The sequence below is a fragment of the Kitasatospora sp. NPDC048715 genome (assembly GCF_043198905.1).
GTDB classification, from domain to species: Bacteria; Actinomycetota; Actinomycetes; order Streptomycetales; family Streptomycetaceae; genus Kitasatospora; species Kitasatospora lactacystinica.
In genome coordinates, this window is the sequence record NZ_JBICVH010000013.1 from 173,014 (window position 1) to 230,684 (window position 57,671).

Below are 57,671 nucleotides of genomic sequence, written 5' to 3' on the forward strand. Positions count from 1 at the left end.
GCTCGGCGTGCCGTACGCCTGGGGCGGAGGCGACCGGCTGGGCGCGAGCCTCGGTTTCTGCGACGAGGAGAACGGCTGGCTGAACGGCGTGTGCATGGGCGAGAGGACGGTCGGCTTCGACTGCAGCGGCCTCTCGCTCTACTGCTGGTACCGGGCCAGCCACGGCACCGTCGAGCTCGGGCACTACACCGTCGCGCAGTTCAACCTCGGTGCCCCGGTGGAACGCGACGCGCTCGCCACGGGCGACCTGCTGTTCTTCTCCCGCCCCGACGCCCCCCTGCACCACGTCGGGATCCACGTCGGCGAGGGCGCGATGATCCACGCCGAGCGGACGGGCACCCTGGTCGCCCGGGTCGAGAACGTGCTCGACGTGCCGCGCTGGGCGGGCGAGTTCGCCGGCGCCCGCCGCCCGGGGCAACCCTCGGCCTGACGCGAACGGCCTGAAGCGGACGCCCCGACGCGACCGGCCCGAAGCGGCCGACCCCACGCGGCCGCCCCCACGCCCGCCCCACGGTCACAGGCCGCCGCACCACTCCCCCGTCCCGTGGTGCACCCGCAGCAGCAGTTCCTGCAGCACCTGCCGCTCCCCCGCGTCCAGCGGCGCGAGCACGGCGTCCTGCACCGCCCGCGCCTGCGCCTCCAGGTCGGCGAGCAGCGCCCGTCCGGCATCGGTGACCGAGACCGAGACCCTCCGCCGGTCGGCCTGGTCCCTGGCGCGTTCGACGTACCCGGCGGCGGCGAGCCGGTCGGCGACCTTGGCCAGGTCGCTCGGGTCGATGGCCAGCCGCCGCACCAGGTCCCGCTGGGCCTGCGGGCCGAAGTCGGCGAGTGCGGCCAGCACCGCCATGTCCCAGAGCCGCAGGCCGCGTTCGGCCAGCCGCTCGGCGAGCCGGACGCGCGCCGCCCTGCCGATCCGGGAGAGCAGGTAGGTGCTGAGGTCCAGCAGGGTCGGGGGGAGTTCGGCGGCGGGGTGCGGGTTCTCGGAGGCCATGGCGGCAGTCTAGGGTCTCTCCCTATAGTGGGTTGTGACCCATCAACTCGGGAACCGCCGGAACCGCCGGAACCACCCCCCGCGCCGCCCCCGCACACCGCCCCCGCACCGCCGCTCTCTCCACCCCCTTTGCCAGGAGTTCGCCCGTGGACGCCCCGTACCCCCGCCTGCTCGTCTCCCGCTTCGCCGAGTGCTTCGCCTTCTACCGCGCGGTCCTCCCGGAGCTCACCGGCGCCACCCCGGCCAAGGGCGCGCCCGAGGGCCCGTACGCCAACTGGGACCTCGCCGACCGCACCTGCCTGGCCCTCTTCGACCGATCCGCGATGGCCGCGGCGCTCGGCGTCGCCAAGCTCCCCGCCCACCCCGCCGCACCCTCGCAGGACACCGCGATGCTGGTCCTCCGGGTGGACGACGTGGACGGCGCACTCGGCCTCTGCCTGCGCCACGGCGGCACCCCCGTCACCCCGCCGACCGACCGCCCGGAGTGGGGCCCCACCCTGCGCAGCGCCCATCTGCGCGACCCGGACGGCCGTGTGATCGAGCTCCAGTCCTACTGACCGGCCCCGCCGCACGGGGCTTGCGCCTCGTGCGGCGCGGTCGGTCGGCGGACCGCCCCGACCGGGCCTACTCCATCGGCAGCGACGGGTGGCCCGCCGGCCCGTAGGCCTCGAATCCTCCTCCGGCCTGCGCGAGTTGATCGGCCCGGAAGTCCGAGGAGCAGGCCCGCCCGAGAGCCTGCGAGGCGGCGTCGGCGCCCGGGACGTGCCCGAGCACCGCGGCACAGTACTGGACGGCGGGGCTGGGCAGCGGGCGGAGCTCGGCCGAGCCTGCCGGGGTGGCGGCCACCGCTCCGGCGAGGGCGAGACAGCCGGCCAGAGCGGGAACGGCGAAGCCGTGTGGGACGCGCATCGGGAGTACCTCCGTACGGGTGGGGACAGCGGCGGCCGCGGACTCGGCCGCCCGGCCCATTCGACGGGCGGCCGCCGCCCTCGGCCCGACCGACACACCGCACACCGCACTAGTCGTACGTATGCCACGGACGGCCCCACCGAGGCCCCGCGGGCGGGCGTCCGAGGCCGGGCCCTACGGCCGCCGGGAGGCGTCCTCCGCCCACAGTTCCGCGTCGCACGCCGCCACCAGCGCGCCGATCCGCGCCCACGCCTCCTCGGCCGGCAGCGGCTCCAGCCGTCGGCCGTCCCGCAGCCGCAGCGCGACCCGGTCGTCCACGGCCTCCTTCGCCCCGATCACCGCCTGGTACGGCACCAGCCGGGCCTCGCGGATCCGGGCGCCCAGGGTTCCGTGCTCGGGCCCGGCGACCTCGGCGCGCAGGCCGAGGTCCAGGCAGCGCTGCCGGAACCGTTCGGCCTGCGGCAGTTCGGCCTCGGAGACGGGCAGCAGCGCCACCTGGACGGGCGCGAGCCAGGCCGGGAACGCGCCGCCGTACAGCTCGATCAGGTGGGCGACCACCCGCTCGACGCTGCCGATCACGCTGCGGTGCACCATCACCGGGCGGTGCTTGGCGCCGTCCGCGCCGATGTAGTGCAGGTTGAACCGCTCCGGCTGGTGGAAGTCGATCTGCACGGTGGAGAGGGTGAACTCACGGCCGGCGCCGTCGGCGATCTGCACGTCGATCTTGGGCCCGTAGAACGCCGCCTCGCCCTCCGCCGCCTCGAACGGCACCCCGGAGCGCTCCAGCACCTCGGTGAGCAGTGCGACGGCGCGCTCCCAGAGCACCGGGTCCGCCACGTACTTGCCGCCCGCGCCGGGCAGCGAGAGCCGGTAGCGGACCGGGACGACGCCCAGTGCCCGGTGCGCCTCGCGGATCAGCTCCAGTGCGGCGACGGCCTCGTCGGCCGCCTGCTCCGGGGTGCAGAAGATGTGGGCGTCGTTCAGCTGGATCGCCCGGACCCTGGTCAGCCCGCCCAGCACCCCGGACAGCTCGGAGCGGTACATGCCGCCCAACTCCGCCATGCGCAGCGGCAGTTCCCGGTAGCTGTGGGAGCGTGAGCGGTAGATCAGCGCGTGGTGCGGACAGAGGCTGGGGCGCAGCACCACCTCCTCGGCGCCCAGTTCCATGGGCGGGAACATGTCCTCGCGGTAGTGCGCCCAGTGGCCGGAGATCTCGTACAGCTCGCGTTTGCCGAGCACCGGGGAGTAGACGTGGCGGTAGCCGGCCCGGCGCTCGCGGCCGCGGATGAACTCCTCCAGGGAGTGCCGGATCGCGGCGCCGTCGGGGAGCCAGTACGGCAGGCCTGAGCCCATCAGCGGGTCGGTGTCGAACAGGTCGAGTTCGCGGCCGAGCTTGCGGTGGTCGCGCATCGGGCGGCCGTGCAGGTCGTGGTCGTGCAGGTCGTGGTTGCCCGAGGAGCGGTCCTGCGGGGAGCGGTCCTGCGGGGGGTGGCCGTTCATGGCGGTGGTCTCCACTCGGGTGGGCGGGCGAGTGGGTCCGGGAACGGCGAAGCCCCGGGGCACTCGCCCCGGGGCTTCGAACTGGGTCAGCAGTCAGCGCGCCGGGACTCTCTCCGGCGTCGTCGTGGCGAGTGCAGCGCGCTTCATGCGTTCCACGGTAGCAGCTCCGCACTGTCGGCGGTGATCTTTTCCCCCGGGCCGGAGCCCGGCGGTTCAGAAGAGCGTCACGCACCCGCGCGCGGCCAGCGCCGCCAGCAGCCGGCCCGGCGGGCGCACGTCGTTCCACCGCAGGTCCAGCTTCTCCAGCGCGGGCAGCGCGCCCGGATCGGTCAGCCAGTCGGGGAGTTCGGTGATCCGGTTGCCGCGAAGGTCGAGGCGGCGCAGCCGCGGGAGCCCGGCGAGCGCGGCGGGCAGTTCGGTGAGGGTGTTCTCCCGGAGCTCCAGCTCGCGCAGCCCGGCGAGCCGACCGACCGACTCCGGCAGATCGGTCAACTCGTTCCCGCGCAGCCAGAGTTCGCGCAGCTCGCCGAGTTCGCCGATCGCCTCCGGCAGAGCGGTGAGCCGGTTGTGCTGCGCGCGCAGCTCGATCAGCGAGGCCAAGTCGCCGATGGTGGAGGGGAGTTCGGTGAGCCGGTTCTCGCCGACGTTGAGGTAGCGCAGCGCGGTGAGCCGTCCGAGCGCCTCGGGCAGGGCGGTCAGCGCATTGTCGTGCAGGTAGAGGAAGTCCCGGAGGCCGGTGAGGTCGCAGAGCTCGGCGGGCAGCGCGGTGAGCCGGTTGTGCCCGAGGTCGAGGGTCCGCAGAGCACTCAACCGGCCGATACCGGAGGGGAGTTCACTGATGCCGGTGTCGGCGAGGATGAGCACGGTCAGCCCGGTGCGGTCCCACACCTCGGCCGGCACCTCGTCGAGCGGCCGGCGCCAGAGGTTGAGCGTCACATCGACCGGCCCCAGCATGTCCCTCGTACCCGCCATGTCCGCCGTACCCACCGTGTCCGTCGTACCCGCCATGTCCGTCGCACCCACCATGTCCGTCATGCCTGCGCCGCCCGGTCCGGGCCGATGCGGAACTCCGCGAGCTGTCGGCCGTACCACCGGTCGGTCGGCCCGGTGCCGGTCATCCCCAGGCGCCGGAAGACGGCCGCCGACCGGGTGTTGTCCGGGGCCAGCACGGCGCGGATCTCGGTCAGGCCGTCGGCGAAGCCCTTGGCCAGGACGGCCCGGGCCGCCTCGGTGGTCAGCACCGTCTCCGCGCCGTCTTCCGTCCCCGCCGTCACGCGTGCCCCTTTCCGATGCGGATGATGCGTGCATCACCGTACGCAGTCGGGCCGCCGAGCGGAACTCCGGCGTCCCGGGCGCGGTCCGCTCAGCGGGCGCCGGCGTGGAACAGCCCGTCCACGACCTGGTGGAGGAGCTCCTCCGGGAACTCGGCGAGCTCGCCGCGGGCCTCCTCGGTCAGCCGCATCGCGGTGGCGCCCTCGTGCAGGATGACCAGCAGCCGGGCGAGGTCGCGCGGACGGACCCGCGAGGTGGGCTCCGAGGCCTCCTCGATCAGCCCCACCAGCCCGTCGATCAGCCGGGCCTCGTGCTCGGCGAGGCCGCGGGCGACCTCCGGGTGGCGGGCCGCGTGCAGGGTGAACTCCATGGAGAGCAGGAACCAGCCCTCGTCCTCCTGCCGCCGTTGGGCCAGTTCGCGCAGCAGCCGGGACGGGAGGTCCCGGCCCGGCACGGTGCCGACGAAGGCGGACCGCAGGTCGGCGAGCAGCTTGTCGATCTGCTGGTCGTAGAGGGCGAGGAACAGCTGTTCCTTGTCCGGATAGTTGGAGTAGAACGCGCCTCGCGTCAGCCCGGCTCGGGCGACGATGTCGCGGATCGAGGTGGCGTGGAAGCCGTGTTCGGTGAACAGGGCGAGGGCGCTGTCGTTCAGGGCGGCGACGGTCAGCGGGCGCCGCTTCGTGGGTGACTTGGGCACGGACTGCGGTCCTCGGCTCTCGTTCTTCGCTCGTCGGTGCCGCCGGGCGGCCCCGGCCCAGTCTACGGGCGGGTCGCTGTGCCGGGCCGCGGCCTCGGGGCGCGGGTCAGGTCGCGGGCGGGAGTTGGGACGCGGCCACCAGCCCGGCCACCGTCCGGAGCCTGGCGAAGTACTCGCGGCAGTACTGCTCGTCGATCAGGGGCACGACCTTGTCGAGGTCGGCGATGCGGTGCCAGAGGTCGGAGATGCTGCGGTGGTCGAATCCGCCGCGCTGTTCCCGGAGCACGGCGGAGGCGACGGCGTCCTCCAGGAGGATCAGGCACACCCTCGCGATGTCCACCCCGAGGAAGCTCCTGGGGAACGGCGACCGCCGGTGCTCCTCCCACAGCCGGTCGAGCCGCGCCCGGTCCGACTCCTCGTCCGTGGCCCCGCCGGTCGCGTCCGTCGCCACGGGCGGGCGGAGGAGCGCGGACACGGCGTCGAAGACCGGGCGCACCAGCTGGACGGCCCGCCCCGGGGGCACGGCGCCGGTCGTCACGGTGCCCCGCGCGAGCTCGTCGCGCAGTCGCAGGCTTTCCTCGATCTCGGTGACGAGCCCGGGCCCGAGGAGCCCTTCGGCGGCGGCCCGTCCGATCAGCTCCCGGAGCGGCTCCTCGACGGCCAGTCGTTCGACGAGGACCTGTTCCAGGGCGAACAGCGCGTGGGTGACGGCGACGGTGGCGAACTCGTACCGGTAGTAGGAGTGCCGGATGAGCTCCTTGGAGGTCTCCAGCGCGCCCATGACGCCCATCGCGGCTCCGGCGGGCACCTCCAGACCGGCGACCAGGTCCTGCATCCCCGGATAGTCCGGGGCGACGGACCAGGCACGGGGATCCTGGGCAGGGGACAGCGGCGAGGGGATCACCGGTGCATTCTCACGGCCGACGGAGGCCGGTGCACCGGTTTTCCCCGCGCACCCGGCGACGGGCGGTCACCTGCCCGTCGGCGGGCACCCGGGCCGGCCGGCGCCGTGTCAGGCGGCCGCGGCGCCGCCTCCCGTGCCGTAGTCGTAGAAGCCGCGCCCGGCCTTGACGCCGAGCCGGCCGTCCCCGACGTACTCCTCCAGCAGTTCGCGCGGGCCGGCGGGAAGGCCGGGACGCTCGGCGGCGTAGTGCTCCTCGATGTCGAGGACGACGTCCAGGCCGACCTGGTCCATCGCGCGGAACGGGCCGCCGCGCAGGCCGGTGTTGACGGACCACATGGCGTCCACCTCCTCGGCGGTGGCGACGCCCTCGGCGACCACCGCGAGGGACTCGCGCTTGATGGCCGCCCAGATGCGGTTGAAGATGAAGCCGGTGCTCTCCTTGCGCGCCTCGAACGGGAACAGTCCGTGGCGCGGGAGTTCGGCCAGCAGCAGGTCGATGACGGCCCGGTCGGTGCGGCCGCTGGACATCACGTCCACCGCGTTCTGGGTGGGCGGCATGTAGAAGTGGACGTTGACCAGGCGCTCCGGCTCCCGCACGCAGTCGACGAAGCGGCTGGTCGGGTAGGACGAGGAGTTGCTGCCGAGGATCGCGTCCGGGTCGGCGGTACGGTCGAGGTCGGCGAAGACCCGCTCCTTGAGCTCCGGGCGCTCGGGCACCGCCTCGATCACCAGCCAGGCGCCGCGCAGCGCCTCGGCGAGGTCGCCGCCGACGGCGACGGTACCGGGCGCTCCCCCGCCGACCTCGGCGGCGACAGCGGGCAGGTGCTCCTCGACGTAGCCGCGGGCGGCCGCGAGCTGCTCGACCGAGGGGTCGTAGATCCGGACCTCCCCGCCACCGGTGGCGAACATCAGGGCGATGCGGCGCCCGAGGGTGCCGGCTCCGACGACGGCGACGGGGCGCCCGGCGGGGTTGGGAACGGTGAACGGCATCGAGATCACTTCCTTGGTCGTGCTGCGTTCCGAGGGGTGGTGGCGCGCGGGGCTTCCGCCCGTTTGCGCGGCCACTCCCATCGGATGCATGGTGTATCCGATACACATGGTATCCGTTTGAGGAGACCAAGCAACCCACCACCGAGAAGGAGCCCCCGATGCGCCCCGACCAGGTCGTCCGTCACGCCACCACCCCGCTGACCGCCCCCGTCTACCCGCCCCGCGCCACCCGCTTCACCGACCGGGAGTACCTGAACGTCGTCTACCGGACCGACCCGGAGGCGCTGCGCACGGTCGTCCCCGAACCGCTGGAGATCGACGAGCCGCTGGTCCGCTTCGAGGTCATGAAGATGGGCGAGGTCGACGGCTTCGGCCCGTACGTCGAGGCCGGGCAGGTCGTCCCGGTCCGCTACGGGGACGAGGAGGGCGAGTACCTGCACGCCATGTACCTCGACAACTTCGCCGCCACCGCCGCGGGCCGGGAGCTGAGCGCCTACCCCAAGGTGATGGGCAGCCCCCGCCTCTTCACCGAGGCCGGCGCCCTGGTCGGCACCCTCGACCACGGCAACCAGCGGGTCGCCACCGCGACCATGGCCTACAAGTGGCAGCCGTTGGACCCGGCCGAGGCGCGCGAGCAGATCACCGTGCCCACGTACGGGGTGAAGATCGTCCCCGACTACACCGGCGGCCTGCGGGTCTGCGACCTGGTCCGCACCCGGATCACCGACGTCACCGTCAAGGAGGCCTGGACCGGCCCCGCCCGGCTGCAGCTCTCCGCGCACGTCATGGCGCCGCTGGCGGACCTGCCGGTCCTGGAGGTCGTCTCGGCCAGCCACATCCTCACCGACCTCACCCTCGCCCCCGCCGTACCCGTCCACGACTACCTGGCCGAACGGCGCAGCGCGGCCTGAAGCGCGGGAGCCCCGGTCGACGAGCGCCGGGCGACGGACGCCGGGCCCCGGGCCGTGGGCCTCCCGACGGCGGAAACGGCACCGCTCCGGCCCGCCCGCACGGTCGAGGACCCGCGCGGACGAGCCGGAGCGGTGGAACCGCGCCGCGGCAGCCGGTCAGCCCAGCCTCGGCGCCATGGCGGCCGGCCCCTGCACCGCCGGGCCCGCCGCCTTCCCCGTCCCCGTCCCCGCCCCGGTCCCGGTGCCCGTCCCGCAGAAGGCCTGCTCCAGGAAGTCGGCCTCCGCCTGCATCTGCGCGACGACCTGCGCCTGGTCGCCGCGCGGGGTGACGGACAGCGACACCTGCCGGTCGCCCGAGCTCCACAGCTGGGTGCTGTACCCGGGCACCGAGCCGTCGTGCCCGTAGACCGGACCGCAGGAGAGCTGCCAGCCGGCCAGCCCGAGCCCGTAGCCCAGCCCGGTCGGCATGCCCTCGATCACGATCGGGGTCGTCGTGGTCATCTCCTTCAGCAGCGCCGGCGGCAGCAGCCGGCCGCCCAGCAGGGCCTTCTCGAAGCGGTTCAGGTCACTCAGGGTGGAGATCACCTCCCCTGCCGAGTTCGCCCAGGTGACGCTCGCCACCGTCACGTCCCGGTCGCTGCGGTCCTCCGGGCCGGGGCCCTCGGGCAGCGTCCAGTAGCCGTGCGCGTGCGGGCCCCGGATGCCGGTGGCCGTACCGGGGAAGTACGTGCCGGTCAGGCCGAGCGGGCGCAGGATGCGCGCGGTGGCCTCCTGGGCGTAGCCGTGCCCGGTCGCCTTTTCGATGATCATGCCGAGCAGGGTGTAGTTGACGTTGGAGTAGCCGTACCCGGTGCCCGGCGGGAACTTGGGCGCGTGCGCCGCCGAGGAGGCCACCACCCGGGCCGGGGTGATGTGCCGGGTCAGGCCGCCCTGGTCCAGCCAGTTCCGGACGACCGCCGGGTCGCTCCAGTCGGGGAAGACCCCGCCCTTCTCGTTGGTGGGGTCCCAGAGTCCGGAGCGGTGGCTGAGCAGCTGACGGACGGTGATGCGGTCACCGTTCGGGACCAGCCCGGGCAGGTGGCGCTCGACCGGGTCGTCCAGGCCGATCCGCCCCTCGCCGACCAGTTGCAGCACCGTGGTGGCGATGAACACCTTGGTGACGCTGCCGGCCCGGAACCGCCCGTCCGTGCGCAGCGGTGCGCCGGTGGCCAGGTCGGAGACGCCGGACGCCCCGCGCCAGGCGCCGCTCCCGTCCCGGACCTCCGCGATCGCCCCGACGGCGCCGGCGTCGGTCAGCGCCCGCAGGGCCGCCGCCCGCGGGTCGCCGGACCCCGGCCGTCCGTCGGCGGCCTCGGCCGCACCCGCCGGGACCAGCGGCCCGGCCAGTGCCAGACAGACCGCCCCCACCAGCGCGGAGACAAACGTACGACGTGCCATGCGACCCCACCTTCGCCGTCGGCGAGCACTCCCTCGCCCTCGACGCCCAGCCTCGCCGCTGCCCTGACGGTCGGTCATCCCCCGCCGGAAGGAGCCGGCCGTACACCCGCCAACGGAGGGCCTCCGCCGGAAGGCGGAGGCCCTCCCGCGGTCGCGCCTACCGGGCCGGGGCCGGGCGGACCGGGTGCTTGCTCAGGATGGACACCCGGTTGAAGGAGTTGATGGCGATCGAGACCCAGACCACCGCGGAGATCTCCTCGTCGCTCAGCACCTCGCGCGCCACGCCGTACGCGGCCTCCTGGAGTGCCGCGTCCGCCGGGGAGGTGGTCGCCTCGGCCAGCCCGAGCGCGGCCCGCTCCCGGTCGGCGAACACCTCGGTGTCGCGCCAGGCCGCGAGCACGCCGAGGCGCTGGGCGGTCTCGCCCTCGCGGATCGCGGCCCTGGTGTGCACGTGCAGGCAGTAGGCGCAGCCGTTGATCTGCGACACCCGGAGGTTGACCAACTCGATCAGCCGGCGGTCCAGCCCGGCCTCGGCCGCGACCTCGCGCGCCGCCTCGGCGGCGGCGAGCAGCGCCTTGTACGCCTGGGGGCTCTGCTTGTCGATGAACACCCGCCGGTCCGTCGGAACCACCGTCACATCACTCACCTGGACTCCTTAGGCTGGTCGCACTGTCGCCCGCCACTCTGCCATGGCATGATAGTTGAATATAGAACTAATCACCACCTGGGAGGGACCCCCCGTGAGCACCGCCGAGACCGACCTCGCCGAGACGCCCGCCGCCGACCCGCGGGTGGAGGTCCTGCCCGCCCGGGACGTCCCGCTCGGCGGCCCGCGCGCGATGACCGTGCGCCGCACCCTCCCGCAGCGCTCCCGCACCATGATCGGCGCCTGGTGCTTCGTCGACCACTACGGGCCCGACGACGTCGCCGGCACCGGCGGCATGGACGTCGCCCCGCACCCCCACACCGGGCTGCAGACCGTGAGCTGGCTGTTCACCGGCGAGATCGAGCACCGCGACAGCCTCGGCGTCCACGCCTACGTCCGGCCCGGCGAGGTCAACCTGATGACCTCCGGCCGCGGCATCGCCCACTCCGAGGTCTCCACCCCGGCCACCACCGTCCTGCACGGCGTACAGCTGTGGGTCGCCCTGCCCGAGGAGCACCGGCACACCGGACGCGACTTCCGCCACCACGCCCCCGCCCCGGTCGCCCTGGACGGCGGCGAGGCACGGGTCTTCCTCGGCACCCTCGCCGGCGACACCTCCCCCGTCCCCACCTTCACCCCACTGCTCGGCGCCGAGCTCACCCTGCGCCCGCACGCCGTCGTCACCCTCGACGTCGACCCCGCCTTCGAGCACGGCCTGCTCGTCGACAGCGGCGAGATCCGCCTCCTCGACACCCCGCTGCGCCCCGCCGAACTCGGCTACGTCGCCCCCGGCAGCCGCACGCTCACCCTCACCAACACCGGCGGGACCGACGCCCGCCTGGTGCTGCTCGGCGGCACGCCGTTCGAGGAGCGGATCGTCATGTGGTGGAACTTCATCGGGCGCTCACACGAAGACATTACCCGAGCCCGCGAGGAGTGGATGAGCTCCGCAAACCCCGACCGCTTCGGCGCCGTCCAGGGCTACCCGGGCGACCGCTTGCCCGCCCCAGAGCTCCCGGGAATCCCCCTCAAGCCGCGCGGAAACGTGCGCTGACCTGGGAATTTGCCAATCGGGGGTGCGGCGGCCGGGTCCGCCACACCCCCGAGCCGGAGTCCCCCCGCGCTCACCCCGAAGCAGGCCTGCCGGCACTCGCTTCCGCGCTCGACGCGTGACACCGTTCGACCATCCGCGACAGCGTCTGACAGGACCAATGCTGACTCAATGCTGAGTTTGCTGATGGCCCGTCAGAACCGACTGGGGCACTCACCGCGCCCGGAACGTCATCGTCGGGTGCCGCCGCGAGAACCGGCGGATGCCCTGGCACGGCCCCCTCGGCGGCTGCCGAAGGACGGTCACCACCGGAGCGGCGCGGGCCGGAGAAGACAGCCACCATCCCGTCCGCTGCCCTCACCGACGATCTTGCTTCAAGCCAGTTATTAGACTCGCGCCCTGCGAGACATTCCCAGCCCCTCTGCCGGCAAGCACCCGCCGACCCGACCCGACCCGGCGCTAGGGTGACCCCATGGCGGACGCCCCGACGACAGCAGCACCCTCGATCGAGACCCTGGACGCCCTCGTCGAGTGTGCCTGCGAACCGCCGACCGGCACGTCTCGGGCGAAGCAACTGCACTGGGTCGCCGGCGAAATGCGCACCGCCCTCGAGCGGGGCGCGATCGTACCCACGGCCGCTGACTCACTCGCTCTGCTCTTCGCGCCAGACACCCTCGCCGGCTACCTCACAGCCGCCGAGCAGGGCCTGCTGCGGCGCAAGCCCACCGCACGACCGGGCCAAGCCTCACCCGCGTCCATGCGCGTCCGGGAGGACTGCCTCCGCATCCTCGGCGCCCGGGCCGACATCACCGTCACGCTCCCGGACCGCAACCCGCCGCGGGTCGAACTCCGGCCCGTGGTCACCGCCCGCCCGCGCAGCATCCTGCTCGGCCACCTGGAACACTCGGCCCGCCCCGGCCGCTCCGAGTCCCGCAGCCGGATCCTCGCCATCATCGGCACCGTACTGGACACCGGCTGCCGCGCCGGCGAACTCTGCGCCCTGCGCACGGACGACGTCGACCTGCACCGCGGCACGATCCGCCTCACCCGCCTCCCCCAGCACCGCAACCCGCGCACCACGCCCGCCATCATGACGGTCGGCCTGTCCCGCCCCACCCGGGCCGCGATGCGCCACTGGCTCACCGTCCGCAGCCACCTCGTCACACGCGACACCACCGAACCCGTCGGCCCGGGCAACGAGACCACCGACGCCCTGTGGGTAAGCATCGCCCCCAGCGGTCACCCCCGCCCCGGCCTGCCCCTACAATTCCGCGGCCTGGCCCGCGCCTACGCCCGCGCAATCGACGACCTCAACACCGAGATGGCCGCAGAACCCGGCTGGCACCCCCTACCTCGACGCATGGAACAGCTACGCCGCGCCATCGAACTCGAACCGGCCGACCCCGACGGTACGGCCCTCCTCCGCCGCGCCCGCACACCTGCGGGCGACCCCGAAGCAGCGGCACCGGACAGTCGGGCCGGCCCAATGAACCGGCCCTATCCCGTAATCGGTGGCAACGAAGCGTGACAGGCGTCGTTGACAGGCCATGTGAGATGCCAACGAGCCTACGGGAAAGGCCTTTTCCGGGTTTCGGCATTGGCTGTCGACGACCAAGAGGACTGCCACCCTCCAACGTCCGCGATCAGCTCGCCTGGACCTGGCCCCACGCCGCCGACCATAGGAGAGCCCTATCCCCACCAGCTACCGCCCCCGCAGCGCCCGCCCGCTTCGCCCTCCACCCCGTGCCACCGTGGGCAAGCGGAGCGCTCGTCCACAGCGTCCCCACCCATACCAGCCACCCGGTCAAGGTCCTCTGGGTCCCGAACACCGCACCCCTGCTCCCCTTCGACCGCATCCTCCTGCGCTGGGAGCCCGCCCCCAAGGCCGGCTGGGACATCACCGCCCACCTCGGCCTCGCCGCCACCGTGGTTCCCCTCGCCATCTGGCCCGCCGCCGGAGACATCTGGCCCCGCCTCGTCCGCCCCACCCTGCGCGAGGTCACCGGCCTGTGCTCCGTCCTTACCGTGGCAACCGGCTCGCCGACTCCTGCCCGCCGCCAACCAAGGCCGCCCCGCGCCGATCCGGCCGGGGCGGCCTTGCTGTACACCCACCCACCCGCCGCTACGTACGCCCTTCACTGGAACAGCGAGGAAGGGACACCATCGTCGCCGCTGGCCAGCCGCTCCAGGCCGCTTACCAGGTTCTGCTGCAGCTGCGCCGCATGCGAGCAGACGTTGGCCAGCCCGACCTCAACCCGCGCGGTCGAGTCCCTGCCCATCTCCGCAACCCGGGCTTGTGGGAAGCCTTTGACGGGTCCTCTGAGTGAAAGGTCTGGTACGGGAGCCCATGCGGCACTACTTGTGCGCCATCGCCTGGCACCAGTGACAGGCCGCGTACGCGACGCTCAGCAGCACCGGCACCCCAGCCGCTCGGCCGCCACGGAGCCATCCGGCTTTCAGGGCCAGCCGCCGACGGGGTTGTCAGCGTACTGCAGCAGGTTCGGGAGGTGACATCGGCCGGGCGGTTCACCATGTGAGCAGTGTCGCAGCACCGGCCGCAGGAACCACGGAACCGGAACCGACTGGTGGGGTCGGTGCCAGCCCGTCGATCCGCGCGGTCCCGCCGCACGCGCCGCGGCTGCAAGGTCGAGCGGTAGAGCATCCCCACCACTCCCCTTATTGTGCAAGTGACAGTAACTGAAGTACGTTGTAGAACGTGCAAAATGACGTGTGGTCACCACCTGCTGTGCTGCTGACGGTCGATCTTGTGATCCTGACGCTGCGGGAGAGTCGCCTGCACGTCCTCCTGGTGGAGCGAGGCGGAGATCCCTTCCGGGGCATGCTCGCCCTGCCCGGAGGATTCCTGAACCACGATGGTGAGGAGATCCTGGATGCCGCTCACCGCGAGCTGAGTGAGGAAACGGCCCTGGCCGCCGGCTGGGTGCACCTTGAACAGTTGGCCGTGTACGGGGATTCGGGCCGCGATCCGCGGGGCCGAGTCGTCTCCGTGGCCCACCTGGCGATCGCACCGGGGCTGCCCGACCCGGTCGCGGGAACGGATGCCACCGATGCCGCGTGGGTTCCCGCGGAAGCCGTCCTGTCCGGCGAGGTGGAGCTCGCCTTCGACCACCGTCGAATCGCTACGGACGGGATCGAACACGCGCGCACCAAGCTCGAGTTCTCGGCGCTGGCCACAGCATTCTGCAGGGAGAACTTCACCATCGCAGAGCTGCAACAGGTGTACGAGGCCGTCTGGGGCACCGAACTCGACACCCGCAACTTCTACCGGAAGGTCCAAGCCGCGAAGGGATTCATCGTCCCCGCCGGCACGGATCGCAGGACGACTGGAGGACGGCCCGCACGGCTGTACCGGGCCGGTCCGAAGACCGTGCTGTTCCCACCGCTGATACGACCCGCGCCATCCACGACGGAAGAGAACACGAGAGGGGAAGAGGAATAGATGTCGAATGGCCCGGTGGTGGTTCTCACTGCCCTCAATCTTGAGTACCAGGCCGTGCGCCAGAGGCTGGCGGGTCCGCAGGTGCATCGCCATGAGCGTGGCACCCGGTTCGAGGTGGGAACCGTGCAGGGCACGTCGTGCCGTGTCGCACTCGGCCTGACGAGCAAGGGGAACCACTCCGCCGCAGTGATCGCCGAACGCGCGATTCAGGAGTTCTCGCCGGTGGCCGTGCTGTTCGTCGGGGTCGCCGGCGCCCTGTGGGACACCACCAGGCTGGGCGACGTGGTGATCGCGTCGCACGTGTACGCGTACCACGGCGGGACCAGCGAGGACGACGGGCTCAAAGCCCGCCCCCGGGGGTGGGAAGCACCGCACGGCATCAGCCAGCTCGCCTCGCACCTGGCCCGCTTGAACGACTGGGCGGACCCCGCACCCGGCCACGAGGACGCACCGCAGGTCCGCTTCGGGGCGGTCGCCGCCGGCGAGATCGTCCAGAACTCGAGGATCTCGGCCGAGGCGAAGTGGATCCGGCAGCACTACAACGACGCACTCGCCATCGAGATGGAGGCGGCCGGTGTGGCACAGGCCGGCCATCTCAACGGGGCACCGGTGGCCATCATCCGGGGCATCAGCGACCGGGCGGACGGCACGAAGAACAGTGCGGAGGACCGCAACTGGCAGCCGCGGGCCGCGGCGAACGCGGCGGCGTTCGCCACCCGGCTGGCGGTGGAACTGGTGGGGGAACTGGAGGAGGACGCGATGCCCCGGGACGACAGGGTCCGTTCGACCGACCGGTTCGACCGACACGTCAGCAACACCGCCCACAACAGCACCGTCGGCATCATGGCCGGCTCGGTCACGGGCAGCAGCGTCCATATGAACGCGGCCCCGAAGGCATCCGGACCGACGGATCTGGTCGCTGAACTGAACCGGTTCCGTGAGCAGTTGGGGCGCCACCGCATCGAGGGCGCCCTCGACGAGGACACCTACCGGGAGGCCCTGGCCGATCTGGACTCCGCCCTCCGGTCGGCCGGGGAAAACACCCCCGAATCGTCGAAGCGGACGGCCATGACACTCAAGAGGCTGCGCGGGCTGGTGGCGGAGTGCCCGGCGCTGGTGGCCCGGCTGGCCCCTCTGGTCGCCGCGGCCGGTGACCTGTCATGAACCACGGCAACGATGCCGCGTACAGCTCGGCCGCGTACGACTCCACGGTCGGAATCCAGGCCGAGACCGTGCACAACTCCAACGTCTACTTCGTCCACCCGGACGCCTCGCCGCAGGAGAAGTACCGGCTGGGCGTGCGGTTTCTGGAGGACGGCGTCCCCAGCCGCGCCCGCGAAATGATCACCGATGCGATGGCCCACGGGTACGACGGCGCGGAGGTACGTTTCCACTGGGTGCTCGCCGTACTCAGCGCACGCACCTACCAGGACCTCAGCACTGAAGAGGTCCACCGGCTGCACCACACCTCCGGGCTCCTACGGATCTACGCCGAGGGCGAGTGGAAGGAAGCCCTGCGTGTCACCTTCGACCTGCTGGCGGTGCTCAGCACCGCGAGCGGCGAGACCGGAGCCGTGCTGAAGCAGCTGCATGACCTGCCGCTCCGCCAGCGCGAGGCGATCCTCCGCCACCTCGACCTCATGCTCACCGGAGGGCTGAAGGACGACCTGTGGGCGGAGACCTGCGAACGGGCCGGGGCGGAACGCTTCGGCAACGACCGGGTCCGGCGGGTCTGGGCCTACTTCGCGCCCGCCCCCATCGGGGCGCGGGCTGTTCCGCCCCGCCCGAGCACTGCGGCCGCCGCCCGGACGGCCCTCCCGGTGCGGGCCGCTCTGTTCGCCTTCAGCAGCGCGCTCCTCTGGGCCCTGGCACTGATCGCGAATCCGGCCTGGGCTGCCGCCGAGTTGCTGGTGGCGCTCGGTGCGGGTCTGACCGCGGCCCGCTGCGGCCTCCGGTGGTGGGGGTGGGAACTCCGGTCGGACCTCACGGCCGGGGCCCGCATCCCGCACCCGCGCAGTCCCGCCTCTGCCGAGGACGGGTTCACCAACCGCGTCCGCCATTCGTTCGATCATTACTTCAGCGTTCGCACGCCCTACGGGTTCACCCCGGACGCCTGGCTCGCCCACACCGTGCAAATCCGCGGCAGCCTCGCCGCCGAGATCGCGGACCTCTACCGGGAGAGCCGGATCAGTGTGGAGCGGGTCGCCTGGTTGATCCGCTATCTCGCCGAGGACGCCCGGAACCGCCACAACAACGGCACCCTGTTCGATCGTCACCGCCAGGACCCGACTCCGGCCGGGACGAAGGCCCTGACCTTGGTGGCCCTCGCCATTCTCGGCGCCTCAGCTCTGGCCGCATCCGGCACGGCGATCTCGGGTACCGCCTCGCCGCGACCGCTGTGGGCGTTCCTGGCCGTGCTCGGTGCGGCCTGGTCCGGGCACGCGGCAGCTTCCCGGTGGCTGGAGATCCGACGTGAAGAGCACCGACTGGCCCGGGAGACCCAGGAGTACCACGAACAGCTGACCGCACGACAGATCGCCCACCAGCGCTGGAAGGAATTCCTGGACGTCACGCGCCCTACCGAGCTGGAAATGGAGACCTGGCTCACCTGCGACAAGACTTCGTTCGTCGATGAGGCGCTCCGGTACCACCGGCTCACCTGGCGTGACCTGATCACCCACACGATCCTGGTGGCCCCGGCTCCTTCCTGCAAACGGGGCCGGGTCCGGGGCGGCTCCTGGAGGTACTCGCGCTACGTCTTCCGTCTGTTCCTGTTCACCCAGGACGGCGTCCGCGAGGTCAGCTCCGAGTTCAACTTCTCCGACGCGACGCGCAAGAACGAGCAGCGGAGCAACTACCGGTTCGATGCGCTGTCCTCCGTGCAGGTGACGGAGAACGCCGACATCGGCTACGACCTGGAGCTCGTCCTCACCAACGGTCCGGCCAGGAAGATCCGCGTCAAGGACACCGACGCCCATCAACTGACGCCTGACGAGAACGCTCAGGAGATCTCCGAGATCAACCTCAGCGCGGCCGGCTCCACCCACGCCTTCCGCATCCTGGAGGGGGTAGCGGCGGATGGGAAGGGCTGGATTGAACGGCACGGCCACGACAACCTGACGCCCTTCCAAATCGCTGGCTGATCCCTAACTCGATCTTGGGAGTTCCCGTGACCTCCACAGACGATGTCACCGAGAGCAAGATCCTGCTGGCCGAGTACGACTGCCTCAAGGAGGAGCAGAAGACCCGTATCGGGTTCCGCGACAACCTGCTCTACTTCACGCTCGCCGCAGCCACCGCAGTCGTGGCGGTCACCGTCCAGAGCGGACAGTCCCGACTGCTGCTCTTCGTCCCCGCGATCTGCCTGATCCTGGGCTGGACCTACCTGGTCAACGACGAGAAGATCTCGGCGATCGGCTGCTACGTCCGCGACCGACTGGGACCGCGCCTGGGGGAACTCGCCTCCGCCCACAGCACGGTGTTCGACTGGGAGGTCTACCACCGCAACGTCGCGGGCCGCACCGTGCGCAAACGGCTTCAGACCGCAGTGGACCTGTTCACCTACCTGGTCCTGCCCATGGTCTGCACGACCGCGTTCTGGCGCTCTCACGCCGCCCAGCCCCTGCTCGTGCTCGCTTCTCTCGTGCAGACGCTCGCCCTGGCCGTACTGGGCTGGCAGTTCCTGCGTCGCAAGGAGCAGTAGTACCGGCCCCGCCGGACCCGCTCCACACACGTACGGCGCCTCCGGTGTGTGGAAGCGCGGGTAGGGCTCTGCTATACGGTCAGCAGGCGTCCGACTCAGGCCGGAGAATTCGTCCAGGTCGAAGGTGCAAGTGCATCCGTCGGCCAACTCGATGGGCAGCTTGCCCGAGCAACGTGCCCCACTCGCGCGGGTACCACCAGCGGCCACGGTGGCCGCCTCCTGCCCTTGTTCAGCAGTGCTTGTCGGCAATGTCTCGGGGCCCTATCCATTTCTTGCGGATGGGGTTCTTCCTAGGACGTGGGCCATGGTGTAGTCCGGTTGACGGGGCATGAGTCGTGGATGGGATTGGGCTGTCGGCGTGTGGGGTCGCGCGGAATCACTGCTGGCCGGTCAGGTACAGGCACAGGGCGAAGGCACAGCAGGTCCGGGTTGCGGGGGGCGCTGATGGTCGCGATGGTCCAAGTGCCGACGATCGACCGCAACCCGGTGGCGTCTGCCACCGGGCTGCGGCATCGGGACCTACCCTGTCGTGGCCTCGTTGTCGTGCCCCGAGCAGGCTGGAGCTCAAGCGTTCGGTCAGCTACAGGCGGGCGGCCTTGCGGAAGGCGGTGCGCCGGGCCCGGTTCTGTGTGTCCCGGGGAAGCGCGTCGTCGAGCTTCTTTCGGATCTGGCGCGGTAGAGATGCCACCGCCTCGCCAAGCGCCTGAGTGGCGTCCAGGTCGGCTCCACGCACGATTGGGACGAGCCGGTCTGCCACATCAGCCGGTGCGCTGCCACGCTTGCCAGCGGTGAGCGCGCTGATGACGACAGCGGCGTTGCGGGCCGCGTCCTGGTCCTCGGCGGCCGCCCGCAGGACGCTCTCCCAAGCTGCGGACGGGTCAGTCAGCGCGTCGATGATCGGCTCGAGACGGCGGGTGTCCATGTCCGCGACGTGTATGAGGTTGTACAGGTGATCGGCGAGCGCGGTGTCCAGCGTCGGGTTACCGGCACACAGTGCCAGCAGGTCCTCGACTCGGTCGCCGCAACTGCGCAGTGCCGCGTCCAGCACGTTCTTGGGGGCGTGTACGGCGTGCTGGGCGAGTTCGGGGCAGCGGCCCCGTGCGAGGGCGAGCATATCGGCCTGCGTCTGCTGGTCGGCACTCGGCCATAGCCGGGCGGCCCAGGGCCAGGCGGAATCGCTGCCGTGCGGGATGTGCTGGGCCAGACGCGCTACCAGGGAGGTCCCTCGGAGGTCTTCGCGGTCTGCGGCACGCACTGCCAGGTCCCGGGCCTGCGGGGTGACCGCAGCCCAGTGCTGGTCGATGTGCGTGATCCAGGGCTGGGCGACCCGCAGGTCGCCCAGGTAGCGGGCGGCAAAGTCGGCCGACACAGCCGGGTAGCCGCTGTTGATGTTGGCCTGGAGCCGTTCGAGAACAACGGGCAAAGCCTGCTGCCGAACAGCTGGCTTCGCCAGAAGCGTGTGAAGGCTTGCCAGGAGTTCCCCTGGGTGCCCGGCCATGGGTGCGTTGCCGGCGAGCGGCATCGGCAGGTGCTGGACCAGGGTCGTGACCAGTTGTGCGCTCAGGGCAGCACCGCGCGTGGTGGACAGGACGGACGCGAGCCCGAACCTGACCGTTCGTCCCGCGTCGCTATCCTGCGGCAGCGGGGCGGTGTAGGCGTCGAGAGCTGCCTGCGCCGCCTGTGCCACCGGTCCGGAGTCAACGTCGTCGGTGTGGCGGATGTAGGCGGCGAGCATGGTGAAGAGGGTGGTGGTGCTAGCGGGATCGAGCCCCGGCAGCGCGCCAGGAATCCCTGGCAGGAGACTGTGGACGAGATCCGCCCCGTCAGGCTGTCCCAGCTTCGGCAGCAGTCGGGCTACAGCCTGGGTGAGTTCCGGCGCCAAGAAGGCAACCTGGGCGAATGCGGTGACGATCGCAGTGCTACAGGTACCGCCGTCCGACGCCAGCTGCTGTCCGACAGCCGGGAGCCAGTTCTCCAGGAGACTCTGTGCCTTCAGGCTCGACGTGAGGTCGTCGTCGTCGACGAGAACCTCTGCGACCGCGCATGCCAGCGAGCTGGCGACGGTGCCGGCACCGCCGTCCCTGCTCGGCCCCCAGCAGTCGTCGGGAAGAACCAGTTCCTGGAGCAGGGCAACACGTTCCCGCTTCACCGGGAAGGACACCGTTTCCCAGTCGGTCGTCAGACCGAGGACGACATCACGCCTCCAGTGGTGGCGGTCAGCATTGTCGCGAGTGATGCTGGCTGCGGACGCCATTGCGTCGACGGTGCCCTGGCGGGCGGCCATCGCAAGGAGGGCGCCGAAGGCCGCGGGCGGCCACGCTTCGTGATTGGCCTCGCCGTCGGACCACAGGTCGAGGTCCGCGTCCTCTCCGGCGGCAGCAAGGCCGTGGAAGTAGTCGGCGACGGCGTCCACCAGCCGAGGTGAGAACGAGGCGTCCGTGGCGGCTCCCATCAGGGCCTTTGCCCACCTCCCCGCTTCCTGCCGGTCTTCGGGACACGCGGCCAGCTCGTCGAGCAGCAGCGGCAGGTAGGCGTCCGGAACCATCAGAAGCAGCGGCACCCAGGTGTGAACGGGCAGGGCGTCCGGCACCTCGGTGCGCCGGCGCGCGAGCAGTTCAATGAGCGCGGTCAGCTCCCGCCTGGCCGTTTCTCCTTCCTCGGCGGAAGAGAATCCGGACGCCGGATCCGAAAGGCTGCCCAGTGCCTCGACCGAGGCGGCCATTGCATTGCCCATCGGCAGTCCCGGCTTCATGTCCGCGATCGTGCTCCGCATCGCGGCGAGCACGCGGTGCTCCTCCTGCGTGCCGGACAGCCGTCGGCGCAGGGCGACGCCGTCGCGCGTGCGAAGCTCCAGGGCGATCGCCTGGGCGTTCTCACTGCCCAGGTCACGGCTGGCCGCCGACGATCCCAGGGTGATCAACGCACTCAACTGCGGCGGCCGACGGGTGCGCGTCTTCCACCCAGTCCCCCGAAGATAGGACAGCCCTGGCCACCTATCCGTGTCCAGGCCATCCGGCTTTTCCTCGTCCAGAACGTCCGACGAGTCACCGGACTTCTTCAGGAACGGGCTCAGCAGGGGATCTGCGAGCGCCGCCTGCGAGCCGTAGAGTGCGTCGTCCAGCAACGACAGCACTGCGTTCTCGCGGCGGATGTGGTCGTACAAGGTGCGGAAGTCGTGGCGCAGCACCACCAGCCGGGCAAGCTCCAGCGGGTAGCCGGTGACCTCGCCGGGCGCGATGCGGGCCGCCTGCCCGCGAGAGGACGTCTCCCTGCGGGCTGCGAGGGAGTAGTCGGAGAGGAAGGCGTTCAGCAGACGGATGGCGTGCCTCGGCTCGCGGACCATGGGGTGGATGAGCGTTTCGAGGACGGCACGGGTCTGCCCGATCCCACCGAGTCGGCCGACGACAGGATGCTCCTCGGGAAAGACGAGGAGGTGCTCGACATAGCCGAGCAGGTCGTGTTCGTGGTGGACCGGCAGCGTGATCCGCACCGAGAAGAGCTTGTTCAGGTACTCCTGAGCGGCCTCCTCCGTGGCCTTGCGTGTGCCGTGTTCGGTGTCCTCGTCTGCACGGTGGGCCAGTCCGGGGTCCACCCCCATGATCGCCTCGCGGACGATGTCCTCGTCGCAGGAGATGACGAAGACCGGAACGAGGGAGCCGTGCGCGCCAGCGAGCAGCAGGCTGCGGATGGTCGTGAGAGCTTCCAGGACCTCGTCTGCATTCAGCCGATCGATGTCGTCAATAGCAATGACCAGGCGCTTCTTCTTCCGGTGGATCTCGTGAATCAGGCGTGAGAAGACCTGTTCCAGCTCATCCGTGGAGTCCGGTCGGGGTGTGGTCACCGAGATGTCGTAGGCGCGGTACGCGTAGATGGCGCCTTCCTTCGCAGCGCCGATCACGCCGGATGCAACGGCTGCGCTGCCTAGCACCGCGGTGAGCGGGGCAGCACCCTTGGCCGCGAACCACGCGAGCACCTCGACGCCCTGTCCCCTGCCGAGGAGATGGCCAAGCCAGACGGTAATCGCGCCCGCCAGCCACAGCAGGGCGACCATGCCGAGGATCCAGCCCGCGCTCGCCCTCACTGCGGCGACATAGCGGCGAAGGCCGGGCTTGCCCGGCTGGTCGGCGTCCGGTGCCGGCCTCGGAAGGGTCGACTGCCGGGCTCCCGCGAGGCACTTGCGCTCGCTGTCCAGCTTCTCGTCGCTGATCAGCTCCGCGCGGTGGGCAGCTCCCAGAAGCCCGTACAGCATGGCGCGGGCACGCGCTGTCCCGCTGTGGTGCTCGGCGCTGACCTGAAGCACCGCCAGCTTGCCGTCCACCGCCAGATGCTCGGCGAGCAGACGCACCACCGAAGACTTCCCGCTGCCGAACGGGCCCAGCAGGCCGACAGCTGTCGGGTGCTCCACGCCACTCACCAGGCCGGCGAGCTCGACAGCCACCGAGCGATGGTCGAAGCGGTCCTGCTCTCTGGTGGAGATCGATGCGTCCTCGATCAACCACGAACGCGATCTACCTGGCAATCTCTCAACTCCTTCGTCTCCCCCGCGTCGCTGTGGTGGATCATGCTAGGGCGCACCACCGACACTCGGCAGCCTCTGCGACCACACCACTTGTCTCGTGACCGCCTGTTGGTTCGAGGATCCGCACGCTCTCCGCGCGACGGCATCGCTCTTCCTAGCAGCCTCGATCCGGGGACGCATTGGGCACACAGCGTGCGTAAGACTGTCGAGATCGGAACGGCGGGCCGTCACACCCCGGTGGATGAGGTCGATCCAGGTGGCGAGATCGATGAGGGCGGAGCCGGGTACGACGTCGACCACAAGGAGTTCCGCGCCAAGGCCCGCCCCGCCCGACCATCGAAGGGCCCCTCGGTTGACAGCAGGCCGACCCAGCTGCGCCTACCCTCACCCCGCACGCCGCGCATCCGAGCGTTCTGCCGTCGTGCGCGTGGGCCTCACGGCCTGGAAGCTCCGTGCCCGCGGAACTTCCTCGCCGCTGGGCTCGGAGCGGCGTCAGCCTGCCGGTAGCTGATCGCCTACGCCGCCACCGGCCTGTTGCTGCTCGTCGTGCTCGTCACCCAGGACGTGACCGGGGCCCTGCAGCTCATACCCTTGTGGCCGGGTGTCGCCGCCCTGGTGTTCATCCGCTACAGGGGGCGCACCCTCGCCGACTGGGCGCCCGTCGCCGCCCGCCACGCACTGCGCCGGTTCCGGGGCCAGCTGGTCTGGCTCACCCGGCCCTCCTCCCGCCCGGTGCGAGAGGGCCTGCTCCACCTGCCCGGCAGCGCGGCCAGCCTGCGCGTGGTCACCGCTCGGGCCTTGCCGTCGGCGCCGGCCCTGAGCTTGTGGCCGGCGTCGACTTCGGCGGCGACACGGCTGCCGCCGACCAGCTCCGTCCCCGCGGCGCCGACTGCCCGCAGGGCATCGGCCCCTCCGTGCGAGACGGTGATCGTCCGGCCCGGCGCGGTGCCGCTCAGGGGGATACCGGGTACGGGACGAAGGTGCTGGTGTGCTCGTCGACGGCCAGCGGGCGGCCGATCGCCGGGGCGGAGCGCTGGGCGCAGGCGGGGCGTTCGCACACCTTGCAGCCGAGGCCGATCGGGGTGGCGGCGGCCTCGTCGCCGAGGTCCAGACCGGTGGAGTACACCAGCCGGCCCGCGTGCCGGAGTTCGCAGCCCAGGCCGATCGCGAAGGTCTTGCCGGGCCGGCCCCAGCCGCCCGGCGAGCGGGTGACGGCGCGGGCCGTCCACAGGTAGCGGCGCCCGTCCGGCATGGCGGCGACCTGGACGTGGACGCGGCCCGGCGCCGCGAAGGCGTCGTAGACGTTCCAGAGCGGGCAGGTGCCGCCGGTGCGGGAGAAGTGGAAGGGCGTGGCGGACTGCCGCTTGGAGACGTTCCCGGCCCGGTCGACCCGTACGAAGGAGAACGGCACCCCGCGCAGGCCGGGGCGTTGCAGGGTGCTGAGGCGGTGGCAGACCGTCTCGTAGCCGACGCCGAAGTGGTCGGCGAGGTGCTCGATGTCGTAGCGGGCGGACTCGGCCTCGGCGTGGAAGGCGGCGTAGGGCAGGACGAGGGCGGCGGCGAAGTAGTTGGCCAGGCCGATCCGGGTGAGCGGGTGCGCCGCCGAGTCCTCGGGGCTGTCCTGGGAGGCGAGTTCGGAGAGCAGCGCGTCGTGTTCCAGGTAGCCGAGTTGGGTGGCCAGCCGGAAGGCCTGCTGGCCGGGGCGCAGCCGCTCCGACAGCCGCAGGGTCCGGGTCCGCGGGTCGTACCGGTGCAGCTGCTCCCCGCCCGCCGCGAGGCGGACGCCGTGCACCGAGGTCAGCCGGTCCGCTAGCACGGCCCGCACCTCGCCGCGCCGCAGCCGGATGTCCTTCGCCAAGTCCTCGGCCGCGGTGTCCAGTTCATGGACGTAGTTCTGCCGGCGGTAGAAGAACTCGCGGACCTGCTCGTGCGGCGTACGGGTGTCGGCGGCCGGGCCCCGGTCCCCCGCGAGGACGGCGAGCTGCTCGGCCAGGGCCCGCCGCCCGCGCCCCAGGTCCGTCAACAGCCTCGCCACGGCGGGCAGTCGGGCGGCGACCTCGTCCAGGTCGCCGGGGGTGATCCGGCCGGCCGCGAGCTCGTCGCCGAGGCCGTCGCGCAGTTCGGCGGCGAGCCGGGCGCTGTCCGGCGGGGCGAAGTACCCGGCTTCCACGCCGAACGCCTCGGTGAGCCGCAGCAGCACGGCGACGGTCAGCGGGCGGGCGTCGTGCTCCAGCTGGTTGAGGTAGCTGGGCGAGAGGTCGATCATCCGCGCCATGGCGGCCTGGCTCAGTCCGCGTTCCTCCCGGAGCCGGCGCAGCCTGGCCCCGGCGAAGGCCTTCCCCATCGTCCCGCACCTCCGTGTCCGGCCGTCGGGTCGGCCCGGTGGGGCGCAGCCTAGCCGCAACGCCCCCGGGCAGGCCTTCGCAACCTTCGCGGATTCACCGGACGGGCTTCGCAGAACTTGGCACGGCTCCACCGGTGACGGCGGCCGCGCCGGGTGCCAGAGTCGGTGCTGCGGCCGGGAGACGCCCAGAACGGCGGCGAACGGGCAGGTCAACTGCCCTGGCCCGCCGTCCGGGTGACCACGTCCCGCGGTGTTCCACCGCTGCCCGGCGTCACCCGGCCGCCCTCGCACCGGCACGGTGAGAGGTGCCTCACACCCTTCGCAAAAGCACTTTGGCAGAGCACCCTCGCGAGCACCCCTCGCAAGCACCCTTCGCGAGCCCGTTCGTTCGCGAGCCCCTTCACCAGCACCCTTCACAGAGCATCCCCGGGAGTGGATCACCATGACCCAGTCGGTTCGGCAGCAGCAGGAGCAGCAGGCGGCGGAGCTGGCCGCCCGGTGGGCGTCCGACCCGCGCTGGGCGAGCGTCGAGCGCACGTACACGGCGGCGGACGTGGTCCGGCTGTCGGGCACCGTACGCGAGGAGCACACCTTGGCCCGGCGCGGTGCCGAGCGGCTCTGGCGTCAGCTGCACGAGCAGGACTACATCCACGCGTTGGGCGCGCTGACCGGCGGGCAGGCCGTCCAGATGGTGAAGGCCGGGCTGCAGGCGATCTACCTGTCCGGCTGGCAGGTCGCGGCCGACGCCAACCAGGCCGGGCAGACCTACCCCGACCAGAGCCTCTACCCGGCCAACTCGGTTCCCCAGGTGGTGCGTCGGATCAACAACGCCCTGCTGCGCGCCGACGGGATCGACGCCGCCGAGGGCACCGACGGCGGGCCGGACTGGCTGGTGCCGATCGTCGCCGACGCCGAGGCCGGCTTCGGTGGCCCGCTGAACGCCTTCGAGCTCACCAAGGGCATGATCGCGGCCGGCGCTGCGGGCATCCACTACGAGGACCAGCTGGCCTCGGAGAAGAAGTGCGGCCACCTCGGCGGCAAGGTGCTGGTGCCCACCGCCCAGCACGTCCGCACCCTCAACTCGGCCCGCCTGGCGGCCGACATCGCCGACGTGCCGACCCTGATCGTCGCCCGCACCGACGCCCTCGCCGCCAACCTGCTGACCACCGACGTGGACGAGCGCGACGCCCGCTTCTGCACCGGCGAGCGCACCGTCGAGGGCTTCTACCGGGTCGAGCCCGGCATGGCCCCGGTCATCTCCCGCGGCCTCGCCTTCGCCCCGTACGCCGACCTGCTCTGGGTGGAGACCGGCACCCCGGACCTCGCCCAGGCCCGGGAGTTCGCCGAGGCGATCAAGGCCGAGCACCCGGACCAGCTGCTGGCCTACAACTGCTCGCCGTCCTTCAACTGGAAGGCCGCCCTGGACGACGACCGGATCGCCAAGTTCCAGCGGGAGCTGGGCGCGATGGGCTACCGCTTCCAGTTCATCACCCTGGCCGGCTTCCACGCCCTCAACCACTCGATGTTCCAGCTCGCCCGCGGCTACGCCGAGCACGGCATGACCGCCTACGTCGACCTCCAGGAGGCCGAGTTCGCGGCCGTGCCGGACGGCTACACCGCCGTGAAGCACCAGCGCGAGGTCGGCACCGGCTACTTCGACCAGGTCTCCACCGCGCTCAACCCCGGCGCCGAGACTCTGGCGCTGACCGGCTCCACCGAGGCCGAGCAGTTCCACTGATGCCCGGCCGCCCGGCGGGCTCGGTCACATCCCGCCGGAGCGCGCCACCCCCGGCGGCTCGCACGGCGGAGCGAGGGAGCTCCGTGCCGCCCCCTGCCCGGGGCCGCGTTGAGGGACGCGGCCCCGGGCCCCACCTTTCTGCTTCCTGGAGAACCGGATGAACCAGCCCAGCCGTACCGAAGTCCTCGGAGGGTCCGAGGAACGCTTCGACGAGATCCTCACCCCCGATGCCCTGAGCTTCCTGGCCCGTCTGCACGACGAATTCACCGCCCGCCGAGCCGAGTTGCTCGCCGAGCGCGGGCGCCGGGCCGCCGCGCTGGCCGCCGGCGGCACCCTGGACTTCCTCCCGGAGACCCGCGCCGTCCGCGAGGACACCACCTGGCGGGTGGTCGGCGCCGGCCCCGGGCTCGCCGACCGCCGGGTGGAGATCACCGGCCCGCCCGAGCGCCGGATGGCCGTCAACGCCCTCAACTCCGGTGCGAAGGTGTGGCTCGCGGACTTCGAGGACGCCACCTCCCCCACCTGGCACAACCTGATCGGCGGCCAGCTCAACCTGGTCGACGCCATCGAGCGCCGGATCGACGAAACCACCCCGGAGGGCAAGCGGTACCGGGTCCGCCGCTCCCCCGCCACCATCGTGGTCCGCCCCCGCGGCTGGCACCTCGACGAGCAGCACCTGCTGATCGACGGCCGCCCCGCCGTCGGCGCCCTGGTCGACTTCGGCCTGTACCTCTTCCACTGCGGCCGGCGGCAGATCGAGCGCGGCAGCGGCCCGTACTTCTACCTGCCCAAGCTGGAGAACCACCTCGAAGCCCGGCTGTGGAACGACGTCTTCACCTTCGCCCAGGCCGAGTTGGGCATCCCGCACGGCACCGTCCGGGCCACCGTCCTGATCGAGACCATCACCGCCGCCTTCGAGATGGACGAGATCCTCTACGAACTGCGCGACCACGCCGCCGGGTTGAACGCCGGCCGGTGGGACTACCTGTTCAGCCTGATCAAGAACTTCGCCCAGCACGGCCCGCGTTACGTCCTGCCCGACCGCGCCACCCTCACCATGACCCAGCCCTTCATGCGCGCCTACACCGACCTGCTGGTGCGCACCTGCCACCGGCGCGGCGCCCACGCGATCGGCGGGATGGCCGCCGCGATCCCCCAGCGCGACCCGGCCGCCAATGCCGTCGCCCTGGCCAAGGTGCGGGCCGACAAGGAGCGTGAGGCCGGCGACGGCTTCGACGGCTCCTGGGTCGCCCACCCCGGCCTGGTGGACACCTGCCGCACCGCCTTCGACGCCGTCCTCGGCGACCGCCCGCACCAGCTGGAGCGCACCCGCGAGGACGTCGAGGTCACCGCCGCGGACCTGCTGGGCGTGCACCGGCTGTCCGTCGGCCTGCCCACCGACCAGGGCCTGCGCGCCAACGTCGCCGTCGCCCTGCGCTACCTCACCGCCTGGCTCGGCGGCTCCGGCGCCGTCGCCGTCTTCGGGCTGATGGAGGACGTCGCCACCGCCGAGATCGCCCGCTGCCAGCTCTGGCAGTGGCAGCACCACTGCACCCGGCTCACCGGCGGCTCGCTCGCCACCCCGGACCTGGTGCGCCGACACATCGACCACGAGCGGGCCGCGCTGCTCGCCGAGGGCGCCGACCCCCGACTCGTCGACAATGCGGTGCGGATCCTGGAGGAGACCGCCCTCGGCGACGAACTCCCCGCCTTCCTCACCACCGAGGCGTACGCCCGCCACCTCGTCCGCGTCCGCACCGCGGCCTGAGCCGCCCCAGCACGGAGGCAGTGCCATGAACGAGATCCGACGCGTCGCCGTCGTCGGCGCCGGACAGATGGGCTCGGGCATCGCCGAGGTCCTCGCCCGCGCCGGCCTGGACACCATCGTCTGCGAGAAGGACCCGGCCGCGCTCCGGGCCGCCCGCGGCCGCATCGACCGCTCCCTGCACCGCGCCGTCGACCGCGGCCGCATCGGCCCCACCGACCGCGAGGACACCTGGGCCCACCTGCTGTTCGCCGACGACCTCGACGCCCTGGCCGACCGCCAGCTGGTCGTCGAGGCCGTGGTCGAGGACGAGACGGTCAAAGCCGAGCTGCTCGGCCGGCTCGACAAGATCCTGGTCGACGATCAAGCGGTGCTGGCCACCAACACCTCAGCCGTCCCGATCACCCGGCTCGGCATCGCCACCGGCCGCGCCTCCCACGTCCTCGGCCTGCACTTCTTCAACCCGGCACCGGTCATGCCGCTGGTCGAGGTCGTCGCCTCCCTGCACACCGACCCGGCCGTCCTCACCCGGATCGAGGCGTTCGCCCGGGACACCCTCGGCAAGCACGTCATCCGCTCCCGCGACCGGGCCGGCTTCGTCGTCAACGCCCTGCTGGTGCCCTATCTGCTGTCCGCGATCCGGATGGCCGAGGCCGGACACGCCACCCCGCAGGACATCGACGCCGGCATGGTCCACGGCTGCGCCCACCCGATGGGCCCGCTCGCCCTCGCCGACCTCATCGGCCTGGACACCGTCGAGGCCATCGCCCGATCCCTGTACGCCGAGTACAAGGAGCCCCTCTACGCGCCCCCGCCCCTGCTCTCCCGCATGGTCGAGGCCGGACACCTCGGCCGCAAGACCGGCCGCGGCTTCCACCCCCACCGGGAGTCCTGACCCACCGGTGCCCCGACCCCCGTCGCGGAGGGCCGGGGCACCGGTGTCCCCGGCCCCGGTCTCCGCCGCCTCCGGCACCCGGCGCCGCGTCGAGCAGGTCGAGCATCCTCCCGACTCCCTCCTCGCACAGCCGGTGGCGGACCACCCGGCCCTCCCGGACGGCCGCCACCGTGCCGGACCCACGCAGCGGCGGAACCGTCGGCAGGCCCACAGCGAACTCTCCTGCTCTCAGGGCGAGTTACGGCCACGAGCGGGCGACGGCCGCGGCCGCGCCGCCGACCGCCGACCGCCGACCGCCGACCGCCGACCGCCGACGCGACATTGCCCCACAGGATCCGCGGCGGGGCGGAGCAGACGGCGACCGCCCCACCCGGCTCCCGGACCGGGCCGTCGAGCACCTCCGCCGCTCACCGCGCGGCGGTCCGGGAGTTGACCGGCGTGTGCCGCCCCGGGCAACGGGCGGCACACGCGCGAACCATCAGCGGTGGGTGAAGGACGGCGCCCGCTTCTCGGCGAAGGCGGCCATGCCCTCCTTCTGGTCCTCCGTGGCGAACACCGCGTGGAACAGCCGGCGTTCGAAGCGGACGCCCTCGGCGAGCGTCGTCTCGAAGGAGCGGTTGACGCTCTCCTTGAGCATGACCGCCGCCGGGGTGGACATCGCCGCGACCGTCTCGGCGATGGCCAGCGCCTCGGTGAGCAGCTGGTCCGCCGGGACGATCCGGGCGACCAGGCCGGCCCGTTCGGCCTCCTCCGCGCCCATCATCCGGCCGGTGAGGCAGAGGTCCATCGCCTTGGCCTTGCCGACGGCGCGGGTGAGGCGCTGCGAGCCGCCGATGCCCGGGATCACCCCGAGCTTGATCTCCGGCTGCCCGAACTTCGCGGTGTCCGCGGCCAGCACGATGTCGCACATCATCGCCAGCTCGCAGCCGCCGCCCAGCGCGTAGCCCGCGACGGCGGCGACGACGGGCTTGCGCAGCGCGGCGAAGCGGTCCCAGGCGGCGAACCAGTCGCCGAGGTAGGCGTCGACGAAGTCGAGGGACTGCATCTCCTTGATGTCGGCGCCGGCCGCGAAGGCCTTCTCCGAACCGGTCAGCAGCAGGCAGCCGATCCCCGGGTCCCGGTCGAACTCCGTTGCCGCCGCCACGACCTCGTTCATCAGCCGGGTGTTCAGCGCGTTCAGCGCCTTCGGCCGGTCGAGGGTGATCAGCCCGACCCGGCCCTTGCGCTCGACCAGGATCGTCTCGTAGCCGGTCACTTGCCGTCCTTCCTGAGGGTGTTGATGATCGCCGAGAAGTCCAGGCCGATACCGTCGGCCGCGGCGAAGTCTGCGTACAACTGCGCTGCCCGGCGGCCGAGTTCGGTGGAAAGGCCGGCAGCCTCCGCGGCCCCGGCAGCGAGTCCGAGGTCCTTGGCCATCAGGGCGGCCGCGAACCCGGCGGCATAGTCGCGATTGGCCGGACTGGTCGGCACCGGACCGGGGACGGGGCAGTTGGTGGTCAGCGCCCAGCACTGCCCGGAGGCGGTGGAGGCGACATCGTAGAGCGCCTGGTGGCTCAGCCCCAGGCTCTCCCCGAGGACAAAGGCCTCGCTGACCGCGATCATCGAGACACCGAGGATCATGTTGTTGCAGATCTTGGCGGCCTGCCCGGCACCGGCCGGACCGCAGTGCACCACCTTCCGGCCCATCGCCTCCAGCACCGGTCGCGCCGCCTCGAAGTCCGGCTCCTCGGCGCCGACCATGAAGGTGAGGCTCGCGGCCGTCGCACCGACCACTCCGCCGGAGACCGGCGCGTCCACCGAACCGTGTCCCGCGTTCACGGCCTGCTCGTGCGCCGCCCGCGCGTCCGCGACGTCGATCGTGGAGCAGTCCACGAACAGCGTTCCCGGGCGTGCGGCGGGCAGCAGTTCCGCGTAGGCGGCCAGCACGTGCCGACCGGCAGGCAGCATGCTGATGACGACGTCGGCCTCCCGCACCGCCTCGACCGCGGACTTCGCCGCACGGACGCCGGCTTCCCGCGCCCGCCGCACTGCTTCCGGAGCGAGGTCGTAACCGACAACCCGGTGTCCGGCCTTGACCAGGTTGGCGGCCATCGGGCCGCCCATGTTGCCGAGTCCGACGAATCCGATCGTGTGGGTCACCAGCGCTCCAGGGGTGTGGTGGCGGCGAGGCCGAGTTCGCGCTCGCCGAGCGGGGCGAAGTAGCGGGCCACGACGGCGGGTTCGACGGCGCTCAGCGCGGCCGGGCTCCACCGCGGTGCACGGTCCTTGTCGATCACCTGGGCCCGGATGCCCTCGGCGAGGTCCGGCGTGGCGAGCGCCGCGCAGGAGACCCGGTACTCCTGGTCCAGCACCGCCTCCAGCGGGCCGAGGGCCCGGGCCCGGCGCAGCGCGGCCAGGGTGGCCTTCACCGCGGTCGGGGAGTTGGCGGCGATCCGGTCCGCGGCCTTCTTCGCCTCTGGTTCGCCGCTGCCGCGGAGGCGGTCGAGGATCTCCTCCACGGTGCCGGCCGCGTAACAGTGGTCGATCCAGTCGCGCTGCCCGTCCAACAACCCGGCCGGCACGGGCTGGACGTGCCGTTCCAGGGCGTCGTGCACGGGCAGTTCGGCCAGGTCGTCCAGCAGCGCCGGGAGCCGTTCGGAAGGGACGAAGTGGTCGGAGAGACCGCAGAGCAGGGCGTCCGCGGCGCCGACGGAGCCGGCCGTCAGGGCCAGGTGGGTGCCGAGTTCGCCGGGGGCGAGGGCGAGCAGGTAGGTGCCGCCGACGTCGGGGACGAAGCCGATCCCGGCCTCCGGCAGCGCGACGCGAGTGGTCTCCGTCACGATCCGGACGCTGCCGTGGGCGGAGACGCCGACGCCGCCGCCCATGACGATGCCGTTCATCAGCGCGACGTACGGCTTGGGGTATCGGGCGATCCGGGCGTTGAGGCGGTATTCGTCCCGCCAGAACTCCTCGACGGCGCCCGGATCTCCCCCGGTGGCGGCGCGGTGGATGGCCACGATGTCGCCGCCCGCGCAGAACGCCCGTTCGCCGGCCCCGCTGATGACGACGGTCCCGACCTGCTCGTCGTTCTCCCAAGTGTCGAGGGCTTCGGAGATCCTCCGCACCATGCCGTGGGTGAGGGCGTTCAGGGCTGCAGGACGGTTGAGGACGATCAGGCCGGCCCGGCCCTCGCGCTCGGTGAGGACCTCCTCGACGGTGTCCTCGGTCATCATGCGGCTCCCGTCAGGCCGCGGGCGACGATGACGCGCATGATCTCGTTGGTCCCTTCCAGGATCTGGTGCACCCGCAGGTCGCGGACGATCTTTTCGATGCCGTACTCGGCCAGGTAGCCGTAGCCGCCGTGCAACTGGAGGGCGGCATTGGCGACTTCGAAGCCGGTGTCGGTGGCGTACCGCTTGGCCATCGCGCACAGCTCCGGCGCCCGGGGATCGACCCGGTCCAGCGCGGCGGCGGCCCGCCAGAGCAGCGACCTTGCCGCCTCCAGCTCGGTGGCCATGTCGGCGAGCCGGAACTGCAGCGCCTGGGCGTGCAGCAGCCGGGCGCCGAAGGCCTCCCGGTCGGCCAGGTAACGGGTGGCGCGTTCCAGAGCGTCCTGCGCGCCGCCGAGCGAGCAGGCGGCGATGCCGAGCCGGCCACCGTTCAGCCCGTTCATGGCGATCCGGAAGCCCTCGCCCTCGCCGCCGAGCAGGCGGTCGGCGGGCAGCCGGACGCCGTCCAGTACGACCTGGCGGGTGGGCTGGGCGTTCCAGCCCATCTTCTTCTCGTTCGGACCGAAGGAGACCCCCGCGTCGTCCCGTTCGACGACGAACGCGGAGACCCCGGCGGCGCCCGGGCCGCCGGTGCGGGCCATCACCACGTACACCCGGGCTGTGCCCGCGCCGGAGATGAACTGCTTGACGCCGTCGAGGATCCAGTGGTCTCCGTCGCGTCGGGCCCGGGTGGTCAGCGCCGCGGCGTCCGAACCCGCGCCGGGCTCGGTGAGGCAGTAACTGGCGGGCGTCGCCATGGCGCTGAGCCCCGGCAGCCACCGGGCTCGCTGGGCGTCGTCGCCGTAGCGGTCGATCATCCAGGCGACCATGTTGTGGATGGACAGGTAGGCGGCGATCGACGGGCAGCCGGTGGCCAGGGCCTCGAAGACGAGCACGCCGTCGACCCGGGTGAGCCCGGAGCCGCCCGCGTCCTCACGGACGTAGACGCCGGCCAGGCCGACCTCGGCCGCTTTGCGCAGCACGTCCACCGGGAAGTGCTTGGTCTGGTCCCACTCGACCGCGTTCGGAGCGAGGTGCTCGCGGGCGAAGGCCAGCGTGGTCTCCGCGATGGTGAGCTGGTCCTCGGTGAGGTCGTGCACGGCGCTCATCCCATCGTCGGCATGGTGAAGCTCGCGCCCTCCTTGACCCCGGAGGGCCAGCGCGAGGTGACGGTGCGGGTGCGGGTGTAGAAGCGGATCGAGTCCGGCCCGTGCTGGTTGAGGTCGCCGAAGGCGGAGCGCTTCCAGCCGCCGAAGGTGTGGTAGGCGATCGGCACCGGGATCGGCACGTTGACGCCGACCATGCCGGTGTTCACCCGGCGGGCGAAGTCCCGGGCGGTGTCGCCGTCCCGGGTGTAGATGGCCACGCCGTTGCCGAACTCGTGCTCGCTGGGCAGCCGCAGCGCCTCCTCGTAGTCGGCGGCGCGGACCACGGTGAGCACCGGGCCGAAGATCTCCTCGCGGTAGACGCGCATGTCCGGGGTCACCCGGTCGAACAGCGAGGCGCCGAGGAAGAAGCCCTGCTCGTGCCCGTCAAGGCGGAACTCCCGCCCGTCGACGACGAGTTCGGCGCCCTCCCGGACCCCGACGTCCAGATGGCCGCGCACCCGCTCCAGCGCGTCGGCGCCGACCAGCGGGCCGAAGTCGGACGCCGGGTCGTCCGAGCGGCCGACCTTCAGCGCGGCGATCCGCTCGACCAGCTTGGCCACCAGCGCGTCCGCGGTCTCCTCCCCCACCGGGACGGCCACCGAGATCGCCATGCAGCGCTCCCCGGCCGAACCGTAGCCGGCGCCGATCAGCGCGTCGGCGGCCTGGTCGAGGTCGGCGTCCGGCATCACGATCATGTGGTTCTTCGCGCCGCCGAAGCACTGCGCCCGCTTGCCGTGGGCGGCGGCCGTCGCGTAGACGTACTGGGCGATCGGGGTGGAGCCGACGAAGCCGACGGCCCGCACCCGCTCATCCTCCAGCAGGGTGTCCACCGCCTCCTTTCCGCCGTTGACCACGTTGAGCACGCCCGGCGGCAGCCCGGCCTCCAGGAACAGCTCGGCGAGCCGCAGCGGCACCGACGGGTCCCGCTCGGAGGGCTTGAGCACGAAGGCGTTCCCGCAGGCCAGCGCGGGCGCGGCCTTCCACAGCGGGATCATCGCCGGGAAGTTGAACGGCGTGATGCCGGCGACCACGCCGAGCGGCTGGCGCATCGAGTAGACGTCGATGCCGGTGCCGGCGTTGTCGGTGAACTCGCCCTTCAACAGGTGCGGGATCCCGGCGGCGAACTCCACGACCTCCAGGCCGCGTTGGAGATCGCCGTGGGCGTCGGCCACTGTCTTGCCGTGCTCGGCGGAGAGCAGCCGGGCCAGCTCCTCCTTCTCCTGCTCGACCAGCTGCAGGAAGCGCAGCAGCACCCGCGCCCGCCGCTGCGGGTTCCAGGCCGCCCACTCGGGCTGGGCCTGGGCGGCGTCGGCGATCACCGCCTCGACCTCGGCCCGGTCGGCCAGCGGCACCCGGGCCTGCACCCGGCCGGTGTTGGGGTCGAAGACGTCGCCGTAGCGGCCGGACGTCCCGGCGACGCGCTTGCCGCCGACGAAGTGGGTCAGTTCGCGGACCATCGGTTCCTTCTCTCGTCACAGGTGGGGAGAGGAGGAATGGAGAGCACACCGCCCACGCCGCGGGGCTCGGGCGTACGGTGGTACGCCGACGCCTCGCGACAGGCGGTGATTGACGAACCGTCAGAGCAGGTTGGCCCCGGCGGTCGGCAGCACGGCAGCGGAACGGGAACAGCGGCCCGGAGTCATGCGTGTCGTCTCCATCCTCGTGGAAAACACGGATCACCCGCGGCCGGTATCCTGACTCCCGGATCCACGCCCGCCCCTGGCCTTCCCGGCTGGCTGCCAGTGGCCGTCACATGCGAGGACGAACTCCCCGGTCACAGTGGCGGGACCGTGCCGGACTCACACCGGCTTCCCTGACACCGCGGACCTGCCGTCGACCATATAGTTGGACGTCCTAGTAAGTCCAGAGAGCCGGGCCGACGGCACCCACGAAATCCCACCTCGCCCCATCGGATCCGTTCCGGCCCGAGGTCCCGCCCTCCCGCCGAGACCGTCAGGCCCTCGCTCCCGGTGTGCGACGCCGCTCACGGCTCAGCGACATCACAGGCCGCAGGGCACACCCGCGCGGGAATCGTCCCGATGAAAAGCAGCCGAGAACTCGAAGGCTGCGGAGTGCCCGTCTCGCGGTCATCAGCGACGGGGCCGGTGCCGTCCGGGAGCGGCGGCTTCCGGACGGCACCGGCCCCGTGGGGGCCAGGAGGGCTACCAGCGGCGGCGCGACGGCGGTGGGTTGAGCTTGGCGGCGAGGGCCGAGAGGAAGGTGGGGAGCTTGTCGACCATGGCCTTGGGGACCGGGGTGGTCTGGACGCCGCCCCGCTGGACGTCCTCGACGAGGAGGGTGTAGGTGCCGTTCTCCTCGACGAGTTCGGCGGCGAAGAGCAGGGTTCGGGTTGAGGTTTCCATCGGGGTCCTAGGCTTGGGTGTCGTTGAGCCAGGCGGTCCACGCCGCGGTGGCCCGCTGCTCGTCGGCGTCCTCGGCGAACAGGTGGTGGCCCAGCCAGATCGGCACGTTCCAGGTGCTGCCGTTGAAGAACCGGTAGAGCGCGTCCGGGCCGCGCAGGCCGACGAACTCGGGGCTGAGCCAGTCCACGACCACCTCCTCCGGGCCTCCGTCCCTGCCGGGGACGAGAAGTGGGAAGCGGTCGCCGACGGCCGCGTCGTCGGCGAGGCCGAGGCGGCGGCGCAGGGCGGCGAAGTCGGCCGGGTCGGCGGTGGGTTCGGGGCGCTGGGCCCTGGCGTAGACGGCGGGGCGGCCGGCGAAGTGGCGCAGGTACTCGGCGAGGCCGTGCTGGTAGAAGTCGACGTGCTTCTCGGCCGCGTCCGACTTCCTGTCCCAGACCTCGTCCCAGACGCCCTTGTGCACCCAGTGGATTCCCATCCGCAGGTGACTCGTTCCGCCGTCCACCGGCTCGATCCAGTAGCTGAGCGTGTTGGAGAACTCGTCGCCGAGGGCCGCCCGGACGGCGAAGTGCCGCGGCGGCTCCCACGCCACGACGGTGGAGTCGCCCCGGGTGGCCTTTCCGCCGACGCGCGGCTCGATCTCCATCGGGTACAGCCAGCCGAGGTTGCCCGCGCCGGTGGCGACCGCGGCCCAGACCTGTTCCGGCGTGGCGGGCAGGTCCTGTTCCCGGCGGACCTCGAACTCTCGGGCCATGGGCGGTACTCCTTCGTCGTCGTTCATGGTCAGTGGGTGAGCGGCAGAGCGCACAGCCGCCGTTGCAGCGGGTTGGGCCGCCAGTCCAGCGCCGCCTCGTCGGCCATCCGCAGTTCGGGCAGCCGGCGCACCAGCGTGCCGATCGCCACCTCCGCCTGGAGCTTGGCCAGCGGGCCGCCGAGGCAGAAGTGCGGCCCGTGGCCGAAGCTCAGGTGCCGGTTGCCGGGGCGGGTCAGGTCGAGCCGGTCGGGGGCCTCGAAGCGCTCGGGATCGCGGTTGGTCGCACCGAGGAACAGGTACACCAGCTCACCCTCCCGCAGTGTCCGTCCGCCGATCTCCAGGTCCTCCGCGACGACCCGGACGATCGCCTGGGTCACCGTGTCGTAGCGGGCGAGTTCCTCGACGGCGCCCCGGATCAGCGTCGGGTCCGCGCGCAGCCGGGCCAGTTGGTCCGGGTGGCGCAGCAGGGCGAGGACGCCGTTGCCGATCAGGTGGGTGGTGGTCTCGTCGCCGGCGGTGATCAGGACGAAGCAGGTGGACAGCAGTTCGGAGTCGGTGAGCCGGTCGTCCTGAGCCTGGGTGGCGACCAGGGCGCTGATCAGGTCGTCGCCCGGGTCCGCCCGGCGCAGGCGGACGAGCCGGGCGAGGTACTCCTCGTACTGCCCGATCGCCTCCTCGGACTTGTCGATGTCCTCGCCCAGCCGGCCGAAGCGGCGGAACCAGGTCTTGACCTGCGGCCGGTCCTCGTCCGGAATGCCGAAGAGCTCGCAGACGACGGACATCGGCAGCGGGGCTGCGACCGCCTCGATCAGGTCCATGGTCGGCCCCGCCGCGACGGCCTCGTCGATGAGCCGGTCGACGATGCGCTGGACGCCGTCGCGCAGGGCTTCGACGCGCCGGGCGGTGAAGGCCCGGTTGGCCAGCTTGCGCAGCCGGGCGTGGTCCGGCGGGTCGGTGTTGGTCATCACCCGGCCGAGCCGGTCGGTGAGCCGGCTGAAGGCCTTCATGTCGCCGCCGAGCGCACCGTAGGCGCGGGTCATCCGGTCGCGGTCGTTGGACAGCCGCAGGTCGCTCAGGGCCGCCTCGACGTCGGCGTACCGGGTGAGGTACCAGATGCCCTGGGCGCTGCGGTGGACGGGGCTCTCGCGCCGCATGCGGGCGTAGAACGGGTACGGGTCCCGCCGGGCCTCGGGGGTGAGCAGGTCCGCGGCGAAGTCGTGGGGCGGGACGAGGGCGTGGGGCGGGGCGAGGCCCGCCGCGGGGCGGGCCTCGTCCGTGGTGTCGGTCGGGTTCACTGCGGGCCGCACTACCGCTGGGTGTCCATGGCGTCGGCGAGGCTCCTGGGCCGCATGTCGGTCCAGGACTTCTCGACGTACTCCAGGCAGGCGGCGTTGGTGTCGGGGCCGTGGACGACGGTCCAGCCGTCGGGGACGTCCGCGAACTGCGGCCAGAGCGAGTGCTGGTTCTCGTCGTTGACGAGCACGAGGAAGGTGCCGTCCTGGTCGTCGAAGGGGTTGGTCATGGGTCAGTCCTCCTGGTGGGAAAGGGTGGTGGTGCCGTCGGTGTCGCCGACGGCCTCGGTGATCCTGGCGGCCAGGACCGGTCCGATCTGGGCCAGTGAGCCGGCTTGGGTCATCCGGTCGTGCCGGGTGGTGATCCGGTGCGATTCGATCCGGCCGGTGACGTACGCGCGCCAGGTCTCGGGCCCGGCGTTGTCCTCGGCCCGGTCGATCGTGGAGTTGAAGAGCAGCAGGTCTCCGTCGAAGCCGCCGGGGACGAAGTCGACCGCCAGCTTCGCGTTGTTGATCATGATCTCGACGATCACCTCGACCTGTCGCTCGTTCAGGCCGGCCAGCGCGCTGCCCCGCCGGTTGAGGACCTCGGCGACCTCGGCATAGGTGATCTCCCGGGCGCCCAGCTCGTCCGGGTCGACGTCGAGCACACCGACGAGCACGTCGCGCACGGTGGGCACCGGAGCGACCTCGAACTTCACGTCCTTCACCGGGTAGGCGTCGAGGACCGCCAGCAGCGCGGTCCGTTCGCCGCGCGACTGCAGCTCGCAGGCGAGCGCGTGGGCGATCAGCCCGCCCGCGGACCAGCCGAGGAGCAGGTACGGGCCCTCCGGCTGGATCTTCTGGATCTGGTCGGCGTAGTCGGCCGCCATCTCCTCGTAGGAGGTCGGCAGGGGTTCGGGCCTGCCGAGGCCGCGCGCCTGGATCGCGTAGACCGGGTGCTGCGGGCCGAGGTGGTTCAGCAGTCCGCTGTACGACCAGCTGATGCCGCCGCCGGGGTGGATGCAGAACAGCGGCGTCCCCGTCCCGGTCGAACGCAGCGGCAGCACCACGTCCAACGCGTCGTCGGGATCGTCCATGAGCAGGCGCTCGGTGAGCCCGGCCACGGTCGGTGCCTCGAACAGCATCCGCAGACCCAGCTCCAGGCCGAGGGTCTCGCGAACGCGGGAGGCCAGGCGGGCGGCCAGCAGCGAGTGCCCGCCCAGGTCGAAGAAGTTGTCGTCGATGCCCACCTGCTCCCGGCCGAGGACCTCGGCGAAGAGGCCGCACAGCAACTGCTCCTGCGGCGTCCGTGGGCCGCGCCCGGCGCCCGAGGCCCCGTACTCGGGGGCGGGCAGGGCGGCCCGGTCGAGCTTGCCGTTGGCGGTCAGCGGCAGCGCGTCCACGGTGACGAACGCCGCCGGCACCATGTAGTCGGGCAGGTCGCGGCGCAGCCGGCCGGACAGCTCGCCCGCCTCGGGCGCGCCTTCGGGGCCGGGCACCAGGTAGGCGACCAGCCGCTTGTCGCCCGGCCGGTCCTCCCGGGCGACGACGGCGGCCTGGGCGACGCCCGGGCAGCCCGCGAGGACCGCCTCGATCTCTCCGGGCTCGATCCGCAGGCCGCGCAGCTTGACCTGGTGGTCGGCGCGTCCGGCGAAGTCCAGCGTGCCGTCGGCCCGCCACGACGCGAGGTCGCCGGTGCGGTACATCCGGCTCCCGTCCGGCCCGTACGGGTCGGCGGTGAAGCGCTCCGCCGTCAGGCCGGCCCGCCCGAGGTAGCCGCGGGCCACGCCCGTCCCCGCGAGGTACAGCTCGCCGACCATGCCGGTCGGCACCGGGCGCAGCCTGTCGTCGAGCACGTAGGTGCGCATGTTCGCCATCGGCCGGCCGATCGGAACGGTCGCGGCGTGTTCGGGGAGGTCGCCCACCGGGTGCCAGGTGGCCAGGGTGGTGGCCTCGGTGGGCCCGTAACCATTCACCACCTCGATGCCGGGGCAGGCCTCCCGCACCCGGGCGACGGCGGCCGGGGAGACCACGTCGCCGCCGGTCCACACCTCGCGCACCCCGGCGAGCAGGCCCGGGCGCTCCTCCGCGACCAGGCGGAACAGTCCGGCCGTGAGCCACAGTCCGGTCACCCCGTGCGAGGTGATCGTGTGCTGGAGCAGGTCGAGGTCGAGCTGCTCCGGCGGTGCGACCACGACCCGGCCGCCGTTGAGCAGCGGAACCCACAGCTCGTAGGTGGAGAGGTCGAAGGCCGTCGGGGAGTGCATCAGCACCCGCTCGTGTCCGCCGCCCCGCCATTCGGGGGTGAGCGCGAGGCCCACCACGTCACGGTGGGTGACGGCCACGCCCTTCGGCCGACCGGTCGAACCGGAGGTGTACATGATGTACGCCAACTGCCCTGGCGAACAGGGGACTTCGACGTCGGAAGGATCAGCGGTCCCGGACCGCACCAGCGCGGTGAGCACCTCCCGGGTGAGCACCAGGGCGGCCCCGCTCTCCCGCAGGATCAGGTCGATCCTGGAGGAGGGGAAGCGCGAGTCCAGCGGCACGTAGGCGCCGCCGGCCTTGACGATCGCCAGGATCGCCACGACCAGCTCCGCCGAGCGGTCCAGCATGACCGCGACCGGCGTCTCCGGCCGTACGCCCTGGCGGATCAGCGCCCGTGCCAGGCGGTTGGCCCGCAGATCGAGCTCCGCGTAGGTCAGCTCGATACCGCCGGCCACCACCGCGACCGCCTCCGGGGTGGCCCGCACCTGGCGGGCGAACAGCTCCGGCACCGCGGCCTCGGGCAGCTCGGCCGCGGCACCGTTGGACCCGGCGAGCAGTCGGCGGTGTTCCTCGACGGGCATGATGTCGATCCGGCTGATCGGCCGGTCGGGGTCGGCGACCGCCGCGTGCAGCAGCCGGGCCAAGCGCTCGAACAGCAGCTCCACGGTGGGCGCGTCGAAGAGGTCGGTGGCGTACTCCACCGCGCCGACGAGGCCGTCGGGGCCGCCGTCCGGGCGGAACTGCTCGGCCAGGCTGAAGGTCAGGTCGACCCGCGCCGTCCCGGTCGGCGCCTCCAGGTGGCCGGTCTCCAGCCCCGGCAGCGCGAACTCGCCGACCGGCGCGTTCTGCAGGGCCAGCATGATCTGGAACAGCGGGTGGTGGGCCAGCGACCGCGCGGGGTTGACCACCTCGACCAGGTACTCGAACGGCACGTCCTGGTGGTCGTACGCGGTGAGCGCCTTCTGCCGGACCCGGCCGACCAGTTCGGCGAAGCCGGGGTCCCCGCCGGTGTCGGTGCGCAGCACCAGGGTGTTGACGAAGAACCCGACGAGCTCGTCCAGCGCCTGGTCGGTACGGCCGGCGATCGGGCTGCCGACCGGGATGTCCGTGCCGGCTCCGAGCCGGGTGAGCAGGGCCGCGAGCCCGGCCTGGAGCACCATGAACATGCTGGCGCCGCGCGCGGCGGCCAGGTCCCGCAGGGCCCGGTGCAGTTCCGCGTCCAGCCGGACCACGACCCGGTCGCCCCGCTGGGAGGCCACCGGCGGCCGCGGCCGGTCGGCGGGCAGCTGCAGCTGCTGCGGGACGCCGGCCAGCTCCCCCTTCCAGTAGGCCAGTTGCCGGGCGAACAGGCTGTCCGGGTCGGCGGCGTCACCGAGCAGCTCGCGCTGCCAGGCGCTGTAGTCGGCGTACTGCACCGGCAACGGGGACCACTGCGGGGCCTCGCCCCGGCAGCGGGCCGCGTAGGCCGCGGCGAGGTCACCCGAGAGCGGGCCCATCGACCAGCCGTCGGCGGCGATGTGGTGCACCACGACCAGCAGCACGTGCCGGTCGGGGGCGAGGGCGTACAGCTCCGCCCGGAGCGGCGGTTCCGCCGCGAGGTCGAAGCCGCACTGCGCCGTCTCCGCCAGGCGCTCGGCCAGTGCGCTCTCGTCGAGCTCGACCACCGGCAGTGCGGGGTGCGCCTGCGCGGCGCTCAGCACGATCTGGTGGGGCATGCCGTCCGTCTCGCGGAAGACCGTCCGCAGGCTCTCGTGCCGGGCCACCACGTCCGCGAGCGCGGCGTGCAGGGCCGGGCGGTCCAGTTCACCGGTCAGGCTGAGGGCGAGCGGCATGTTGTAGGTGGCGCTCGGTCCGTCCATCCGGTGCAGGAACCACAGGCGGCGCTGGGCGAAGGACAGCGGCACCTGGTCGGGGCGGGCCCGGGCGGTCAGCGCGGGCCGCGCCGCCCCGGAGCCGTCCAGGCGGGCGGCCAGCCCGGCCACGGTCGGCGTTTCGAACAGCGTCCGGACCTCCAGCTCCGCCCCGAGGGTCGCCCGGACCCGGGAGGCCAGCCGGGTCGCCAGGAGGGAGTGCCCCCCGAGGTCGAAGAAGCCGTCGTCGACGCCGACCTGCGCCAGGCCCAGCACCTCGGCGAAGAGTTCGGCGAGGAGCTGCTCCTGCGGGGTGCGCGGTGCCCGCCCGGCCGCGACCGGACCGAGGTCGGGTGCGGGCAGCGCACGGCGGTCGAGCTTGCCGTTGGCCGTCAGCGGCAGCGCCTCCAGCGCCACGAACGCCGAGGGGATCAGGTAGTCGGGCAACCGGCTCCGCAGCCAGTCACGGAGTTCGCCCAGGAGGGCGCCGGTGCCCCGGCCGCCGGTCGGGCGGTTGGTCAGTGAGGACAGCGACGCACCCGTGGCCCGGGCCGGCCGGTAGGCCTCGACCGGGGAGCCGTGGAGCGCCCGCGGGTCGGTGAGGACGACGTCCACGGCGTCCGCCGCGGTGGCCGACCAGGTCACGGCCACCGAGCGGCCGAACTCCGACCCGAGGGCGTGGAAGTCCTCCGGGTCGGCGAGGTCGGCGTCCTCCGGGGCGTGCAGCCGTTCCAGCAGCTCGGCGAGCGAGCCGTCCCCGTTCTGCACCGCCCGGGCCAGAGCGGCCTCCCGCACCACCCGGCGGTTCGGCACCCCGGTGATCCGCAGCACGTCGGCGGGCGGCTGGGCGAGCAGCTCGCGCAGTTCGGCCGGCCCGGCGACCTGCTGCCCCCACGCCAGCTCGACGGACCGCTCCGGAGCCGTCGGGGTGACCGGCGCCCTGTGCAGCGTCACGTCGTAGCGGTAGCGGGTCAGCTCGTTGTGGTGGCGGCCGCGCTTGACCTCGACGGCCGTCGCGCCGATGTCCGTGCCGTGCTCCCCCAGGGCGGTGAAGAAGTCCGGGTCGACCAGGAGCTCCTTCTCGACCCGGAGGGCCTGCTCGACCGCGCGGCGCACCGAGGTGACGTCGGCGCCTTCGCCGACCCGGTGGAGTTGGACGGCGGTGGCCAGCGGGCGCAGCAGCCGGAGGTTGCGGACGTCGCCGACGAACAGCGCGCCGCCGGGGGCGAGCAGCCCCATCAGCTTCCCGATCACGTCGGCGAGGTACTCGGCGGACGGGAAGTACTGCACCACCGAGTTGATCACGACGGTGTCGAACTCCCCCGCCGGGAGCCCGGCGGTGTCGTGAGCCGGGCGGGTCTGCAGCACCACGCGCCCGGCCAGCTCCTCCTGCCCGGCCACCTGGGCGGCCAGCGCCTCGATCGCGGTGGCGGAGAAGTCGGTCGCCCAGTACGTCTCGCAGTGCGGTGCGATCTGCGAGAGCAGCAGACCGGTGCCGACGCCGACCTCCAGCACCCGGCGGGGCCGCAGGGCCAGGATGCGGGAGACGGTCGCGTCCCGCCACTCCCGCATCTGCTCGACGGGGATCGGGCTGGCGTCGTAACTGCTGTTCCAGCCCACGAAGTTCTGGCCGAAGCCGGCCTCCTCGGGAGCGATGGGCAGGGCGTCGTAGATGTCCTGCCACTCGCCCACGTGGTCCGCTTCGAGGGCGCTGTCGCGGGCCTCCTCCTGGCGGGGGACGACATAGCCGACGAGCCGGTCGTCCTGGGCGAGGACCGCGGCCCGGGCGACGGCGGGGTGCTCGGCCAACGCCGACTCGACCTCGCCCGGTTCCACCCGGAAGCCGCGCACCTTCACCTGCTCGTCGGCGCGGCCGACGTACTCCAACTGCCCGTCACCGAGCCAGCGGACCAGGTCGCCGGTGCGGTACATGCGGCTCCCGGACGCACCGAACGGGCAGGCGACGAACCGCCCGGCCGTCAGGCCCGGCCGGTTCAGGTAACCACGGGCCAGGCCGGCGCCCGAGACGTACAACTCGCCGGGCACGCCGGGCGGCACCGGCCGCAGCCGGTCGTCCAGCACGTACACCTGGGCGTTGGCGATCGGGCGGCCGATCGGCGGCACGCCCGCCCCCGGGGACAGCGGGTCGCTCATGGTCGCGCAGACCGTGGTCTCGGTCGGGCCGTAGGCGTTGATCATCCGCCGGCCCGGCGCCCACCGCTCCACCAGCTCCGGCGGGCACGCCTCCCCCGCCACCACCAGCGTCGACACCGCCACCGTTTCCTCCGGCACGGCGGCCAGGACCGACGGGGGCACGGTCACGTGGGTGACCGCGAGCCCCGGGTCGGTCAGTGCGGCGACCGGGTCCGCCGCCGGGGGCAGCACCAGGGCCGCGCCGCGCAGCAGCGCGGTGCAGATCTCCGACACCGAGGCGTCGAAGCTTGGTGAGGCGAACTGGAGCACCCGGCTGCCGGGGTCGATCGCGAACCGCTCGATCTGGGCGGCGACCAGGCTGGCGACCCCGCCGTGGGCGACCACGACACCCTTGGGGCGGCCTGTCGAGCCGGAGGTGTAGATCACGTAGGCCGGGTGCCGGACGTCGAGCGCGACGTCCGGGTCGGTCTCCGGCCAGTCGCCCTCGACCACCATCACCGGATCGTCGACCATCAGCGCCGGACGGGCGTCCGCCAGCATGAAGTCGATCCGCGCCCGCGGGTACGCCGGATCCACCGGCAGGTACGCGGCCCCGGCCTTCAGCACCCCCAGGACGGCGACCACCGCTTCCACCGAGCGCGGCAACGCCACCGCCACCAACTGCTCAGGGCCCACCCCCCGCGCGATCAGCGCGTGGGCGAACCGGTTCGCCCGGGCGTTCAACTCCCGGTACGTCAACTCGACGTCACCACGGACGAGGGCGACCGCGTCCGGCGTCGCCGCCACCTGGGCCGCGAAGGCCTGCGGCACCGGAACGGCGCCCACCTCGCGGGCGGTCGCGTTGCCCCGCTCCAGCAACCGGTGCCGCTCGTCGCCGTCGAGGAGGTCGATCCCACCGATCGACCGGTCCGGGTCGGCGGTGACCGCCTCCAGCAGGAGCGTCCAGCGCCGGACGAGGGCTTCGACCGTCGAGCGGTCGAACAGGTCGGTGGCGTACTCCGCCGCGCCGACGATCCCTGCCGGGCTCCCGTCCGGGCCGAACCGCTCGACGAGGCTCACCCCGAGGTCGAACTTGGCGGTTCCGGTGGCCACCGCGTAGGCGGCGACCTCCAGGCCCGGCAGCGAGAACCGGCCCATCGGGGCGTTCTGCACGGCCAGGATGGTCTGGAACAGCGGGTGGTGCGACAGCGAGCGGGACGGATTCAGCACCTCCACCAGGTGCTCGAACGGCACGTCCTGGTGCGCGTACGCCGACAGCGAGGTCTCCCGCACCCGCCCGAGCAGCTCGGCGAAGCTCGGATCACCGCTCGTGTCCGTCCGCAGCACCAGCGTGTTCACGAAGAACCCGACCAGCTCGTCCAGCGCCTCGTCCGTGCGCCCCGCGATCGGACTCCCGATCGGGATGTCCGTCCCCGCACCCAGCCGCGTGTACAGCGCCGCCAGCGCGGCCTGCAGCACCATGAACAGGCTGGCGCCGGTGTTCCTCGCCAGTTCGGTCAGAGCGGCGTGCAGTTCGGGGCTGAGTTCCAGGCCGACGTGATCGCCGTGCCAACCGGCGACGGGCGGCCTCGGCCGGTCGGCGGGCAGCCGGAGCAGCTCCGGGAGGTCGGACAGCTGGCGCTTCCAGTAGTCGAGCTGCTCGGTGAACCGGCTCTGCGGGTCGGTGGCGTCGCCGAGCAGGTCGCGCTGCCAGAGCGTGTAGTCGGCGTACTGCACCGGCAGGTCCGACCAGCCCGGCGCGCGGCCCTCGCTCCGGGCCGCGTACGCCTCGGCGAGGTCGCGGGCCAGCGGGCCGGTGGACCAGCCGTCACCGGCGATGTGGTGCATGACCAGCAGCAGCACGTGCTCGCCCGGCGCGACGGCGAACAGCTCCGCCCGCAGCGGCGCCTCCGCCGTCAGGTCAAAAGGCCGCCTGGCGAACTCGGCCAGCCGCTCGTGCAGTTCGGCCTGCGCGACCTCGGTCAGCCCGGCCCGGGGCCGGGCCTCGGCCGGGTCCAGGACCCGCTGGCACGGGACGCCGCCCACCTCCGGGAACACCGTCCGCAGGCTCTCGTGGCGGGCCACCACGTCGGCCAGCGCCTCGTCCAGCGCCGTCCGGTCGAGCGTCCCGGTCAGCTGGAGCGCCAGCGGGATGTGGTAGGTCGCGGCCGCGCCGTCCATGCGGTGCAGGAACCAGAGCCGGCGCTGGGCGAAGGACAGCGGCACGGCCTCCGGCCGCTCCCGCGCGGTCAGCGTCGGGCGGGCGCTGCCGGCCTCCGTCAGCGCCCCCGCCAGACCCGCCACCGTGGGCGCCTGGAACAGCGCGCGCAGCCCGAGCTCCACGCCGAGCACCGAGCGCACCCGAGCGGCCAGCCGGGTGGCGAGCAGGGAGTGCCCGCCGAGGTCGAAGAAGTCGTCGTCGACCCCGACCTGCGGCAGGCCCAGCACCTCGGCGAACAGCTCGCACAGGATCTGCTCCTGCGGGGTGCGCGGCGCCCGACCCGCAGCCGTGGGCGTGGCCTCGGGCGCGGGCAGCGCCGCCCGGTCCAGCTTCCCGTTCGGCGTCAGCGGCAACGCGTCCAGCAGCACGAAGGCCGACGGCACCAGGTAGTCCGGCAGTCGCTCGCGCAGGTACGCCGCCAGCTCCGTCGGACGGACAGTCGTGTCCGGACGAGCCGTGACGTAGCCGACGAGGCGGTCGTCCTGGGCCAGGACCGCCGACCGGGCGACGGCGGAGTGCCCGGCCAGGGCCGCCTCGATCTCGCCGAGTTCGATCCGGAAGCCGCGGACCTTCACCTGGTCGTCGGCGCGGCCGACGTACTCCAGCGCACCGTCACCGCGGCGGCGCACGAGGTCGCCGGTACGGTACATCCGTGCACCGGCCGGGCCGAACGGGCAGGCGGGGAACCGCTCGGCGGTGAGCCCGGGCCGGTCCAGGTACCCCCGCGCCAGGCCCGGGCCGGCGACGTACAGCTCCCCCACCACCCCCGGCGGCACGACGCGCAGCCGCTCGTCCAGCACGTAGACCCGGAAGCCGGCGACCGCACGGCCGATCGGCGGCACACCCGCCCCCGCGGACAGCGGGTCGCTCATGGTCGCGCAGACCGTGGTCTCGGTCGGGCCGTACGCGTTGATCATCCGCCGGCCCGGCGCCCAGCGTGCCACCAGCTCCGGCGGGCACGCCTCCCCCGCCACCACCAGGGTGGTGGCCGTGACGTCGGCCACCGCCGCCAGGGCCGAGGGCGGCAGGGTCACATGGGTGACGCCGAGCCGGTGGTCCGTCAGCGCCTCCAGCGGGGCGTCCACCGGGGCCAGGACGAGGGTGGCACCGCTGAGCAGGGCACTGCACAGGTCCCAGAAGGACGCGTCGAAGCTGGGCGAGGCGAACTGGAGCACCCGGCTGCCGGGCACCACGCCGAGCCGCTCGACCTGCGCCGCCACCAGGCCGGACACACCGGAGTGGCTGACCACGACGCCCTTGGGGCGGCCGGTCGAGCCGGAGGTGTAGATCACGTAGGCCGGGTGCCGGACGTCGACCGCGACCACCGGGTCCGTGTCCGGCCGGTCGCCCTCGACCACCATCACCGGATCGTCGACCACCAGCACCGGACGGGCGTCCGCCAGCATGAAGTCGATCCGCGCCCGCGGGTACGCCGGATCCACCGGCAGGTACGCCGCCCCGGCCTTCAGCACCCCCAGGACCGCCACCACCGACTCCACCGAGCGCGGCAACGCCACCGCCACCAACTGCTCAGGGCCCACCCCCCGCGCGATCAGCGCGTGGGCGAACCGGTTCGCCCGGGCGTTCAACTCCCGGTACGTCAACTCCAGATCCCCGCACACCAGCGCGACCGCGTCCGGCGCCGCCGCCAGCCGCGCCGCGAACAGCTCCGGCAGGCCCACCCCGGCCGCCCCGCCCTCGACGGCGGGCAGCAGCTCGCGGCGCTCCTCGGCGGACAGCAGGTCGATCCCGCCGATCGGCTGGTCGGGCGCGGCGGCGACCGCGGCCAGCAGCCTGGTCCACCGGGCGACCAGGGCCTCGACCGCCGGGCGGTCGAACAGGTCGGTGCTGTACTCCACCGCGCCGCTGAGCCCGGCCGGCGCTCCGTCCGGCCCGTGCTCCTCCGCGAACCCGAAGGTCAGGTCGAGCCGCGCCGTCCCGGTAAGCACACTCATTCCGGAGACCCGCAGACCCGGCAGCTCGAAGTCGCCGCCCGGCGCGTTCTGCACCACCAGCCCGGTCTGGTACAGCGGGTGGTGCGACAGCGAGCGGGACGGGTTCAGCGCCTCCACCAGGTGCTCGAACGGCACGTCCTGGTGCGCGTACGCCGACAGCGCGGTCTCCCGCACCCGCCCCAGCAGCTCCGCGAAGCTCGGATCGCCGCTGGTGTCGGTGCGCAGCACCAGCGTGTTGATGAAGAACCCGACCAGCTCGTCCAGCGCCTCGTCGGTGCGCCCCGCGACCGGGCTCCCGATCGGAATGTCCGTACCCGCGCCCAGCCGCGTGTACAGCGCGGCCAGCGCCGCCTGCAGCACCATGAACAGGGTGGCACCCGAGCGTCGCGCCAACTCCACCAGCGCCGTGTGCAGTTCGGCGTCGATCCGGAGTTCCAGCAGGTCGCCGCCGTACGACATGGCGGCCGGGCGCGGCCGGGCTGCGGGCAACCGCAGCTGCTCGGGCAGCCCGGCCAGCGCCTCCTTCCAGTAGGCGACCTGGCGGGCGAACAGGCTGTCGGCGTCGTGCTCGTCGCCGAGGATCTCGTGCTGCCACAGGGTGTAGTCGCCGTACGTCACCGGCAGCGGCGGCCAGGCCGGCGCCCCGCCGCCCTGCCGGGTGGTGTAGGCGGTGGCCAGGTCACGGGCCAGCGGGCCCATGGACCAGCCGTCCCCGACGATGTGGTGCATCACCAGCAGCAGCACGTGCTCGTCCGGCGCGACCGCGAACAGCTCCGCCCGCAGCGGCACTTCCGCGGTCAGGTCGAAGCCGCGCACCGCCGCCTCGCGCAGCAGGGCGGGCACCTCGGCCTCGCCGGCCGCGCGTACGGTCAGCGGGACGGCGACCTCGGTGCTGTCCAGCACCCGCTGGAACGGGATTCCGGCGGTGTGCGGGAAGACCGTGCGCAGGGTCTCGTGCCGGGCCACCACGTCCGCGAGCGCGGCGCGCAGCGCGGCCCGGTCGAGGTCGCCGGACAGTCGCAGGGCCAGCGGCATGTGGTAGGTGGCGCTCGGTGCCCCGAACTGCTGGAGGAACCAGAGCCGGCGCTGGGCGAAGGACAGCGGCATGGGCTCGCGGCGGGGCCGGGGCACCAGGGCCTGCCGCGCGGTGGCGGCGTCCTGGAGCCCGGCGGCCAGCCCGGCGGGGGTCGGGGTCCGGAACAGGGCGCGCAGCTCCAGTTCGACCCCGAGGGTCGCCCGGACCCGCGAGACCAGCCGGGTGGCGAGCAGGGAATGCCCGCCCAGCGCGAAGAAGTCCTCGTCGACCCCGACCCGTGGCCGGCCCAGCACCTCGGCGAACAGCTCGCACAGGATCTGCTCCTGCGGGGTGCGCGGCGCCCGGCCCGTCTCCCTGCTCGTGGCCTCGGGCGCGGGCAGCGCCGCCCGGTCCAGCTTCCCGTTCGGCGTCAGCGGCAGCGCGTCCAGCAGCACGAACGCCGACGGCACCAGGTACTCCGGCACCCGGCCGCGCAGGTACGCCGTCAGCGCCGACGCGGTCGCCCCGCTCCCGGCCACGGGGACGACGTACGCCACGATCCGGTCCTCCCGGGCGAGCACCGCGACCTGGGCGACGCCCGGGTGCGCGGTCAGCTCGGCCTCGATCTCGCCCGGCTCGACCCGGAACCCGCGCACCTTCACCTGGTGGTCGACCCGGCCGGCGAACTCCAGCTCGCCGTCTGCGCGCCAGCGGACCAGGTCGCCGGTGCGGTACATCCTGGCGCCGGCCGGACCGTACGGGTTGGCGACGAAGCGCCCGGCGGTGAGACCGGGCCGGTTCAGGTAGCCGCGTGCGAGCCCCGTTCCGGCGAGGTACAGCTCACCCAGCACGCCGGGGGCGACCGGCCGCAGCGCCGAATCCAGCACGTACACCCGGCAGTTGGCGATCGGACGGCCGATCGGTACCGGCACCGGGCAGTCGGCGGGGTCGGCCGGCAGCGGGTAGGCGGTGATCACATGGGTCTCGGCGGGGCCGTAGTGGTTGTGCAGCACCCGGCCCGGCCGGCGGGCCTGGAGCCGGCGCACCGCACCGCCGAGGCGCATCGCCTCACCGGCCTGGGCGATCAGCCGCAGGCGCGGCAGCTCCAGCCCGGCCTCCTCGGCGGCCTCGGCCAGCGCCTCGACCACCAGGTTGGGCGCGAACAGCTCCCCCACCTGGTGCCGGTCCAGCCAGTGGGCGAACAGCTCGGCGCTGCGGCGCTGTTCCTCGGTCGGCACCACCAGGGTCTTGCCGTACAGCAGCGCGGAGAGCACCTCCTGCACCGAGACGTCGAAGCTGATCGCGGTGAACTGCGCGGTGCGCGTGCCGGGTTCGCCGCCGACGGCCTCGTGGTGCCACGCCAGCAGGTTCAGCAGCCCGGCGGCGGGCATGACGACGGCCTTGGGCCGGCCGGTGGAGCCGGAGGTGTAGATGACGTAGGCCGGGTGCCGGGCGTCCGCGGGGACGACCGGGTCGTGCTCCGGCTGCTCGTCGGACGGTGTGACGGCCCCGAGGTCGTCGAGCACCACGGCCGGTCGGGCGTCCTCCAGCATGTACGCGATGCGGGCGGCCGGATAGTCCGGGTCGATCGGCAGGTACGCCGCGCCCGTCTTGAGCACCGCGAGGACCGCGACCACCAGCTCGGCCGAACGCGGCAGCCGCAGGGCGACGACCTGCTCCGGTCCCACGCCGCGCGCGATCAGCGCGTGGGCCAGCCGGTTGGCCCGGCGGTTCAGCTCGCGGTAGGTCAGCGCGGTGTCCTCGCACAGCACCGCCTCGGCCTCCGGGGTCGCCCGGACCTGCGCCTCGAACAGGGCGGGCAGGCTCTCGACCGGAGCCGGGCCGGCGGTGTCGTTGCGGGCGACCAGCAGCTCGTGCCGCTCCTCGGCGGTGAGGACGTCGATCCGGCTCAGCGGCCGGTCCGGTTCGGCGACCACCGCCGCCAGCAGCCGCAGCCACCGGGCGAGCAGCGTCTCCACCGTGGCGTGGTCGAACAGGTCGGTGCTGTACTCGACACGACCGACGATGCCCTCGGCCGGTCCGCCGGTGCCACCGTGCTCCAGCAGGTGGAAGCCGAGGTCGAACATCGCGGTGGGCGTGCGCACGAGGAGGATCTCGGAGTCCAGACCGTCCAGCTCGAACTCGGTGCGGGGCACGTTCTGCAACGCGAGCAGCACCTGGAACAGCGGTTGCCGGGCGAGCGACCGGGACGGGTTGAGGGCCTCGACGACGTGCTCGAACGGCAGGTCCTGGTGGGCGTAGGCGGCCAGCGCGCCCTCCCGGACCCGGGCCAGCAGCTCCGCGAAGGTCGGGTCGCCCGAGGTGTCGGTGCGCAGCACCAGGGTGTTGACGAAGAAGCCGACGAGGTCGTCCAGCGCCTGATCGGTCCGGCCGGCGATCAGGCTGCCGACCGGGATGTCCGTGCCCGCGCCGAGCTTGTCCAGCAGCGATGCCAGGGCGGCCTGCAGCACCATGTACACACTGGCGCCGTGCTCCCGGCCAAGCCGGACCAGCCCGGTGTGCAGTTCGGCGTCCAGTTCGACGTCGAGGTGCCCGCCGGCGTAGGAGGGGGTCGCGGGGCGATGGCGGTCGGCGGGGAGCCGGAGCTGCTCCGGAAGGTCGGCCAGCGTTCGCGTCCAGTGGTCCGTCTGGCGGGCGAACAGGCTGTCGGCGTCGGCCGCGTCGCCGAGCAGCCGGTTCTGCCACAGGGTGTAGTCGGCGTACTGCACGGGCAGGGGCACCCACTGCGGCTCCTCGCCCCGGCGGCGGGCCGCGTACGCGGTGGCCAGGTCGGCGGACAGCGCGCCCAGCGACCAGCCGTCGCCGGCGATGTGGTGGATCACCACCAGCAGCACGTGCTCGTCCGGACCCGCCTCGAACAGCTCCGCGCGCAGCGGCGGTTCGGTCGCGAGGTCGAATCCGCGCGCCGCCGCTGCCGTCAGCAGCCCCGGCAGGTCCGCCTCACCAACCCGGGTGACGGCCAGCCGGGGTGGAGCCGTTCCGGCGTCCAGCACCTCCTGGCGGGGAACCCCGTCGACCTGGGGGAAGACCGTGCGCAGGCTCTCGTGCCGGGCGACGACGTCGCCGAGCGCCGCCCGCAGAGCGGTCCGGTCGAGTTCACCGGTCAGCCGCCACGCCAGCGGCATGTTGTAGACCGGGCCGGCGTCCTCCAGCTGGTGCAGGAACCACAGCCGCCGCTGTGCGAAGGACAGCGGGACCTGGTCGGGCCGCTCTGCGCGGCGCAGCGCGGGCCTCGCCCGGCCGGCCCCGCCGAGTCCGGCGGCCAGCCCGGCCACCGTCGGCGTCTCGAAGAGGGCGCGCAGCTCCAGTTCCACCCCGAGGGCGGCCCGCGCCCGGGCGACCAGCCGGGTGGCGAGCAGGGAGTGCCCGCCGAGGTCGAAGAAGTCGTCGTCGGCCCCGACCCCGGCCACGCCCAGCACCTCGGCGAACAGCTCCGCGAGGACCTGCTCCTGCGGAGTGCGCGGGGCGCGGCCGGTCCGCGCCGCGGTGTGGACGGGTGCGGGCAGCGCCCGCCGGTCCAGCTTGCCGGTGGCCGTCAGCGGCAGGCCGTCCAGGGGCACGAAGGCGGCCGGGACCATGTAGTCCGGCAGTCGCTCGTGCAGGTGTGCCCGCAGTTCGTCCGGCCGGAGTTCCGCCCCGGTGACGGCCACCGGGTAGGCGACCAGCCGCGCGTCCCCGGCCCGGTCCTCCCGGACGGTCACCGCGACCTGGGCGACCTGCGGGTGTTCCCCCAACGCCGCCTCGATCTCGCCGAGCTCGATCCGGAAGCCGCGCACCTTGACCTGGTCGTCGGTCCGGCCCAGGAACTCCAGGTTCCGGTCGGCGCCCCAGCGCACCAGGTCGCCGGTGCGGTACATCCGCGTGCCGCCCGGACCGAACGGGTCCGCCACGAAGCGCCCCGCGGTGAGCCCCGGCCGGTTCAGGTAGCCGCGGGCCAGGCCCGCTCCGGCGAGGTACAGCTCGCCCGCCACGCCTGCGGGCACCGGCCGCAGCGCGCTGTCGAGCACGTACAGCCGGATGCCCCCGAGCGGCCGGCCGATCACCGGGCGCGGACTCGATTCCAGCGGTGCCACGACGGCGTCCACCGTGCACTCGGACGGCCCGTAGTAGTTCAGGCAGGACACGCCCTCGACGGCCCGCAGCCGCTCCCACAGCTGGTCCGGAACGGCCTCCCCGCCCATCGAGACCACCGCGGGACGGCGCCCCGGGTCGTCCAGGAGCCCCCGTGCGACGAGCACCTGCAGATAGGACGGAGTGGCGTTGACGTAGTCCAGCCCGACGCGCGTGGCGTAGTCGACGAAGGCGTCCGGGTCGGACCAGGTCGCCTCGTCCAGGACGTGAAGTTCGTGGCCCGCGTACAGGCTGGACAGCTGGTCGCAGGAGGCGTCGAACGACACCGAGGTGGTCAGCCCGATGCGCAGCCGCTCCTTCGTCCCCCGGGGGAACAGCAGCGGACGCTGGCTGACGAAGAGGTTGAGCAGGCCGCCGTGGGTCGACACCACGCCCTTGGGCCTGCCGGTGGAGCCGGAGGTGTAGATCACATAGGCCGGGTGCCCCGGGTCGATGGTCACCAGGGGGTCCGTCGCCGGGCAGTCGGCCACCAGGGCGGCCGTCGCCGGGTCGTCGAGCACCAGCCACCCGGCCGGACCGGCCTCCGGCAGCCCGTCCCGGGTCCGGGCGTCGGTCACCACCAGGACCGGGCCGGCGTCGTCCAGCATGTGCCCGATCCGCGCGGCCGGGTACCCGGGATCGATCGGGACGTAGGCCGCCCCGGTCCTGAGCACCGCGAGGATCGCCACGACCAGCTCGGCCGACCTCGGCAGCGCCACCGCCACCAGCCGCTCCGGCCCCGCGCCCCGGGCGACCAGGGCGTGCGCCAGCCGGTTCGCCCGCTCGTCCAGCTCCTCGTACGTCAGCGAGACGTCCCCGCACACCAGCGCCACCAGGTCCGGCGTCGCCCGCACCTGTGCCCGGAACAGCTCCGGCACGCTCGCGGCCGGAAGTTCCACCTCCGGTCCGGTGCCCAGTGCCGTCAGGTCGTCGCGCTCCTCCGCGGAGAGCAGGACGTACTGGCTGAGCCGCCGCTGCGGGTCGGCGACCGCGGCGCGGAGCAGCCGCTCCCAGCGCGCGAACATCGTCTCGACGGTGGCCCGGTCGTAGAGGTCGTCGGCGTACTCGACGAGCCCGTCGATCCCCTCCGGGGTGGGGACACCTCCCGGGCCGCCGGGCTCAGGGGGACCGTCCTGCGCCTGCCGCTCGGACATGGTGAAGATCAGGTCGAGCTTGGCGGTGGTCGTCGTCAACGGCATGCCTTCGACGCGCAGCCCGGGCGGCGCGAAGTCGGCCCGGGGCGCGTTCTGCAGCACCAGCATGACCTGGAACAGCGGGTGGTGCGCCAGCGAGCGCACCGGGTTGAGGGCTTCGACCAGGTGCTCGAACGGCAGGTCCTGGTGGGCGTACCCGGCCAGCGAGGTGTCCCGGACCCGCTCCAGCAGCTCGGCGAAGGTCGGATCGCCCGAGGTGTCGGTGCGGAAGACCAGGGTGTTGACGAAGTAGCCGACCAGCTCGTCCAGCGCCTGATCGGTCCGGCCGGCGACCGGGCTGCCGACCGGGATGTCGTCGCCCGCGCCGAGCTTGCTCAGCAGCGCCGCCAGCCCGGCCTGGAGGACCATGAAGAGACTGGTGCCGTGCTCGCGGGCGAGGTCGCGCAGACCGCGGTGCAGTTCGGCGTCCAGTCCGGCGTGCACGAAGCCGCCCCGGTGCGAGGCGGCCGCCGGGCGGGGCCGGTCGGCAAGCAGCTGGATCCGCTCCGGGAGGCCGGCCAACTGCCGTGTCCAGTAGGCCGCCTGGCGGGCGAACGGACTGTCCGGGTCGGCGGATTCGCCGAGCAGCTCGTGCTGCCACAGGGTGTAGTCGGCGTACTGGACCGGCAGGCTCTCCCACCGCGGCTCCTCGCCGCGGCAGCGCGCCGCGCAGGCGGCGGTCAGGTGCTGCGCGAGCGGGCCCAACGACCAGCCGTCACCCGCGATGTGGTGGAGCACCACGTGGAGCACGTGCTCGTCCGACGCCAGCTCGAACAGGTCGACCCGCAGCGGCGCATCGCCCGCCAGGTCGAACGGACGGTCCTTCGCCGCCGCCATCAGGGTGGACAGCTCGGCCTCCGTGGTCCGGCTCACGCGCAGCCGCGGGCGGGCCGCCGCGACGTCCAGCACCTGCTGGTACGGGACACCGTCGACGGCCGGGAAGACGGTCCGCAGGCTCTCGTGCCGCCCGACCACGTCCGCGAGGGCGGCCTCCAGTGCCCGGCGGTCCAGGTCCCCGGACAGCCGCCACGCCAGGGCGATGTGGTAGTTCGCGCCGGCGCCCTCCAGCTGGTGCAGGAACCAGAGCCGCCGCTGCGCGAACGACAGCGGGACCACCTCGGGGCGCTCGCGCCGTACCAGGGCGGCCTGCGCCGGTCCGGCCGCCACCAGGGCGGCGGCGAGGGTGGCCGGGGTCGGCGCCTCGAACAGGGTGCGCAGCGGCATCTCCACGCCGAGCGTCGCCCGGATCCGGGCGGCCAGGCGGGTGGCCAGCAGCGAGTGCCCGCCCAGGTCGAAGAAGCCGTCCTCGACGCCGGCCGACGGCACGCCCAGGACCTCGGCGAACAGCTCGCAGAGCACCTGCTCCTGCGGGGTGCGCGGCGCGCGGCCGGTTGCCGCCGGGGCGAGGTCGGGGGCGGGCAGGGCCCGGTGGTCGAGCTTGCCGTTGGCGGTCAGCGGCAGCGCGTCCAGCACGACGAACGCCGACGGCACCATGTGCTCCGGCAGCCGCTCGCTCAGGTGCGCACGCAACTCGGCCGGGCGCGGCGCGGCTCCGGCGGCCGGCACCAGGTACCCGACCAGCCGGGTGTCGTCGGCCCGGTCCTGCCGGGCCAGGACGGCGGCCTGGCCGACGCCGGGGTGCGCGGCGAGTACCGCCTCGATCTCGCCGAGCTCGATCCGGAAGCCGCGCACCTTCACCTGCTGGTCGGCCCGGCCGACGTAGCGCAGGCTTCCGTCCCCACCGCGCCGCACCACGTCGCCGCTGCGGTACATCCGCGATCCCGGCGGTCCGAACGGGTCCGCCACGAACCGTCCGGCGGTGAGGCCGGGCCGGTTCAGGTAGCCGCGCGCCAGGCCGGGGCCCGCGACGTACAGCTCGCCGGGCACGCCCGGGGCCACCGGCCGCAGGCCGTCGTCGAGCACGTACGCCCGCAGGTCCGGGAGGGCCGCGCCGATCTCGCCGGGGGCGGTGCCGGACCGGTCGAGCGCGGCGTACGTGACGTGCACCGTGGTCTCGGTGATGCCGTACATGTTGACCAGCCGGGGCGCGTCCTCCGGGTGCCGCTCGTACCAGTTCGCGAGCCGGGCGTGCTCCAGTGCCTCGCCGCCGAACACCACGGTCCGCAGGGCGAGTTCACGCGGGTGCTCGGCGTCGGCCTGCATCAGCTGGTAGAAGGCGGACGGCGTCTGGTTGAGCACCGTCACCCGCTCGCGGGCGAGGAGTTCCAGGAAGCGGCCGGGCGAGCGGCTGGTCTCGTGGTCCACGACCACGAGGCGGCCGCCGTGCAGCAGCGCGCCCCACAGCTCCCAGACCGAGAAGTCGAAGGCGTAGGAGTGGAAGAGGGTCCAGACGTCGTCGGCGGTGAAGCCGAACAGCTCCTCCGTCGTC

36 protein-coding genes, 1 pseudogene and 1 riboswitch (2 of these 38 only partly in view) are annotated in these 57,671 nt (G+C 72.9%); of the genes and pseudogenes, 13 read left to right on the forward strand and 24 right to left on the reverse strand.

From position 1 onward, the window contains the following. Window positions 1-430: the 3' portion of a C40 family peptidase gene (locus ACGFSC_RS24395; RefSeq protein WP_359901398.1), read on the forward strand. 197 nt of this gene lie to the left of the window's left edge; only the last 430 of its 627 coding nucleotides appear in the window; the start codon falls outside the window, past its left edge; the stop codon is at window positions 428-430. An 84-nt stretch (window positions 431-514) separates the two neighbouring features. Here ACGFSC_RS24395 and ACGFSC_RS24400 read toward each other — a convergent pair whose 3' ends face one another. After that, window positions 515-991, reverse strand: coding sequence for a MarR family winged helix-turn-helix transcriptional regulator (locus ACGFSC_RS24400; RefSeq protein ID WP_359901395.1), 477 nt, complete (start codon window positions 989-991; stop codon window positions 515-517). 146 nt (window positions 992-1,137) lie between these two features. Between ACGFSC_RS24400 and ACGFSC_RS24405 the strand changes: the two genes are divergently transcribed. After that, window positions 1,138-1,548: a VOC family protein gene (locus ACGFSC_RS24405; protein WP_359901392.1), complete on the forward strand. Its 411-nt coding sequence runs from the start codon at window positions 1,138-1,140 to the stop codon at window positions 1,546-1,548. A 67-nt stretch (window positions 1,549-1,615) separates the two neighbouring features. Here ACGFSC_RS24405 and ACGFSC_RS24410 read toward each other — a convergent pair whose 3' ends face one another. The 7 genes from ACGFSC_RS24410 to ACGFSC_RS24440 all read right to left on the reverse strand — a co-directional run bounded on the left by ACGFSC_RS24410 (window position 1,616) and on the right by ACGFSC_RS24440 (window position 7,263). Next, entirely contained in the window at window positions 1,616-1,900 is a 285-nt protein-coding gene (locus tag ACGFSC_RS24410) for a hypothetical protein (RefSeq protein ID WP_359901390.1), read from the reverse strand. A 174-nt stretch (window positions 1,901-2,074) separates the two neighbouring features. Further along, a complete protein-coding gene (gene thrS, locus ACGFSC_RS24415) occupies window positions 2,075-3,310 on the reverse strand; it encodes a threonine--tRNA ligase (RefSeq protein ID WP_392863942.1) in 1,236 nt (411 codons plus the stop codon). A 303-nt stretch (window positions 3,311-3,613) separates the two neighbouring features. After that, complete coding sequence (locus tag ACGFSC_RS24420) at window positions 3,614-4,435, reverse strand: leucine-rich repeat domain-containing protein (protein WP_359901385.1); 822 nt, start codon at window positions 4,433-4,435, stop codon at window positions 3,614-3,616. Beyond that, window positions 4,432-4,674, reverse strand: coding sequence for a GNAT family N-acetyltransferase (locus tag ACGFSC_RS24425; RefSeq protein ID WP_359901382.1), 243 nt, complete (start codon window positions 4,672-4,674; stop codon window positions 4,432-4,434). The genes ACGFSC_RS24420 and ACGFSC_RS24425 overlap by 4 nt, the downstream gene beginning before the upstream one ends. An 89-nt stretch (window positions 4,675-4,763) precedes the next feature. Next, window positions 4,764-5,369: a TetR/AcrR family transcriptional regulator gene (locus tag ACGFSC_RS24430; protein WP_359901379.1), complete on the reverse strand. Its 606-nt coding sequence runs from the start codon at window positions 5,367-5,369 to the stop codon at window positions 4,764-4,766. A gap of 106 nt (window positions 5,370-5,475) precedes the next feature. Further along, window positions 5,476-6,273: a hypothetical protein gene (locus tag ACGFSC_RS24435; protein ID WP_359901377.1), complete on the reverse strand. Its 798-nt coding sequence runs from the start codon at window positions 6,271-6,273 to the stop codon at window positions 5,476-5,478. 108 nt (window positions 6,274-6,381) lie between these two features. After that, window positions 6,382-7,263, reverse strand: a complete 882-nt coding sequence (locus ACGFSC_RS24440) for a 3-hydroxyacyl-CoA dehydrogenase family protein (RefSeq protein ID WP_359901374.1) — start codon at window positions 7,261-7,263, stop codon at window positions 6,382-6,384. Window positions 7,264-7,421: 158 nt separating this feature from the next. Here ACGFSC_RS24440 and ACGFSC_RS24445 point away from each other — a divergent pair, with 158 nt between their 5' ends. After that, window positions 7,422-8,174: an acetoacetate decarboxylase gene (locus tag ACGFSC_RS24445; protein WP_359901373.1), complete on the forward strand. Its 753-nt coding sequence runs from the start codon at window positions 7,422-7,424 to the stop codon at window positions 8,172-8,174. A 156-nt stretch (window positions 8,175-8,330) separates the two neighbouring features. Here the strand turns inward: ACGFSC_RS24445 and ACGFSC_RS24450 are convergent, their stop codons facing one another. Continuing rightward, window positions 8,331-9,611, reverse strand: coding sequence for a serine hydrolase domain-containing protein (locus ACGFSC_RS24450; RefSeq protein ID WP_359901370.1), 1,281 nt, complete (start codon window positions 9,609-9,611; stop codon window positions 8,331-8,333). Window positions 9,612-9,768: 157 nt separating this feature from the next. After that, on the reverse strand, window positions 9,769-10,257 hold the full coding sequence (locus ACGFSC_RS24455) for a carboxymuconolactone decarboxylase family protein (RefSeq protein WP_359901367.1): 489 nt from the start codon (window positions 10,255-10,257) through the stop codon (window positions 9,769-9,771). 94 nt (window positions 10,258-10,351) lie between these two features. Between ACGFSC_RS24455 and ACGFSC_RS24460 the strand changes: the two genes are divergently transcribed. Beyond that, window positions 10,352-11,311: a pirin family protein gene (locus ACGFSC_RS24460; RefSeq protein ID WP_359901364.1), complete on the forward strand. Its 960-nt coding sequence runs from the start codon at window positions 10,352-10,354 to the stop codon at window positions 11,309-11,311. Between the two features lie 469 nt (window positions 11,312-11,780). After that, a complete protein-coding gene (locus tag ACGFSC_RS24465; protein WP_359901361.1) occupies window positions 11,781-12,836 on the forward strand; it encodes a site-specific integrase in 1,056 nt (351 codons plus the stop codon). Window positions 12,837-13,443: 607 nt separating this feature from the next. Here the strand turns inward: ACGFSC_RS24465 and ACGFSC_RS24470 are convergent. Together ACGFSC_RS24470 and ACGFSC_RS24475 are read right to left on the reverse strand one after the other, a co-directional pair. Continuing rightward, window positions 13,444-13,587 carry a hypothetical protein gene (locus ACGFSC_RS24470; protein WP_359901358.1) on the reverse strand — a complete coding sequence of 48 codons (144 nt, stop codon included), beginning with the start codon at window positions 13,585-13,587 and terminating at the stop codon, window positions 13,444-13,446. 76 nt (window positions 13,588-13,663) lie between these two features. Then, entirely contained in the window at window positions 13,664-13,729 is a 66-nt protein-coding gene (locus ACGFSC_RS24475) for a DUF255 domain-containing protein (RefSeq protein ID WP_392863944.1), read from the reverse strand. A gap of 295 nt (window positions 13,730-14,024) precedes the next feature. On the opposite strand from ACGFSC_RS24475, the gene ACGFSC_RS24480 reads away from it, so the two are divergent. The 4 genes from ACGFSC_RS24480 to ACGFSC_RS24495 are packed head-to-tail and all read left to right on the forward strand — an operon-like array spanning window position 14,025 to window position 18,471. After that, window positions 14,025-14,768, forward strand: coding sequence for an NUDIX domain-containing protein (locus tag ACGFSC_RS24480; RefSeq protein WP_359901355.1), 744 nt, complete (start codon window positions 14,025-14,027; stop codon window positions 14,766-14,768). Beyond that, window positions 14,769-15,932: a 5'-methylthioadenosine/S-adenosylhomocysteine nucleosidase gene (locus ACGFSC_RS24485; protein ID WP_359901352.1), complete on the forward strand. Its 1,164-nt coding sequence runs from the start codon at window positions 14,769-14,771 to the stop codon at window positions 15,930-15,932. It abuts the gene before it with no gap. Then, window positions 15,929-17,911, forward strand: coding sequence for a hypothetical protein (locus tag ACGFSC_RS24490; protein WP_359901350.1), 1,983 nt, complete (start codon window positions 15,929-15,931; stop codon window positions 17,909-17,911). Before ACGFSC_RS24485 ends, ACGFSC_RS24490 begins: the two co-directional genes overlap by 4 nt. Window positions 17,912-17,937: 26 nt before the next feature. After that, a complete protein-coding gene (locus ACGFSC_RS24495) occupies window positions 17,938-18,471 on the forward strand; it encodes a hypothetical protein (RefSeq protein WP_359901347.1) in 534 nt (177 codons plus the stop codon). A gap of 580 nt (window positions 18,472-19,051) precedes the next feature. On the opposite strand, the gene ACGFSC_RS24500 is transcribed toward ACGFSC_RS24495, so the two are convergent. Continuing rightward, on the reverse strand, window positions 19,052-22,966 hold the full coding sequence (locus ACGFSC_RS24500; protein ID WP_359901344.1) for a P-loop NTPase fold protein: 3,915 nt from the start codon (window positions 22,964-22,966) through the stop codon (window positions 19,052-19,054). Window positions 22,967-23,497: 531 nt separating this feature from the next. Between ACGFSC_RS24500 and ACGFSC_RS24505 the strand changes: the two are divergent. Continuing rightward, a pseudogene (locus ACGFSC_RS24505) lies at window positions 23,498-23,782 on the forward strand (SCO6880 family protein); the annotation flags it as partial. 160 nt (window positions 23,783-23,942) lie between these two features. Here the strand turns inward: ACGFSC_RS24505 and ACGFSC_RS24510 are convergent. Further along, a complete protein-coding gene (locus ACGFSC_RS24510) occupies window positions 23,943-25,334 on the reverse strand; it encodes a short-chain fatty acyl-CoA regulator family protein (RefSeq protein ID WP_359901341.1) in 1,392 nt (463 codons plus the stop codon). 442 nt (window positions 25,335-25,776) lie between these two features. On the opposite strand from ACGFSC_RS24510, the gene aceA reads away from it, so the two are divergent. The 3 genes from aceA (at window position 25,777) to ACGFSC_RS24525 (ending at window position 29,732) form a co-directional block, all read left to right on the forward strand. Next, window positions 25,777-27,072 (forward strand): isocitrate lyase, encoded by a 1,296-nt coding sequence (aceA, locus tag ACGFSC_RS24515; protein WP_359901339.1) that lies wholly within the window; start codon window positions 25,777-25,779, stop codon window positions 27,070-27,072. 157 nt (window positions 27,073-27,229) lie between these two features. Further along, window positions 27,230-28,840 carry a malate synthase A gene (gene aceB / locus ACGFSC_RS24520; RefSeq protein ID WP_359901336.1) on the forward strand — a complete coding sequence of 537 codons (1,611 nt, stop codon included), beginning with the start codon at window positions 27,230-27,232 and terminating at the stop codon, window positions 28,838-28,840. 25 nt (window positions 28,841-28,865) lie between these two features. Further along, window positions 28,866-29,732 (forward strand): 3-hydroxybutyryl-CoA dehydrogenase, encoded by an 867-nt coding sequence (locus ACGFSC_RS24525; protein WP_359901333.1) that lies wholly within the window; start codon window positions 28,866-28,868, stop codon window positions 29,730-29,732. Between the two features lie 478 nt (window positions 29,733-30,210). Here the strand turns inward: ACGFSC_RS24525 and ACGFSC_RS24530 are convergent, their stop codons facing one another. From ACGFSC_RS24530 to ACGFSC_RS24575, 10 genes are all read right to left on the reverse strand, one after another. After that, complete coding sequence (locus ACGFSC_RS24530; RefSeq protein WP_359901330.1) at window positions 30,211-30,987, reverse strand: enoyl-CoA hydratase; 777 nt, start codon at window positions 30,985-30,987, stop codon at window positions 30,211-30,213. Next, window positions 30,984-31,871, reverse strand: a complete 888-nt coding sequence (gene mmsB / locus ACGFSC_RS24535) for a 3-hydroxyisobutyrate dehydrogenase (protein ID WP_359901327.1) — start codon at window positions 31,869-31,871, stop codon at window positions 30,984-30,986. Before mmsB ends, ACGFSC_RS24530 begins: the two co-directional genes overlap by 4 nt. Further along, window positions 31,868-32,941, reverse strand: coding sequence for an enoyl-CoA hydratase/isomerase family protein (locus ACGFSC_RS24540; protein WP_359901403.1), 1,074 nt, complete (start codon window positions 32,939-32,941; stop codon window positions 31,868-31,870). The genes mmsB and ACGFSC_RS24540 overlap by 4 nt, the downstream gene beginning before the upstream one ends. Next, window positions 32,941-34,089: an acyl-CoA dehydrogenase family protein gene (locus ACGFSC_RS24545; RefSeq protein WP_359901325.1), complete on the reverse strand. Its 1,149-nt coding sequence runs from the start codon at window positions 34,087-34,089 to the stop codon at window positions 32,941-32,943. The genes ACGFSC_RS24540 and ACGFSC_RS24545 overlap by 1 nt, the downstream gene beginning before the upstream one ends. Then, window positions 34,086-35,585 (reverse strand): CoA-acylating methylmalonate-semialdehyde dehydrogenase, encoded by a 1,500-nt coding sequence (locus ACGFSC_RS24550; protein WP_359901322.1) that lies wholly within the window; start codon window positions 35,583-35,585, stop codon window positions 34,086-34,088. The genes ACGFSC_RS24545 and ACGFSC_RS24550 overlap by 4 nt, the downstream gene beginning before the upstream one ends. Before the next feature lie 209 nt (window positions 35,586-35,794). Next, window positions 35,795-35,985, reverse strand: a riboswitch (cobalamin riboswitch). A 305-nt stretch (window positions 35,986-36,290) separates the two neighbouring features. Then, window positions 36,291-36,491, reverse strand: a complete 201-nt coding sequence (locus ACGFSC_RS24555) for a hypothetical protein (RefSeq protein ID WP_359901319.1) — start codon at window positions 36,489-36,491, stop codon at window positions 36,291-36,293. 7 nt (window positions 36,492-36,498) lie between these two features. Next, on the reverse strand, window positions 36,499-37,242 hold the full coding sequence (locus ACGFSC_RS24560; RefSeq protein WP_359901316.1) for an SRPBCC domain-containing protein: 744 nt from the start codon (window positions 37,240-37,242) through the stop codon (window positions 36,499-36,501). A 29-nt stretch (window positions 37,243-37,271) separates the two neighbouring features. Then, entirely contained in the window at window positions 37,272-38,537 is a 1,266-nt protein-coding gene (locus ACGFSC_RS24565; protein WP_359901313.1) for a cytochrome P450, read from the reverse strand. An 11-nt stretch (window positions 38,538-38,548) separates the two neighbouring features. Beyond that, on the reverse strand, window positions 38,549-38,764 hold the full coding sequence (locus tag ACGFSC_RS24570; protein ID WP_359901310.1) for an MbtH family protein: 216 nt from the start codon (window positions 38,762-38,764) through the stop codon (window positions 38,549-38,551). A gap of 3 nt (window positions 38,765-38,767) precedes the next feature. Beyond that, a protein-coding gene (locus ACGFSC_RS24575; protein WP_359901308.1) for a non-ribosomal peptide synthase/polyketide synthase crosses the window boundary here: on the reverse strand, window positions 38,768-57,671 show its 3' portion. 5,072 nt of this gene lie beyond the right edge of the window; 18,904 of the gene's 23,976 nt are visible here — the last part of the coding sequence; the start codon falls outside the window, past its right edge; the stop codon is at window positions 38,768-38,770.

Excerpts from the sequence above, each read along its gene's own strand:
- ACGFSC_RS24440 (WP_359901374.1), bottom strand. The coding sequence starts at position 7,263 with ATGCCGTTCACCGTTCCCAACCCCGCCGGGCGCCCCGTCGCCGTCGTC.
- ACGFSC_RS24570 (WP_359901310.1), bottom strand. The coding sequence starts at position 38,764 with ATGACCAACCCCTTCGACGACCAGGACGGCACCTTCCTCGTGCTCGTC.
- ACGFSC_RS24450 (WP_359901370.1), bottom strand. The coding sequence starts at position 9,611 with ATGGCACGTCGTACGTTTGTCTCCGCGCTGGTGGGGGCGGTCTGTCTG.
- aceA (WP_359901339.1), top strand. The coding sequence starts at position 25,777 with ATGACCCAGTCGGTTCGGCAGCAGCAGGAGCAGCAGGCGGCGGAGCTG.
- ACGFSC_RS24470 (WP_359901358.1), bottom strand. The coding sequence starts at position 13,587 with ATGGGCAGGGACTCGACCGCGCGGGTTGAGGTCGGGCTGGCCAACGTC.
- thrS (WP_392863942.1), bottom strand. The coding sequence starts at position 3,310 with ATGCGCGACCACCGCAAGCTCGGCCGCGAACTCGACCTGTTCGACACC.
- ACGFSC_RS24465 (WP_359901361.1), top strand. The coding sequence starts at position 11,781 with ATGGCGGACGCCCCGACGACAGCAGCACCCTCGATCGAGACCCTGGAC.
- ACGFSC_RS24555 (WP_359901319.1), bottom strand. The coding sequence starts at position 36,491 with ATGGAAACCTCAACCCGAACCCTGCTCTTCGCCGCCGAACTCGTCGAG.
- ACGFSC_RS24420 (WP_359901385.1), bottom strand. The coding sequence starts at position 4,435 with ATGACGGACATGGTGGGTGCGACGGACATGGCGGGTACGACGGACACG.
- ACGFSC_RS24525 (WP_359901333.1), top strand. The coding sequence starts at position 28,866 with ATGAACGAGATCCGACGCGTCGCCGTCGTCGGCGCCGGACAGATGGGC.
- ACGFSC_RS24490 (WP_359901350.1), top strand. The coding sequence starts at position 15,929 with ATGAACCACGGCAACGATGCCGCGTACAGCTCGGCCGCGTACGACTCC.
- ACGFSC_RS24485 (WP_359901352.1), top strand. The coding sequence starts at position 14,769 with ATGTCGAATGGCCCGGTGGTGGTTCTCACTGCCCTCAATCTTGAGTAC.
- ACGFSC_RS24545 (WP_359901325.1), bottom strand. The coding sequence starts at position 34,089 with ATGAGCGCCGTGCACGACCTCACCGAGGACCAGCTCACCATCGCGGAG.
- ACGFSC_RS24540 (WP_359901403.1), bottom strand. The coding sequence starts at position 32,941 with ATGACCGAGGACACCGTCGAGGAGGTCCTCACCGAGCGCGAGGGCCGG.
- ACGFSC_RS24410 (WP_359901390.1), bottom strand. The coding sequence starts at position 1,900 with ATGCGCGTCCCACACGGCTTCGCCGTTCCCGCTCTGGCCGGCTGTCTC.
- aceB (WP_359901336.1), top strand. The coding sequence starts at position 27,230 with ATGAACCAGCCCAGCCGTACCGAAGTCCTCGGAGGGTCCGAGGAACGC.
- ACGFSC_RS24550 (WP_359901322.1), bottom strand. The coding sequence starts at position 35,585 with ATGGTCCGCGAACTGACCCACTTCGTCGGCGGCAAGCGCGTCGCCGGG.
- ACGFSC_RS24510 (WP_359901341.1), bottom strand. The coding sequence starts at position 25,334 with ATGGGGAAGGCCTTCGCCGGGGCCAGGCTGCGCCGGCTCCGGGAGGAA.
- ACGFSC_RS24560 (WP_359901316.1), bottom strand. The coding sequence starts at position 37,242 with ATGGCCCGAGAGTTCGAGGTCCGCCGGGAACAGGACCTGCCCGCCACG.
- ACGFSC_RS24445 (WP_359901373.1), top strand. The coding sequence starts at position 7,422 with ATGCGCCCCGACCAGGTCGTCCGTCACGCCACCACCCCGCTGACCGCC.
- ACGFSC_RS24400 (WP_359901395.1), bottom strand. The coding sequence starts at position 991 with ATGGCCTCCGAGAACCCGCACCCCGCCGCCGAACTCCCCCCGACCCTG.